This is a genomic window from Arthrobacter sp. AG258, assembly GCF_004364695.1.
In the GTDB taxonomy this organism is placed as follows: Bacteria; Actinomycetota; Actinomycetes; order Actinomycetales; family Micrococcaceae; genus Arthrobacter.
This window is the reverse complement of the sequence record NZ_SOBI01000001.1, coordinates 1-57671: the sequence shown is the minus strand read 5'-3', so window position 1 is coordinate 57671 and position 57671 is coordinate 1. Positions and strand designations below refer to the sequence as shown.

The 57671-nt window shown below is 67.9% G+C and carries 40 protein-coding genes and 1 pseudogene (1 of these 41 running past the window's edge); 12 read left to right on the top strand and 29 right to left on the bottom strand.

The genetic code is table 11. The annotated features are described in order from the left end of the window. Both DFO47_RS00205 and DFO47_RS00200 read left to right on the top strand, forming a co-directional pair. A protein-coding gene (locus DFO47_RS00205) for a glycoside hydrolase family 3 N-terminal domain-containing protein (RefSeq protein ID WP_133830641.1) crosses the window boundary here: on the top strand, positions 1-755 show its 3' portion. Its footprint begins 697 nt before the window's first position; the window shows 755 of its 1452 coding nt (coding positions 698-1452); its start codon lies beyond the left edge, outside the window; its stop codon occupies positions 753-755. Between the two features lie 40 nt (positions 756-795). Beyond that, on the top strand, positions 796-1626 hold the full coding sequence (locus DFO47_RS00200; RefSeq protein WP_279586685.1) for a shikimate 5-dehydrogenase: 831 nt from the start codon (positions 796-798) through the stop codon (positions 1624-1626). Between the two features lie 26 nt (positions 1627-1652). On the opposite strand, the gene DFO47_RS00195 is transcribed toward DFO47_RS00200, so the two are convergent. Further along, positions 1653-2909, bottom strand: coding sequence for a class I SAM-dependent methyltransferase (locus tag DFO47_RS00195; RefSeq protein WP_133830289.1), 1257 nt, complete (start codon positions 2907-2909; stop codon positions 1653-1655). 53 nt (positions 2910-2962) lie between these two features. On the opposite strand from DFO47_RS00195, the gene DFO47_RS00190 reads away from it, so the two are divergent. From DFO47_RS00190 to groL, 3 genes are all read left to right on the top strand, one after another. After that, entirely contained in the window at positions 2963-3343 is a 381-nt protein-coding gene (locus DFO47_RS00190) for a hypothetical protein (RefSeq protein WP_026264283.1), read from the top strand. A 245-nt stretch (positions 3344-3588) separates the two neighbouring features. Further along, positions 3589-3882 carry a co-chaperone GroES gene (gene groES / locus DFO47_RS00185; RefSeq protein ID WP_003805290.1) on the top strand — a complete coding sequence of 98 codons (294 nt, stop codon included), beginning with the start codon at positions 3589-3591 and terminating at the stop codon, positions 3880-3882. 79 nt (positions 3883-3961) lie between these two features. Then, positions 3962-5572, top strand: a complete 1611-nt coding sequence (groL, locus tag DFO47_RS00180; RefSeq protein WP_018760377.1) for a chaperonin GroEL — start codon at positions 3962-3964, stop codon at positions 5570-5572. 74 nt (positions 5573-5646) lie between these two features. On the opposite strand, the gene DFO47_RS00175 is transcribed toward groL, so the two are convergent. Continuing rightward, positions 5647-6249 (bottom strand): dihydrofolate reductase family protein, encoded by a 603-nt coding sequence (locus tag DFO47_RS00175; RefSeq protein WP_109044405.1) that lies wholly within the window; start codon positions 6247-6249, stop codon positions 5647-5649. A 68-nt stretch (positions 6250-6317) separates the two neighbouring features. Here DFO47_RS00175 and DFO47_RS00170 point away from each other — a divergent pair, with 68 nt between their 5' ends. After that, positions 6318-7841, top strand: a complete 1524-nt coding sequence (locus tag DFO47_RS00170; RefSeq protein WP_133830288.1) for an ATP-dependent DNA ligase — start codon at positions 6318-6320, stop codon at positions 7839-7841. 38 nt (positions 7842-7879) lie between these two features. Here the strand turns inward: DFO47_RS00170 and DFO47_RS00165 are convergent, their stop codons facing one another. Then, a complete protein-coding gene (locus tag DFO47_RS00165) occupies positions 7880-8848 on the bottom strand; it encodes a DUF389 domain-containing protein (RefSeq protein ID WP_133830287.1) in 969 nt (322 codons plus the stop codon). A gap of 125 nt (positions 8849-8973) precedes the next feature. On the opposite strand from DFO47_RS00165, the gene DFO47_RS00160 reads away from it, so the two are divergent. The 3 genes and pseudogenes from DFO47_RS00160 to DFO47_RS00150 form a co-directional block, all read left to right on the top strand. Further along, complete coding sequence (locus DFO47_RS00160) at positions 8974-11046, top strand: acyltransferase family protein (protein WP_109044408.1); 2073 nt, start codon at positions 8974-8976, stop codon at positions 11044-11046. 202 nt (positions 11047-11248) lie between these two features. Then, the gene (guaB, locus tag DFO47_RS00155; protein ID WP_018760372.1) at positions 11249-12760 is read left to right on the top strand and encodes an IMP dehydrogenase; all 1512 of its coding nucleotides are present in this window, start codon (positions 11249-11251) and stop codon (positions 12758-12760) included. A 106-nt stretch (positions 12761-12866) separates the two neighbouring features. Further along, positions 12867-14003 (top strand): annotated as a pseudogene (locus DFO47_RS00150) (DUF222 domain-containing protein); the annotation flags it as partial. A gap of 545 nt (positions 14004-14548) precedes the next feature. On the opposite strand, the gene DFO47_RS00145 reads toward DFO47_RS00150, so the two are convergent. From DFO47_RS00145 to tdh, 6 genes are all read right to left on the bottom strand, one after another. Next, positions 14549-15328 (bottom strand): CPBP family intramembrane glutamic endopeptidase, encoded by a 780-nt coding sequence (locus DFO47_RS00145; protein ID WP_133830286.1) that lies wholly within the window; start codon positions 15326-15328, stop codon positions 14549-14551. Positions 15329-15462: 134 nt separating this feature from the next. Further along, positions 15463-16251, bottom strand: a complete 789-nt coding sequence (locus DFO47_RS00140) for a DeoR/GlpR family DNA-binding transcription regulator (protein ID WP_018763027.1) — start codon at positions 16249-16251, stop codon at positions 15463-15465. A gap of 98 nt (positions 16252-16349) precedes the next feature. Further along, complete coding sequence (gene hutI, locus DFO47_RS00135; RefSeq protein ID WP_133830285.1) at positions 16350-17561, bottom strand: imidazolonepropionase; 1212 nt, start codon at positions 17559-17561, stop codon at positions 16350-16352. Between the two features lie 11 nt (positions 17562-17572). Further along, positions 17573-18688 (bottom strand): FAD-dependent oxidoreductase, encoded by a 1116-nt coding sequence (locus DFO47_RS00130; RefSeq protein ID WP_133830284.1) that lies wholly within the window; start codon positions 18686-18688, stop codon positions 17573-17575. Between the two features lie 109 nt (positions 18689-18797). After that, the gene (locus tag DFO47_RS00125; protein WP_133830283.1) at positions 18798-19994 is read right to left on the bottom strand and encodes a glycine C-acetyltransferase; all 1197 of its coding nucleotides are present in this window, start codon (positions 19992-19994) and stop codon (positions 18798-18800) included. 8 nt (positions 19995-20002) lie between these two features. Further along, complete coding sequence (tdh, locus tag DFO47_RS00120; RefSeq protein ID WP_133830282.1) at positions 20003-21049, bottom strand: L-threonine 3-dehydrogenase; 1047 nt, start codon at positions 21047-21049, stop codon at positions 20003-20005. Between the two features lie 131 nt (positions 21050-21180). Between tdh and DFO47_RS00115 the strand changes: the two genes are divergently transcribed. Continuing rightward, entirely contained in the window at positions 21181-22092 is a 912-nt protein-coding gene (locus DFO47_RS00115) for a LysR family transcriptional regulator (protein ID WP_133830281.1), read from the top strand. A gap of 71 nt (positions 22093-22163) precedes the next feature. Here the strand turns inward: DFO47_RS00115 and DFO47_RS00110 are convergent, their stop codons facing one another. From DFO47_RS00110 to DFO47_RS00090, 5 genes are all read right to left on the bottom strand, one after another. Beyond that, positions 22164-22754, bottom strand: coding sequence for a DUF5666 domain-containing protein (locus tag DFO47_RS00110; protein WP_243835275.1), 591 nt, complete (start codon positions 22752-22754; stop codon positions 22164-22166). Positions 22755-22963: 209 nt separating this feature from the next. Beyond that, positions 22964-24472, bottom strand: a complete 1509-nt coding sequence (gene gatB, locus DFO47_RS00105) for an Asp-tRNA(Asn)/Glu-tRNA(Gln) amidotransferase subunit GatB (RefSeq protein ID WP_133830280.1) — start codon at positions 24470-24472, stop codon at positions 22964-22966. Next, positions 24472-26043, bottom strand: coding sequence for an Asp-tRNA(Asn)/Glu-tRNA(Gln) amidotransferase subunit GatA (gene gatA / locus DFO47_RS00100; RefSeq protein WP_133830279.1), 1572 nt, complete (start codon positions 26041-26043; stop codon positions 24472-24474). Before gatA ends, gatB begins: the two co-directional genes overlap by 1 nt. A 2-nt stretch (positions 26044-26045) precedes the next feature. After that, positions 26046-26342 (bottom strand): Asp-tRNA(Asn)/Glu-tRNA(Gln) amidotransferase subunit GatC, encoded by a 297-nt coding sequence (gene gatC / locus DFO47_RS00095; protein ID WP_018763018.1) that lies wholly within the window; start codon positions 26340-26342, stop codon positions 26046-26048. 145 nt (positions 26343-26487) lie between these two features. Further along, the gene (locus DFO47_RS00090; protein ID WP_026264939.1) at positions 26488-27975 is read right to left on the bottom strand and encodes a CitMHS family transporter; all 1488 of its coding nucleotides are present in this window, start codon (positions 27973-27975) and stop codon (positions 26488-26490) included. A 212-nt stretch (positions 27976-28187) separates the two neighbouring features. Here DFO47_RS00090 and DFO47_RS00085 point away from each other — a divergent pair, with 212 nt between their 5' ends. Together DFO47_RS00085 and DFO47_RS00080 are read left to right on the top strand one after the other, a co-directional pair. Then, complete coding sequence (locus DFO47_RS00085; RefSeq protein WP_133830278.1) at positions 28188-29957, top strand: ATP-binding protein; 1770 nt, start codon at positions 28188-28190, stop codon at positions 29955-29957. Continuing rightward, positions 29950-30612, top strand: a complete 663-nt coding sequence (locus tag DFO47_RS00080; protein WP_018763015.1) for a response regulator — start codon at positions 29950-29952, stop codon at positions 30610-30612. The genes DFO47_RS00085 and DFO47_RS00080 overlap by 8 nt, the downstream gene beginning before the upstream one ends. Positions 30613-30625: 13 nt before the next feature. Here the strand turns inward: DFO47_RS00080 and DFO47_RS00075 are convergent, their stop codons facing one another. The 15 genes from DFO47_RS00075 to DFO47_RS00005 form a co-directional block, all read right to left on the bottom strand. Further along, a complete protein-coding gene (locus tag DFO47_RS00075; RefSeq protein ID WP_018763014.1) occupies positions 30626-31006 on the bottom strand; it encodes a RidA family protein in 381 nt (126 codons plus the stop codon). Positions 31007-31053: 47 nt separating this feature from the next. Then, the gene (locus DFO47_RS00070; RefSeq protein WP_133830277.1) at positions 31054-31557 is read right to left on the bottom strand and encodes a GNAT family N-acetyltransferase; all 504 of its coding nucleotides are present in this window, start codon (positions 31555-31557) and stop codon (positions 31054-31056) included. 131 nt (positions 31558-31688) lie between these two features. Beyond that, positions 31689-32498, bottom strand: coding sequence for an inositol monophosphatase family protein (locus tag DFO47_RS00065; protein WP_133830276.1), 810 nt, complete (start codon positions 32496-32498; stop codon positions 31689-31691). After that, positions 32495-34834, bottom strand: coding sequence for an NAD-dependent DNA ligase LigA (gene ligA, locus DFO47_RS00060; RefSeq protein ID WP_133830275.1), 2340 nt, complete (start codon positions 34832-34834; stop codon positions 32495-32497). The genes DFO47_RS00065 and ligA overlap by 4 nt, the downstream gene beginning before the upstream one ends. Before the next feature lie 79 nt (positions 34835-34913). Then, positions 34914-35492, bottom strand: a complete 579-nt coding sequence (locus DFO47_RS00055; protein ID WP_109045930.1) for a hypothetical protein — start codon at positions 35490-35492, stop codon at positions 34914-34916. A 179-nt stretch (positions 35493-35671) separates the two neighbouring features. Beyond that, on the bottom strand, positions 35672-40117 hold the full coding sequence (locus DFO47_RS00050; protein WP_133830274.1) for an FtsK/SpoIIIE domain-containing protein: 4446 nt from the start codon (positions 40115-40117) through the stop codon (positions 35672-35674). Further along, positions 40114-40818, bottom strand: coding sequence for a hypothetical protein (locus DFO47_RS00045; protein ID WP_018763009.1), 705 nt, complete (start codon positions 40816-40818; stop codon positions 40114-40116). Before DFO47_RS00045 ends, DFO47_RS00050 begins: the two co-directional genes overlap by 4 nt. An 88-nt stretch (positions 40819-40906) precedes the next feature. Continuing rightward, entirely contained in the window at positions 40907-42661 is a 1755-nt protein-coding gene (locus tag DFO47_RS00040) for a serine/threonine-protein kinase (RefSeq protein WP_133830273.1), read from the bottom strand. Then, positions 42658-44706, bottom strand: coding sequence for an FHA domain-containing protein (locus DFO47_RS00035; RefSeq protein ID WP_133830272.1), 2049 nt, complete (start codon positions 44704-44706; stop codon positions 42658-42660). The genes DFO47_RS00040 and DFO47_RS00035 overlap by 4 nt, the downstream gene beginning before the upstream one ends. Next, positions 44693-45628: a protein phosphatase 2C domain-containing protein gene (locus DFO47_RS00030; RefSeq protein ID WP_133830271.1), complete on the bottom strand. Its 936-nt coding sequence runs from the start codon at positions 45626-45628 to the stop codon at positions 44693-44695. Before DFO47_RS00030 ends, DFO47_RS00035 begins: the two co-directional genes overlap by 14 nt. After that, positions 45625-47454 carry an RDD family protein gene (locus DFO47_RS00025; RefSeq protein WP_347876388.1) on the bottom strand — a complete coding sequence of 610 codons (1830 nt, stop codon included), beginning with the start codon at positions 47452-47454 and terminating at the stop codon, positions 45625-45627. Before DFO47_RS00025 ends, DFO47_RS00030 begins: the two co-directional genes overlap by 4 nt. Beyond that, positions 47451-50108, bottom strand: a complete 2658-nt coding sequence (locus tag DFO47_RS00020) for a transglutaminaseTgpA domain-containing protein (protein WP_133830269.1) — start codon at positions 50106-50108, stop codon at positions 47451-47453. Before DFO47_RS00020 ends, DFO47_RS00025 begins: the two co-directional genes overlap by 4 nt. Further along, on the bottom strand, positions 50105-51448 hold the full coding sequence (locus DFO47_RS00015; protein ID WP_133830268.1) for a DUF58 domain-containing protein: 1344 nt from the start codon (positions 51446-51448) through the stop codon (positions 50105-50107). Before DFO47_RS00015 ends, DFO47_RS00020 begins: the two co-directional genes overlap by 4 nt. A gap of 74 nt (positions 51449-51522) precedes the next feature. Beyond that, positions 51523-52494 (bottom strand): MoxR family ATPase, encoded by a 972-nt coding sequence (locus DFO47_RS00010; protein ID WP_018763002.1) that lies wholly within the window; start codon positions 52492-52494, stop codon positions 51523-51525. A 78-nt stretch (positions 52495-52572) separates the two neighbouring features. Continuing rightward, the coding region (locus DFO47_RS00005) for an Ig-like domain-containing protein (RefSeq protein ID WP_133830267.1) at positions 52573-57671 on the bottom strand (5099 nt) is incomplete at its 5' end.

Sequence of the window (57671 nt, the reverse complement as noted above, 5' to 3'; positions counted from 1 at the left end):
CGCTGGAACCCGGCGTGCCGGCGTCGCTCTCCGCGCCCAGCTACGCGGCACTGCGGAACCTGGGATTCCAGGGCGTAGCGGTGACGGACGCCCTCAATATGGGAGCCGTGGAAAAGCAGTATCCTGCCGGCGCGGCCGCCGTGAAGGCCCTGGCCGCCGGCGCCGACCTGCTGCTGATGCCCGAGGACGTGGAACAGGCGCATGCCGCCATCCTGCAAGCCCTCGCAGCTGGCAGCCTCCCGGCCGCACGGCTCGATGACGCCGCGAGGCGGGTTGCCACCATGATGATGTGGCATGCGCGCACAGCGGCCCCTGCGGGGACCCCCGGTGCGGGTGCTCCGGCCGGCAGCGGCGCAGCCCTGTCAGCCAAGGTCTCGGCATCCGCCGTGACAGTCCTCTCCGGCCCCTGCCACGGACCGCTGGTGCCGGGTTCGGTACGCGTCCAAGGCGGTGGCCCGGGGGACCGCGAACGCTTCGAGGCGGCTGCCGCCCGTGCCGGCCTGGCCGTCGGCTCCGGCCCCGTGGTCAACCTCATCGGCTTCGGCGGCACACCGGGAGCGGGCGACATCGCGGTAGCCCTGGACGCGCCCTGGCCGCTGCAGGACTCCAACGCACCGATCAAGCTGGCGCTCTACGGCCGCAACGACACCGCCTTCGACGCCCTCGCCGCCGTCCTGGCAGGGAAGGCAACGGCGCCCGGAAAGCTGCCTGCCGCCGTCGGGCCCTATCCTGCCGGAACCGGCTGCACTCCGTGACTTGCGAGCGGGAGCAGCAGGGAGCGCGTTTAATGGTCGGGTGCCCATTCTGAATAAAGACATGACCCTCTGCATCTCGCTCTCCGCCCGCCCCAGCAACAACGGGACCCGGTTCCACAACCACCTTTACGGGCAACTGGACCTGAACTGGATCTACAAGGCGTTCGCGCCCACCAACCTTGAACAGGCCATCGCCGGCGTGCGGGGCCTGGGCATCCGGGGCTGTGCCATCTCCATGCCCTACAAGGAAGACGTCATAGCCCTGGTGGACGAGATGGACCCCTCCGCCAAGGCCATCGACTCCGTGAACACGATCGTGAACACCGATGGCCACCTCAAGGCGTACAACACCGACTACACGGCCATTGAGCAGCTCCTGGCCTCCAACGAGGTCCCCACCAGCTACTCCGTGGTGGTGCAGGGATCCGGCGGCATGGCCAAGGCCACGGTGGCGGCCTTGCGGGACGCCGGCTTCGCCAACGTCACGGTCGTGTCCCGGAACGAAGCCTCCGGCCGGGCGCTCGCGGACCAGTACGGCTTCCAGTGGCGGGCAGCGCTCGACGGCAGGACGGCTGACCTCATCATCAACGTCACGCCCATCGGAATGGCAGGGAGTATGGCCGGCGGGCCGGACGCAGAGACCGTGTCGTTCCCGGCGGAGGCAATCGAAGCGGCCAGCCTGGTCTTCGACGTGGTGGCCTTGCCCGCCGAGACGCCGCTGATCCGGGCCGCCCGTGCAGCCGGCAAGCCGGTCATCACCGGTGCCGAAGTGGCCACCATCCAGGCCCTCGAACAGTTTGTCCTGTACACCGGGGTACGGCCCACGGCTGAGCAGGTGCGGGCCGCCGAGGAGTTCATGCGCGCCCAGTAGTGGACGGGCGGCCCGCCCGGCCGGCCCTAGGGCATGCCGGTCGGGACGGGTTCCACCACGACGGCCACCCGGTCCTCGCCAATCCGGGTCAGGACCAGGGTGGCGGCCTTGCCGGCGGCCTTCTTGCCGGAACCCTTGCCGCCCGCCTTTCCGCCCGGCAGCAGTTGCTTCCGCAGTTCTTCGGGGGTGACGGCAGTGCCCCGCTTCTTGATGTCCAGCACGGTGATGCCCTCCTGCTTCACCCAGGCTTTGAGCGCCTTGACGTTGTAGGGCATCACTTCCCGCACTTTGTAGGCGCGGGCGAACGGCGTGGCCACAAGTTCCGGAGCACAGATGTAGGCGATGTGCTCATCCACCAGGTGGCCGCCGAGTTCCAGCGCGACATCCGCCACCAGCCCGGCCCGGATCACGGCGCCGTCGGGTTCGTACAGATAGCCCTCCACCGGTCCCACCGGTGCGGTGGGGCCGGCACCGAATTCGTTGCCGCTGGTCAGTTCGGCCGCACCTTCCGGGCCAAGGACAAGGGCGGCGCGGCGCACCCCCGGCCTGCTGACGGCGTTGAACCACAGGGTTACCTCGGTGACGTCTCCGGCTACCGACACCCACTGGGCTTCGCAGCCGGCGGGCACGGATTCGTGCGGCATGCCGGGCCCCATCTTGACGCCCACCGCCTTCCCTGACGCCGCGAGCGATTCAACGAAGGACAACGGCGGTGAGAACGCTTCCGGGTCCCAGATCCGCTTGGTGCCGGACGTGGAGGTGACCCGGCGTGCTGGATCCAGCCACACGCCGTCGACCCCCTCCAGCGGCACCGCTGCCGCGTCCGCGTGCACCACGGTGGCGTTGGGGAAGGGGATCAGGTTCACCGTGGCGCAGGCCGCCGTGGTCTCGTCCATTTCGACGGCGGTCACTGTGAGGTCAAGGGATGCCAGGGCCAGGGAATCGGCGCCCAGGCCACAGCCCAGGTCCGCCACGTGGCTGATCCCGGCGGCGGCGAACCGCTGTGCGTGGCGCGCCGCGACGTTCAGGCGGGTGGCCTGCTCCAGGCCTGCCTGGGTGAAGAGCATCTGGCGGGCGAACTCACCGAACTTCGCCTCGGCCTTGGTGCGCAGCCGCGACTGGGTCAGGACGGCGGAGACCAGCCCGGCAGGATGGCCGGCCTTCCGGAGCGCGGAGTTGAGTTCGAAGGAATCCTCGTCCCGGTATGGGCCCAGGGAGGCCAACAGCTCCCAGCCTTCGGGGGTCAGCAGCGGTGCGATCTGGTCCTGGGGAGCGTGAGCCATGGGTTCCAGCCTAGTGGAGGAGCGCATGCGGGGTTGCCGATAGTGTGGACACCATGGATGAAACCGCAGCCCCCGGGGACACCGGCGAACACGACCCCAAGGAACGGGGTCCTGCCCGGTTTGCCCGCCCGGTCCTGATCGCCGCGGCCGTGGTGGCACTGGTGTGCATCGCGCTTCTGGTGATCATCTTTGTCCTGGACACATTCAACGCCACTGTCTACTCGGTGGGCGGCAACGACATCTCGGACAACACGCAGGAAGCCCGCGACATCCGCGGACTGTACGACGGCGCGCGGGCAGGGAGCATCTTCTTCCTGGTGGCCGCACTGCTCGCCGCGGCCGCTGCGGGCTGGGTGCTGTTCCGTAGCCGGAAGCAGGGTGGCAGTGATGCCGACGGCGGCGAAGACGTGGACTTCGACGATCTGGGCCGCTGAAGCTGCCTGGGCCCCCGCTGCTTCCGAAACCGCGCCCAACGGAATACGCCGATGACGAAAAACTGGCACTCGCCTTGACCGAGTGCTAACCCTTACATAGAGTTTCAATTAGCACTCTCCCCCGGAGGGTGCTAACACATGAAGAGCTGCCAGCCAGGCTGCTGCCGGCACCGCGACGACGGTTTGCCAGCCACGGCGGAAAGCTTTCCAGTCCACGAATTTGCTGACGAAAAGGAGAGGTCCGAGTGTCGGTCTCTATTAAGCCTCTTGAGGATCGTATTGTTGTCCGCCCGCTCGAAGCCGAGCAGACCACGGCTTCCGGCCTGGTCATCCCGGACTCCGCACAGGAGAAGCCGCAGGAAGGCGAAGTTGTTGCAGTAGGCCCCGGCCGCTTCGAAGACGGCAACCGCGTTCCTGTCGACGTAGCCGTTGGCGACGTCGTCATCTACTCCAAGTACGGCGGAACCGAAGTCAAGACCGGCGGCACCGAGTACCTCGTGCTGTCCGCCCGCGACGTCCTGGCGATCGTCGTCAAGTAACTCTTTCGGATCCCCGTGCCGCCGGCCACGCTTATGCTGGCCGGCAGTGCGGGGTTTCTGTCTTTGAAAGGACAAAACCATGGCAAAGCAGCTTGCGTTTGACGACGCTGCACGCCGGGCCCTCGAGGCCGGCATCGATAAGCTCGCCAACACCGTCAAGGTGACGCTCGGCCCCCGCGGCCGCAACGTCGTCCTGGACAAGAAGTGGGGCGCCCCCACCATTACGAACGACGGCGTCACCATCGCCCGCGAAGTCGAACTGGACGACCCCTACGAGAACCTTGGCGCCCAGCTGGCCAAGGAAGTCGCCACCAAGACCAACGACGTTGCCGGTGACGGCACCACCACCGCCACCGTCCTGGCACAGGCCCTGGTCAAGGAAGGCCTGCGCAACGTTGCCGCCGGTGCTGCCCCCGGCCAGATCAAGCGCGGCATCGAGGTTTCGGTTGAAGCCGTCGCCGCGCGCCTGCTGGAGAACGCACGCCCCGTCGAGGGCACCCAGGTTGCCAACGTTGCCGCCATCTCGGCGCAGAGCGACGAAATCGGCGAACTCCTCGCCGAGGCCTTCGGCAAGGTGGGCAAGGATGGCGTCATCACCATCGAAGAGTCCTCCACCACCCAGACCGAACTGGTCCTCACCGAGGGCATGCAGTTCGACAAGGGCTACCTGTCCCCGTACTTCGTCACCGACGCAGAACGCCAGGAAGCCGTCCTCGAGGACGCCCTGATCCTGATCAACCAGGGCAAGATCTCCTCCATCCAGGAATTCCTGCCGCTGCTGGAAAAGGCGCTGCAGAGCTCCAAGCCGCTGTTCATCATCGCCGAGGACGTCGACGGCGAGGCCCTGTCCACGCTGATCGTCAACCGCATCCGCGGCACCCTGAACGTCGTGGCCGTCAAGGCACCGGGCTTCGGTGACCGCCGCAAGGCCATGCTCCAGGACATCGCCACCCTCACCGGCGCACAGGTTGTGTCCCCGGAACTGGGCCTGAGCCTGGACACCGTGGGCCTGGAGGTGCTCGGCACCGCCCGCCGCATCACCGTCACCAAGGACAACACCACCATCGTCGACGGCGCAGGCTCGGCCGAAGACGTTGCGGCCCGCGTCGCGCAGCTGCGCGCCGAGCTGACCCGCACCGACTCCGATTGGGACCGTGAAAAGCTCCAGGAGCGCCTGGCCAAGCTGGCCGGCGGCATCGGCGTCATCAAGGTGGGTGCTGCCACCGAGGTTGAGCTGAAGGAAAAGAAGCACCGTATCGAGGACGCCGTTTCCTCCACCCGCGCTGCCCTCGAAGAAGGCATCGTGGCTGGTGGCGGCTCAGCCCTGATCCACGCCCTGAAGGCACTGGATGAGGACCCGTCCGTCAAGGCACTCGAAGGCGACGCTGCTGCTGCCGTGGGCATCGTCCGCCGCGCCCTGGTCCAGCCGCTGCGCTGGATCGCCCAGAATGCCGGCTTCGACGGCTACGTCATCACCTCCAAGGTGGCCGACCTCGAAACCAACAACGGTTTCAACGCCAAGTCCGGCGAGTACGAGGACCTGATCGCTGCCGGTGTCATCGACCCCGTCAAGGTCACCCGTGCTGCCCTCCGCAACGCGGCCTCCATCGCCGCCCTGGTTCTCACCACCGAGACCCTGGTCGTGGAGAAGCCGGCCGAAGAGGACGAGCACGCAGGCCACAGCCACTGATCCTGCCCGTCTTCACCTGCAGAAAACCGGTCCAGCATCTGCTGGGCCGGTTTTTTGTGCACCCGGGGCTCGGCTCAGGTTGCGGCCATCTCGGACGTTTCAACCCCGCCCGCGCGTTCGTACACCAGCGAGACAGCCCCTTTCGGGAAGCTGCGTACCGGCTCGGCGAGGCGGTACGACGCCGGGACAGTGCCGGCGTCGAACAGGCGTTTGCCCTGGCCCAGCGTGACCGGATAGAGCCAGAGGTGCAGCCGGTCCAGGACATCCGCAGCCAGCAGCGAGCGGATCAGGACGCCGCTGCCGAACATGTGCACCTCCCCAAACTCGTCACCGAGGCGTCCTGCAGCCCGTTCATCCGGCAGGACTGTGGTGCCTGCCCAGCCTGGCCCGGACAGCGTGCGCGAGACCACGAACTTCGGTACCCGGTTGAGTGCATCAGCAATGTCCCCTGCCTGGTGCGGCCAGTAGGCCGAAAAGATGTCGTAGGTCCGCCGGCCGAGAAGCAGGGCATCCATGCGGCCAATCTCTGCGGCAATGGCGGCGCCGCCCTCGTCGTCGGACACCGGTGCCTGCCAGCCGCCGAAGGCGAACTCTCCGTAGGTGTCTTCCTCCCGGCCGCCGGGAGCCTGGTAGACGCCGTCGAGGGTGATGAACAGGTTTGCCACGATGAATCCCATGCGTCCAGTGTGGGAGGGGCCTTGGGCGCTGTCCAGAGCAGGGAGCCGGCGCGTGGCAGGATGGTGCCATGCTGCTCCTCGAGCTCGTCAAAACCTCGGACGCCGTGGCGTCCACCCGCTCCCGCCTGGCGAAGGTGGATGCACTGGCGGACCTGCTGCGCCGGCTTGAACCGGCGGAGATTCCGACGGCGGTGGGCTTGCTGGCGGCGAAGCCCCGGCAGGGCCGTGTTGGTGTCGGATGGCGCAGCGTCGCGGCTTCGAAGGCCGAACCGGCCCTGGAAGCAAGCCTCACTGTGGCCGACCTCGACGCGGCCCTGGACACGCTGCTCGCCACCGCGGGGGCAGGTTCGGCGGCCGGTCGCGCCGCGACGCTCGGGAACCTGATGCGGGCTGCGACGGCGGGGGAGCAGGGTTTCATCTCCGGCGTCCTGCTGGGTGAGCTGCGCACCGGCGCCCTCGACGGCGTCCTGGCCGATGCCGTGGCCCGCGCTGCGGACAGGCCCGTTGCCGCCGTACGGCGTGCCGCGATGCTCTCCGGGGATCTCGGCGGGACCGCCCTGCTCGCCATGACCGGGACCGCAGCCGAGCTGGAGGCGGTGGGCCTCGTCGTCGGCCGCCCCGTGCAGCCCATGCTTGCCGCCACGGCGGCCAGTCCAGGCGAAGCCCTGGAAACCACGGGAGAAGCCTCGGTGGAATACAAGCTCGACGGCGCCCGGATCCAGGTCCACCGGTCCGGCGCCGAGGTCAGCATCTACACCCGCAACCTCGCCGATGTCACGCACCGCCTCCCGGAGGTGGTTGACCTGGTCCGCGGGCTGCCGGTGCAGGATGTGATCCTCGACGGCGAGACCCTGGCCCTCGGTGAAGACGGCGGCCCGCGGCCGTTCCAGGAAACCATGGCCCGGTTCGGCGCGGATGCCGTGCGGGAAACGGTACTGCACCCCTGGTTCTTCGATGTTCTGCACATCGACGGGCGGGACCTGCTGGACGAACCGTTGTCGGTGCGCATCGACGCGTTGGAACGGATTGCCCCGGACCATCGGATCCCGGGCGAAATTACGGCGGACCCGGAGGTTGCTGAACGGGTGTCCCGCGAGGCGCTGGCTGCGGGTCACGAGGGTGTGGTGGTGAAGGCCATCGGGTCCGCCTACGCCGCCGGACGGCGGGGATCCAACTGGGTGAAAGTCAAGCCGGTGCTCACCTACGACCTGGTGGTGCTTGCCTGTGAATGGGGGTCGGGCCGCCGGACCGGGCTGCTCTCGAACCTGCACCTCGGCGCACTGGACCCGGACGGGGACTTCGGCGAACCAGGCGGCTATGTCATGGTGGGCAAGACCTTCAAGGGGCTCACCGATGAGCTGCTCCGCTGGCAGACGGAGACATTCCAGGAGCTCGAGGTGCGCCGCACCGCCGGCACCGTGTGGGTTGAGCCGGTCACCGTCGTCGAAATCGCCATCGACGGCGTCCAGCCGTCACCGCGCTACCCGGGCGGGATCGCCCTGAGGTTCGCCAGGGTGAAGCGCTACCGGGACGACAAATCGCCGGCCGAAGCCGACACCATCCGGACCCTGCGGGCCTTGCTGCGTCCTTAGCGGACTGTGCCTTGTCGGCTGTGCGGGTGCTGGGGCGCTCAGTGGCGCAGGCCGCTCCGTTGGCCCCGCACGCTGTGCGCCGCTGCCGCGGGCCGCCGCCTGGCCACCAACCGGTAGAAGAGAAGGACCGCGACCGCGGCCACGACAATGCCGACGAGGTTCAGCAACAGCTGCAGGGCCGAGCCGGCCGCCTTCGGGTATTCACCCAGCACCAAGGCAACGGCAACGTACCCGGCGGCCGGGACCGTGGTCACCGAGATGAATACGCCGATGAGTGCCGCCGAGCGCCTGCCGATAATCGACAGCATGCCCGCGATACCCGCCAGCACGGCAACGATCAGTGAATAAGGGCCCGGATGGTAGATGAATTCGACGGCCGAACCCGTATCCAGGGCATTGCGCGGGAAGAGGCCCAGCGGGATGGACAGCCATGCAGTCAATGCCGCCAGCAGCATGGCCACGGGGAACCCGACCCCCAAGGCAATGGCGGCGCGGCGGCCAAGCTTCCACTGCCGGGTGGCCAGCGAAACGGCGAGGGCGGCCAGCGGCCCAAACTCCGGTCCCACCGCCATGGCACCCACAATTGCGATCGGCGAATCGGTCACGATGCCGATTCCGGCGAGCTGGGTTGCCAGCACCAGGAAGGCCAGGAAGTTCCAGGTCAGCCTGGAGTCCTCACCGGTTTGGCGCGTTACGTCGTCCCAGATCACCGCGTCCGCGCCGTCCCCGGGAGCGGCATGCTCCGCCCGGTCGGCACTGCTGGAGAGCACGAACTCCGGCGTCGTCATGGCCACGGATCCCACGTCGCGGATCTTCAGGACCTGGAGCTTCTCCAGGAGTTCCTCCACGGATTCCCTGGCGACCTGGACCTCGATGACGTCGCCCGCCGGCACCACGGACGCGCCGGGAACCAACGCCACCCCCGCCGTTCCCACCTGGTCCCGGCAATACTGCACCGTCACCTCGGACAATTCTTTGGGCACGCAAATCCGCAATTGGACAATCACGCCGGCTCCCTTCCGCACCTCGGCCCAGCTTAGTTCGCGCCCGACCCCGGATTGGCCCTTCCAAACCCCGGTGCGTAGGCTTAATGTTTTGGCTGGCCGGCGGCGTGAGGGGTTTTGGAGTGTCGATGACAGGAACCCGGACAGCGCCGCAACCAGCGGGACAAGCCCCCGGACGCGACCGTAAACCGACCTTCCGGCCAGAGGTACAGGGACTGCGTGCACTGGCGGTCCTCATGGTCGTGGCCTATCACGTCTGGTTGGGACGCGTGTCCGGCGGGGTGGACGTATTCCTGCTGATCTCGGCCTTCCTGCTCACGCTCTCCTTTGTCCGCAAGGCAGAGTCCGGCCAGCCCTTCCGGCTGATGGCCCATTGGCTGCACCTCTTCAAGCGCCTCCTGCCGGCCGCCGTCGTGGTGATCCTCGGGGTGCTGGCCGGCACATGGCTGATCCTGCCCCAAAGCCGCTGGCCGCAGATCCTGGACCAAGCCTGGGCCTCGCTGTTGTACAGCCAAAACTGGGTACTGGCTGACGCCGCGGTGGACTACTACGCCCAGGACCACGCAGGAGCCAGCCCGCTGCAGCACTTCTGGTCCTTGTCCATCCAGGGGCAAGTCTTCATCCTGTGGCCGCTGATCTTCGCCGCAACCGCCGCGCTCCTGCCCGCCGCCCGCCGGATCCCCCTGTTGCGCCGCATGGCCTACCGGGGCCTGCTGGCCGTGGTTTTTGGCGTGGTGTTCGCCGCGTCCCTGGCCTACTCGATTGACCAGACGGCCACCAACCAGGCCTACGCATACTTCGATACCGGCGCCAGGCTCTGGGAGTTCGCCCTCGGGTCGCTGCTGGCGCTGGCGTTGCCGTACCTGCGGCCCGGCCGCGCGCTGAGGGTGGTCCTGGGCTGGGCAGGGCTCGCCGGCATGGTCTCGTGCGGATTGCTCCTCACGGTCGACAGGTCCTTTCCCGGCTTTGTGGCCCTCTGGCCCACACTGGCCGCCGCCGCCATCATCGTCGCCGGGCAGTCCGGCAGCCGCTTCGGCGTGGACAGGCTCCTGAGCAGCCGCCCGGCGGTCGCCTTGGGCGACAACTCCTACGCCCTTTACCTCTGGCACTGGCCCCTGCTGGTGCTGGCCCTGGCGGCCACGGGGGTGGAGGCGCCCAACCTCAAGCAGGGCCTCGGGATCGTTGCAGCCGCCGTCGTACTTGCCTTCCTGACCACCCGCTTCGTTGAAAAACCGTTGCGCGACTGGCACTGGCCCAAGCTCCGGGCGTGGCGCACCGCCGTCGTCATAGTTGCCTGCGGTGCGCTGCTGGCCGGTCCCGTCGCCGTCTGGCAGACATCGCTCACCGCGGAGGAAAGCGCGACGGCGGCACAGCCCCGGGAGCTGACGCCGGGTGCGTTGGCGCTCACCCCGGAGAACGAAAACGTGCCGGCTCCCCGGGCAAGGACCATTCCCGGCCCGACTGCACTGGACAACGACTGGGCCGGAATCGACTCGCCCTGCACGGGTTCAAACGCCACGGACGACCCCATCCTGGAGGGGTGCCGCCAGGAGCTGCCGGAAGAACCGGCCACCAAACGCATCGTGGTGCTGGGGGATTCGCACGCCCAGCAGTACCTTGCCGCCCTGGCTCCGGTGGCCGCTGCACGCGGTTGGGAACTGGTGACATTACTCATGCCCGCGTGCCGGTTCGGCGCGGAATCGGAAACCCGCAACGCGGAATGCAACGCCTACAACAGGGCCAGTTCCGCCTACGTCCTGGAACATCGTCCGGATGCTGTCTTCACAGTGGCGTCGCTGACGCATGAGGACGCGCCCTTCGAAACGGAGGTGCCCGGCTACCTTGCAGGAGTCGCTCCGTTCGCCGAGGCGGGCATCGAGATCGTGGGCATCCGGGACAACCCCAGGTTCACGTTCAACATGCCCGAGTGTGCGCAACGCAACGGCGCCGACGCGCCGGAGTGCAACCCGTCGCTGGCCGAGTCCCTCGTGGAGCCCTCGCCGCTGGAGAACTACCGCGGCAAGGTACCGGGCCTTCACCTGATGGATATGAGCGACTTCATCTGCGCCCGCGGCGTCTGCCCTGCCGTCGTCGGGAACGTCTACGTCTACAAGGACGACAACCACCTGACCCGGACCTATGTGGAGACCATGATCCCCATGTTCGAGCAACGCCTGCTGGCCGCAACCGGATGGAGCTGAGTGCGGTTGCTCACATTGCGGGCCTGGAATAGGGGGATCGGGCCGGAGGTTCTAATATTTAGTCAACACTTTCTGCCCCCGGAACGCCGTATCCCACGGTGGTCCCGCAAGAACGTCTGCACAGGCCAGTTCCGTAATAACGGGCTGGTCATCGGCTGCAACCCCTACCCGTGACCCAGCAACCAAGGTAAGAGGCGCACTCATGACCGAGCCCGAACACAATCCTTTTGGCTTCATTGGCCTGACCTACGACGACGTCCTGCTCCTGCCGGGCCACACCGACGTCATCCCCTCCGAGGCCGATACCTCATCGCGGATCTCCAAGCGGATCAGCGTGCAGACCCCCCTGCTCTCGGCAGCCATGGACACCGTCACCGAGTCCCGCATGGCCATCGCCATGGCCCGCCAGGGTGGCTTGGGCGTGGTGCACCGCAACCTCTCCATCGCAGACCAGGCGGACCAGGTGGACCGGGTCAAGCGGAGTGAATCGGGCATGATCACCAACCCGCTGACCATCCGCCCCGAGGCCACGCTCCGGGAACTGGATGACCTCTGCGCCCACTACCGCGTGTCAGGCCTTCCCGTGGTGGACGAGGACAACCGCCTGCTGGGCATCGTCACCAACCGCGACACCCGCTTCGTACCGGAGTCCGACTTCCCGCTGCGGCTGGTCAGCGACGTCATGACCAAGATGCCCCTGGTCACCGGCCACGTGGGCATCAGCCGCGACGAAGCCTCCCACAAGCTGGCCACCAATAAGATCGAAAAGCTTCCGCTCGTGGACGAGCAGGGCCGGCTCAAGGGCCTGATCACCACCAAGGACTTCACCAAGGCCGAACAGTACCCGCTGGCCACCAAGGACGACGAAGGCCGCCTCCGCGTAGGTGCAGCCATCGGCTTCTTTGGTGACGGCTGGGAGCGCGCCATGACCTTGGTGGACGCCGGGGTGGACGCCCTGTTCGTGGACACCGCCAACGGCCACTCCCAGGGTGTGCTGGATATGATCCGCAGGCTGAAGTCCGATCCTGTTGCCGCGCACGTGGACATCATCGGCGGCCAGGCCGCCACCCGCGAGGGCGCCCAGGCACTGATCGACGCCGGCGCCGACGGCATCAAGGTGGGCGTTGGGCCCGGCTCGATCTGCACCACCCGCGTGGTGGCCGGTGTGGGTGTTCCGCAGATCACCGCCATCTACGAGTCCGCCAAGGCGGCCATCCCGGCCGGCGTTCCACTGATCGCCGACGGCGGCCTGCAGTACTCCGGCGACATCGGCAAGGCCCTGGTGGCCGGTGCCGACACCGTCATGCTCGGTTCCCTGCTCGCCGGCTGCGACGAGTCCCCGGGTGAGCTGATCTTCGTCAACGGCAAGCAGTTCAAGTCCTACCGTGGCATGGGGTCGTTGGGTGCCATGCAGTCGCGCGGCAAGAACACGTCCTACTCCAAGGACCGCTACTTCCAGGCGGACGTTTCCGGCGACGACAAGCTGATCCCGGAAGGCATCGAAGGCCGCGTGGCGTACCGCGGCCCGCTGTCCTCGGTGGCCTACCAGCTGGTGGGCGGCCTGCGCCAGACCATGTTCTACACCGGCGCGCCGACCATCCCCGAGCTGAAGGCCCGTGGCAAGTTCGTCCGGATCACCTCCGCCGGGCTGAAGGAATCGCACCCGCACGATATCCAGATGACGGTGGAAGCACCGAACTACGGTTCGCGGTAGGCACAGGAGTCAACAAAGGAGGCAGGGTTTCGGCCCTGCCTCCTTTTGTTTTCCGCGGCAGGCCTTGTAGTCTTTGAATGTCGGACCCTGGTTGGATGATGTTTCCATGGGAATCGGTGCGGATCTGGCGGTGGTGATGGAGGGTGTTTCTGCCTCTGTCGCTGCGCTCGATCTACTCACCCGCGAAGATGATTTCCTGGCTGCCGGTACCGGCACTGGCGCTGATGTTGATGTGTTGCAGCGGCGGTATGAGTTATGTCTGGGGCGGCTGGAGGTGGTGGCCCGGTTGGAGGCGCAGCTGGCGGCGGTGAAAGCCCAAGACGTGGCGGATGCCATTGGGTTCCAGCGTGCTTTGCTTCCGCCGGACGCCCCGGTGGAGGAGCGCACGTTCGCGGAGATGTCGGTGGTGGAGGAGATCGCTGGGGTCCTGACCATCAGTTCGGGGGTTTCCGGGGCGTTGGTGGAGCAGTCCCGGCGGGTTTGTTCACTGCCACCTGTGTTTGAAGCCTTGGCTGCGGGTGGGGTGTCGTGGCAGCACGCCCGGATCGTGGCCGACGAAACCGAAGGCCTCACCCCTGCAGGGGCGGCCGGGTTGGTGGCGCACTTCTTCGACCCCGACGCGCCCAACCCCGCCCGGGGCGCCGCGCCCGGTGACCTTGTCCCGTCCCGGTTCCGGGCGAAGGTCCGGGCCTGGCGGGAACGCCACCACCCCGAAACCCTGGAAAAACGCCACGCCAAGGGGGTGGCGGACCGGCGGATGGACTACGCCCCGGACCACGACGGGATGGCCTGGCTCTCGCTCTACCTGCCCGGGGACACCGCGTGCGCGATCTGGAACCGCAGCACCGCCACCGCCCGCGGCCTCCAAACCCCCGACGAGCCCCGCACCCTCACCCAGCTGCGCGCCGACGCCGCCGCGTCCCTGCTCCTCGGCGCCGGGCTGCAGCCCACCACCAAGCACACCGCCGCGGCCGCCGACACCGAACCCGCCGCCGCGGCTGCGGGTTCCGGTAATGACGCAAGTCCGGGATGTGCTTCCACTGACATCGGCAAGATCCCCACGCCGCGGGCCGATGTCCTGGTCACGGTCCCGGTGTTCTCCCTGCTCGGCCTCACCGAGGAGCCGGCCGTGCTGGACGGATTCGGGCCGGTCCCGGCATCCATGGCACGCAAGCTCGTCGCCGGCGGCGCGGAATCGTTCTACCGGGTCCTGGTCGACCCCCGCGACGGGGCACCCCTGGAAATAGGCCGCACCCGCTACCGGCTCCCGGAGACCATCAAACAATGGCTCCGGCTGCGGGACACCACATGCACCTTCCCCGGCTGCACCAACCACACCCCCGACAACGACACCGACCACCTCAACCCCTGGCACCACGGCGGCACCACCGGAACCCACAACCTGGCCCAACTCTGCCCCCGACACCACCGCCTCAAACACCACAGCACCTGGACCCCCGACCCAGCCACCAAAAACAAACCACCCGGCTGGACCTCAGCCACCGGCCGCCACTACAAACCCGAACAACACGACCCCCAACCAACCCACTGGCCACCAGAAACCCTGCCGCTTGCCGAACTCCCAACGTGCCCGGATCCGGAAACGGAGGAGCCTGACGGGAACTTGATTGAGCCGGATCAACTCCCTCCAACAGATCCTGTGTGGGACGACTTCTACGCTATGCCGTTCCTCCTGCCGCCAGACCCGGCGAGGCGATGGGACGTCGCTGCTGTCGTTGATGTGACAGCGCACGTAGGGGGCGAGCCGCCGAGGCTAATGCCCCACGCCTACCCCAGCCCCACGGCCTTGCCAAAGAGGCTGAAGCCGACGAACGCCACGATATCCAACAACGCGTGGGCGACGACCAGCGGCATGACGCGGCGGGTTCGGGTGTACAGCCAGGCGAAGACCACCCCCATGATTGCGTTGCCGATAAATGGCCCGAAACCCTGGTAGAGGTGATAGCTGCCGCGGAGCAGCGAACTGACGGCGATAGCGAGAGGCGTGCTCCAGCCGAATTTGCCGAAGCGGTCCAAGAGGTAGCCCACCACAATGACTTCTTCCAGGACCGCGTGCCTGATCGCGGACAGGATCAGGACCGGCACCGTCCACCAGTAGGCGTCGAGCGCACTGGGAATGATCGCCGTCGTGATTCCCAACGCGCGGCCGGCGGCGTACAGCCCCAGCGACGGGATCCCGATCAGGGCCGCCAGCCCCAGGCCCTGCAGCAGGTCCCTTCCGGGCCGCGCAAAGTTGAACCCAAGCTTCCGGAACGCCGAACCTGATGAACCGGCGTCGCCCGGGGCGGCCTGGCGCTGGTCCGTGAGGAAGTAGAGGACCAGCAGCACGGGAACCAGCGCAAAGATGATGTCCAGCAACTGGTAGGTCAGGTCAAAGTACTCCCGCGTACTCTGCGACCGGTTCAGGGTGGAGGTTCCCTCCGCCAGTGGCGCACGGGTCATCTTATCCAGCAGCTGCACCACAGAGTACACAGCCGACTGGCCGAGTGACAGGCCCAGAACGATCCAGACTTCGAGCCGCAGGCGACGGCGGGAGGGAACCAGCATGTTCCCATCTTGCCCTCAGTTTCTGGATCCGGGCTGATGGAGCGGCCGGAGGGAACCACAAGCCGGGGCAACACCAAGGATCCAGGCAGCACACCAGAGGGCGCACAGGCCACGCTTACACCAGCTGCCGGGCATCAGGCAGGCGCGATAATAACTTCCGTACCCCGGGCTTCGAAGGCCGCCTTGTCGTGGGCAGAAATGCCGGAGTCAGTGATGAGCCGGGTGAAGTCGTAACCGTCCATGGTGGCGAAGGCCCGGACGCCCACCTTGGAAGAGTCGGCCAGGACGTACGAGACGCGGGCGCGGCTGGCGAGCAGCGCATTGACCGAGGCCTCCCCTTCGCCGGTGTTGGTGGGTCCCACCTCGGGGTCGATGCCGTTGACTCCGATGAATGCGATGTCCAGCACCACCTTTTGCATGATGATGTCCGTATAGGGCCCAACCAGCTCGTAGGAGCGGGGGTTGAGGATGCCCCCGGTAACCATCACCTTGATGTTGGGCCGCACCGCGAGCTGGCCGGCGATGTTGATGGCGTTGGTGACCACGGTAAGGGTTGGCTGGTTGGACGGGGCGTTCAGGTCTTCCCGCGTCGCAAGGATCTGCGCCAGGGCTGTGCTGGTGGTGCCCCCGCACAGCCCAATGACTGCTCCAGGCCGGATCAGCGCCGATGCACACTGCGCGATCTGTTCCTTGGCCTCTGCGTGGTCGTCACGGTTGTAGCGTCCGGGCAGGTCGTAGGCCAAGGCACCGGTAGTGGCGCCGCCGCGGGTCCGGGTCAGCAGCCGCCGCTTGGCAAGGCTGTCCAGGTCGCGGCGGGCAGTGGCCGGCGAAACATTCAGGCTGCTGACGATCTCGTCAACTTCCACTTGGCCGGTTCTGGCCAAGAGGTCAAGAATGGCCGTCAGCCGGTCTGTGCGCGTCATGCAGGGGGCCTTTCAGTACACCAGCCACCCTATCGGATGACGTTTTCTGATTATAACCCCGGGTAAACAATCAAGAACAATCACATAACCGGCAATCTTTACCGAGCCCGCACTCCGGCACGCCACACAGCGTACGTCAGCGGCATGCCCGGGCGGTAAGCGAGGTGGGTGGCGGAGGGTGCGTTGAGCAGGTGGAGGTCGGCCCGGTGGCCGACGGCGATCGATCCTACGGCCCGCTCGCCGTCCGCGTCACGCCCCACCTCCCGGTGCAGCGCCAAGGCACCGCCATAGGTGGCAGCACGGACGGCCTCGTGCACGCTCAGGTGCATCTGGAGCACGGCAGTGGTCACGCAAAATGCCATGGAACTGGTGTAGGACGTGCCCGGATTGCAGTTGGAGGCCAACGCCACCTGGACGCCAGCATCAAGGAGTGCGCGCGCCGGTGCCAGCGGCTGGCGGGTGGACAGGTCGCATGCGGGCAGGCAGGTGGCCACCGTGCCCCGCTCCCCCGTGCCGGTGGCCGGGTCCCACGCGGACCACGAGGCCGCCAGGGCCTTGACGTCCCGCCCGGAAAGGTGGTTCACGTGGTCAACACTGGCAGCGCCCACCTCGATGGCTAGTTGGACGCCCGGCCCTTCGCCCAACTGGTTGCCGTGCACGCGCAGGCCGAGCCCGGCGTCGCGGCAGGCCAGGAGCACGCGGCGCGACTGCTCGGCAGTGAAGGCACCTTCCTCGCAGAACACGTCCGCCCACTGGACATAGGGCCTGACGGCGGCCAGCATCGGCCCGCAGACCAGGTCCGTGTAGGCCTCGGCATCCTGGCCGGCGGGAACCAGATGCGCACCAAGATAAGTCACCTGGTCTGCCACTGTGGAAGCGATCCGGGCGCTCCGGGCCTCATTCTCAATGTCCAGGCCGTAGCCGGTCTTCGTCTCCAGGTAGGTGGTCCCCTGCGAGACGGCCTCAGCCACCCTCCCCATGGCCAGGCGCGTGAGGTCAAAATCGGATGTGGCCCTGGTGGCATTCATGGTGACAGCGATGCCGCCGGCGGCGTAGGCCTCGCCGGCCATCCGGGCTTCGAACTCGGCGGTGCGGTCCCCGGCAAAGAGCAAGTGGCTGTGGGAGTCCACCCATCCCGGCAGCATGGCCCGCCCGCCGGCATCGACGGCGTCGTCCGCGGCAGGTGCATCGGCCGCCGCGCCAATCCACGCGATCCGTTCCCCGTCCACTACCACGGCGGCGTCCCGCAGGACCCGATGTTCAAGGTCCTGCGTCATCAGCTCGGCGATATTGGTGATCAGGGTGCTCATGGGACCATTCTTCAGCGTCGAATGGACCAGCGTGTGGCAGCAAGTGCCTCCACTGTCCGGGATGCCGGACCGGCCCCGTTCGCACCGCCGCCACCGGATTGCCCGGCAAGGATCTGGGTGGCTGCAAACTCCGCCATGGCTGCGGAGGTCTGGAATCCGTAGCCGCCCTGCCCTGCGAGCCAGTAGAACCCCGGCGCTTCGGCGTCGAAGCCCGCCACCGGCACCCCGTCCGCCGCTTCGGTGCGCAGGCCCGTCCAGGCACGCCGGATGTGGGTGATCCCGAGGGCAGTCGTGGAGTTCAACATGGCCACCAAGCGTTCCACGTCGCCTGGCCGCGGACGCGCATCCTCGGGGCCGCTGGGCACCGTTTCGGACGGGGAAATCAGCACATCCGGGCCGTCCGGCCGGAAATAGAAAGAATTGTCCGCGGCGGCCACCATGGGGCTGTGTCCAGGCAGGGAGCGTTCGACGGCGGCAATCGCCGCAGTCCGCCGGTACGGCTGGAGGCCGAGCTTCTCGACGCCGCTGATCACGGCGAGTTCATCGGCCCAGGCACCGGCCGCATTGACCAGGACCCCGGCCTCAAAGCCTTCGCTTCCGGCGCCCACCTGCCACCCCGAGCCCTGCCGCTGGGCCGAGTGGACGCGGGCGCCCGTGATGATGTCCGCCCCGGCAGCGAGCGCCCTCTCGCGGTGATCCGCCAGCAGGACAGGGGCGTTGCATCCGAAGGAACCAGTGTCCAGCCCTGCGGCGGTAAACGTTCCCGGCAAGAGCGCCGGGCAGAGCTCGAGGGCACGGTCCACCGTGATCGGCTGCATGTGTCCGCTCGCCTCGGATGCCACATCCGGCTCCGAGCCGATCAACATGAAACTGCGCGGCGCCAGAACCGGTTCGGGCAGTTCCCTGTCGCGGGCGGCAAGCAGTTCGAGGGTCCGGACGGTGAGTTCCTGCACCACGGGAGGCCCATAACTGGGGATGAGCTGGCGGGCGGAGCGGGAGGACGTGTGGTACGCCAGTTCCTGCTCCGCCTCCACCAGCGCAACGCTGCAACGCCCCGCCAGCGCGGACGCCAAGGACAGGCCGGCGATGCCGCCGCCTACGATCAGGACATCGTAATGTGCTGCCATTGGTCCATCCTCGCAGAGTTCATGCCGGGCGGGGGTTTATGCCGGGCGCGCGTACATGCCCGGCGATGGTTCATGCCAGGCGCGCGTTCATGCCAGGCGGCGCTGCCGTTCAGGCTGCCGCCTCGGCACGGCTGGCAACGAACGCACGCACGCATGCTTCGACGTCGTCCGCTGAATGCGCGGCGGACAACTGCACCCGGATCCGTGCGGCACCGCGCGGGACCACCGGGAAGCTGAAGGCGGTGACGAAGACACCGTGCTGCAGCATCCGATCCGCCACCTTGGCTGCCATCACTGCGTCCCCAAACATGACGGGCACGATGGCGTGCTCGCCCGGGAGCAGGTCGAAGCCTTCCTCGGTCATCCTGCGGCGGAACTGCGCTGCGTTCTCGAACAACCGGCGCCGGAGCTCCGCGGAGCTCTCCACGAGGTCAAGCGCTTTGAGCGTCGCGGCCACAATGGCGGGCGCCAATGAGTTGGAGAACAGGTACGGCCGCGCCTTTTGCCGCAGCATGGCCACGATCTCGCCGCGGCCGGACACGTAGCCGCCGGACGCCCCGCCAAGTGCCTTGCCGAAGGTTCCGGTGTAGATGTCCACCCGGTTCGAAACCCCTGCATGCTCCGGGGTGCCCGCGCCGGTAGCGCCCATGAAGCCCACCGCATGGGAGTCGTCCACCATCACCATGGCGCCGTATTTTTCGGCGAGGTCGCAGATGGCCTCGAGCGGGGCGAGGAAACCGTCCATGGAGAACACGCCGTCGGTGACGATCAGCTTCCGCCGCGCGTCCTGGGCCTCCTGGAGGCGGGCCTCGAGCTCGGCCATGTCCTGGTTGGCGTACCGGTAGCGGCGGGCCTTGCACAGGCGGATGCCGTCAATGATGGAGGCGTGGTTGAGGGCGTCCGAAATGACGGCGTCGTCCGGGCCGAGGAGGGACTCGAAGACGCCGCCGTTGGCGTCGAAGCAGCTGGAGAAGAGGATGGTGTCCTCGGTCCCCAGGAACGCGGAGACCCTGGCCTCGAGGTTGAGGTGCAGGTCCTGGGTTCCGCAGATGAAACGGACACTGGCCATGCCGAAGCCGCGCTCATCCATGGCGGTTTTTGCGGCATTGATGATGTCCGGATGGTCGGCCAGGCCCAGGTAGTTGTTGGCACAAAAGTTCAGCACGTCGCTGCCTTGACCGCCGATCCGGCCCGCGATGATGTGGCTTGACTGCGGTGAACTGATGCTGCGTTCGGTCTTGTAGAGTCCCGCGGTGCGGATCTCGTCCAGCTCGCCGCGGAGCTGGTCCTTGATGGTGGTGTACATGGGGTTCCTTACAGTCGGGTCCAGTCGAGGACAACTTTTCCGCCCACGCCGCTGCGGGCAATGTCGAAGCCCTTCTCCCAGTCCGTGGCGGGCAGCGTGTCCGTGACCACGGCGGAGATTCCGGCGTGCAGCACCGGGTTGGAGGAGAGCATGGCGCTCATGGCGTACCAGGTTTCGTACATCTCCCGGCCATAGATGCCTTTGAGCGTGAGCATGTGGGTGACCACCTTGCCCCAGTCGATGGTGATGTCCTGGCTGGGCAAGCCCAGCATGGCGATCCGGCCGCCGTGGTTCATGTTGTCGATCATCTCAGGCAGGGCGGTGGGGTGGCCGGACATTTCCATTCCGACGTCGAACCCCTCCCGCATGCCCAGCTCCCGCTGGGCATCGCGGACGCGGGTCGTGGAGACATCGATGGCGAGGTCGGCGCCCAGCTGCTTGGCCAGCTCCAGCCGCGGCACCGACACATCCGTGATGGCGATCTTGCGCGCGCCGGCGTGGCGGGCCACAGCGATGGCCATCAGGCCGATGGGACCTGCGCCGGTGATGAGCACGTCTTCGCCCACCAGGGGGAAGCTCAGCGCCGTGTGGACGGCGTTGCCGAACGGGTCGAAGATGGCGCCAAGCTCGGGAGTGACCGAGGGGTCGTGGTGGACCCAAACGTTGGCCTCCGGGATGACCACGTATTCGGCGAAGGCGCCGTCCCGTTGGACTCCCACGCTGACCGTGTGGATGCACATCTGCCGGCGCCCTGCACGGCAGTTGCGGCAGATACCGCAGACCACGTGGCCTTCGCCGGAGACTCGGTCTCCCACCTTGACCTCGCGGACGTCCTCGCCCACCTCCACCACTTCGCCGTAGAATTCGTGGCCGGCGATGAGCGGAGCCTCGATCATGCCCTGCGCCCAGGCGTCCCAGGACTGGATGTGGAGGTCGGTTCCGCAGATCCCGGTGGTCATCACGCGGATCTTGACGTCGGCCGGACCCGCCGTGGGTTCCGGCCGGTCGACGAGTTCGAAACCGGCGTGCGGGCCGGCCTTGTACAGGGCCTTCATTGGCGTCCTTACTTATTGGCATTCACATCAGCGGGTTGGTGTCCTCCTCATTGAAGCCCCGGGAAAGCATTAGCACAACAGGAATCTTCTCAATCGACGATTTAGATTTTCCTAATGTATACACTGGTGGAGTGGAAATACATCAGCTGGAAATCCTCCGCGAACTTGGGGCGCTGGGCAGCGTGAAGGCGGTGGCCGACACCCTCATGGTCACCCCGTCGGCGGTCTCCCAACAACTGGCCCACCTGCAACGGACGGTGGACGTGCCGTTGACGCGCAAGGAGGGCCGGAACCTGGTCCTGACCGAAGCCGGCCAAGTCCTCGCCGACGCCGGCGCCGCCGTCCTCAGCGCCATGGCCGATGCCCGTGGCGCGCTGGGCTCGTACCACGGTTCGCCCGCCGGCCGGGTCACCGTCAGTGGGTTCCACAGCGCCGGGCAGGCCCTCTTTGGCCCGCTGGCGCGGATGCTGGACCAGCCGGGACATCCGCGGATCGAACTCTCCGACGAGGACGTCGCCCAGCAGGACTTCCCGGCCCTCACCGCCCGGTACGACCTCGTGCTGGCGCACCGGATGGACCACAGCCCCCGCTGGCCCGCCGAGCGCGTCGCCGTGATCCCGCTGGCCCACGAGCCGCTGGACGTGGCACTCCCCGCCGGGCACCCGCTGGCCCGGCAGGACACCGTCACGGTGCACGACGTCGGCGCCGAAGCCTGGGTGACCAGCCACCCCGGCTACTCCCCCGCCGACGTGCTCTCCGCCGTCGCGGCCGTATCCAGCCGGGAACCGAACATCGTCCACCGCATCAACGACTACTCCACGGTGGCTGCCCTGGTGGCCGCGGGCGGGGTGGTGGGGCTGCTGCCCAGGTACACTGCCGGGCCGGTCCTGAATCCGGACATTGTCCTGCGCCCGCTCGAAGGCATCAGCACCCGCCGCCGGATCGACCTGCTGGCCAGGCCGGAAAACCTCAAGCGGCGTGCAGTAGTGCTGGTCTGTGAGGCCCTGGAAGACATCATGGCAGGGCTGGTGCAACAGGGGTAAGCGGGGGCTGGCTGGTGCAGGGGCGGGCACGGTGTCACGGACCCGTGGCAGGCGTGGCCGGACCGGCGCAGCTACGCCCCTTCGCCATCCTGATGGTTGCCCGCACCCATCTTTTTGCCCATGCCGTGCCCACGTCCCAACCCCAGGCCCGGGCCGTCACCGGCGCCGTCGACGATCCGCTTGGCGGTGGCCTGGTCCCCGTCCTTCACGCCGGCCACGCGCACGGTGTCGCCGGCGGCGATGTCCGCCATCGATCCGGCTGCCGGCTTGCGGCCCGCACCATCGTCGGCCGCCGGAAGTTTGGTGATCCTGGTGTCCGCGTTGACGGCATAGGACTGGATGAAGCCGTCCTCGCTCTTGACGGTGATGGCGGAGTCGCTGACGGACTCCACGGTTCCGCGCTGTTCGAGGACAGTCTGGAAGGTTCCGTCGGGCTGCTTGACCACTGCCTCACCGTGGAGCGGTTGGCCATGCCGGGACTTCTGCTGCCCGGGTGCCTTTTGTTGGCCCGGTGCCTTCTGCTGTCCCGGTGCAGTCTGGGAGGGGGACGGCGTTGGCGTCCCGGTGGCCGACCACGCCAGGGCCACCCCGGTTCCGGAAAGGGCCAAGGCCACCGCCCCGGCCAGCATTGCCTTGCGCATCCTCAATGGGTCCCGGACCATGGTTGTTCCTTCCTCAGCACTGCCAAGGCATCATCGCCCTGTACCCTCCTGTGCCCTGTGGGCTCCAGTCTAGGTCCGCCACGCACGTGCGGCCACAGGTACTTTGCGGCCGGCGGCACCTGAGTACTTAAAGCCCAACCGGGCCGCAGTTGTTGTCGTTATGGATGCTCAAAACGACATCTGCTGCGACCCGGGTGGGTATCGGAGTGCTAAGCGGTGACGCCCAGCTTCTCCAGGATCAACTCCTTGACGCGTCCTGCGTCGGCCTGCCCGCGGGTGGCCTTCATGACCCCGCCCACGATCGCTCCCACGGCCTGCACCTTGCCGGCGCGGATCTTGTCCGCGACGCCGGGCTGCGCGGCCAGCGCGGCGTCGATGGCTTCCAGGAGGGGTCCGTCGTCGGACACCACGGCGAGGCCGCGCGCTTCGACGATCTCTTCCGGGGTGCCTTCGCCGGCGAGCACGCCGTCCAGCACCTGGGAGGCCATCTTGTTGTTGATCTTGCCGGCCTCCACCATGCGGCTGAGCTCCACCACGGTGACAGCCTCGACGCCCAGCTGGCCGGGGTCCACATCGGCAGCCTTGGCGCGGCCGACGATCTCGCCCATCCACCACTTGCGGGCCACGGAGGCGGAAGCCCCGGCCGCGATGGTTTCCTCGATTTCGTCCAGGACGCCGGCGTTCACAACGTCGCGGAATTCCAGGTCGGAGTAGCCCCAGTCGGCCTTGAGCCGCTTCCGGCGCTCGGCGGGCGGCTCGGGCAGCGTGGCACGCAGTTCCTCCACCCATTCGCGCGAAGCGACCACCGGCACCAGGTCAGGTTCCGGGAAATAGCGGTAATCGTCGGCGTCGGACTTGGGCCGGCCCGAGGTGGTGGTGCGGGTGTCCTCGTGCCAGTGGCGGGTTTCCTGCACCACCGGGTTTCCGGAGTCCAAGACGGCGGCGTGGCGCTGGATCTCGTAGCGCACGGCGTGTTCCACGGCGCGCAGCGAGTTGACGTTCTTCGTTTCGGAGCGGATGCCGAAGCGTTCGCGGCCGTGCGGGCGCAGCGAGACGTTGGCGTCGCAGCGGACGTTGCCGCGTTCCATCTTTGCGTCGGAAACGCCGAGGTTCTTGACGATTTCGCGGATGGCGGCCACGTACGCCTTGGCGAGCTCCGGTGCGCGCGAGCCCGCGCCCTCGATGGGCTTGGTGACAATTTCCACCAGCGGTACGCCTGCACGGTTGTAGTCCACCAGGGAGAAGTCGGCACCCTGGATGCGGCCGGTGGCGCCGCCCATGTGCGTCAGCTTTCCGGCGTCCTCTTCCATGTGCGCGCGCTCGATTTCCACCCGGAACACGGTGCCGTCGTCGAGTTCAATATCCAGGTAGCCGTCGTACGCGATGGGCTCGTCATACTGCGAGGTCTGGAAGTTCTTGGGGGTATCCGGGTAGAAGTAGTTCTTCCGGGCAAACCGGCAGGATTCGGCGATCTTGCAGTTCAGCGCCAAGCCGATCTTGATGGAGGACTCCACCGCCGTCTTGTTGACCACCGGCAGGACACCGGGCATCCCCAGGTCCACCTCGTTGACGTTGGTGTTCGGCTCGTCGCCGAAGACGTTGGGCGCGGAGGAGAACATCTTGGTCTTGGTGTTCAGTTCGACGTGGACCTCGAAGCCGAGGACGGGGTCGTACTTCTCCATGGCCTCTTCGAAGCTCAGGATTTCGTCGGTGCTCATTATTTTGCCTCCTGGGTTTCGAGGGATTCAGCGCCCAGCGCGGGAGCCTGGGCCAGCAGCGGGCCGCCCCATTTTGCTTCCAGCAAGGACTCCAGGACAGCGCCCACCCGGTAGAGGCGGGCATCCTCGCGGGCGGGGGCCAGCAGCTGGATGCCCACGGGCAGGCCGTCCTCGTCCGCCAGTCCGCCGGGCAGGGACAGCCCGGGGACGCCGGCGAGGTTCGCCGGGATGGTGGCGACGTCGTTGAGGTACATGGCCAGGGGGTCGTCCAGTTTTTCGCCGAGCGGGAAGGCCGTGGTGGGGGCGGTGGGCGAGATCAGGACGTCGGCCTGCTCAAAGGCGGCCTCGAAGTCCCGCTGGACCAGCGTGCGCACCTTCTGGGCGGACCCGTAGTAGGCGTCATAGTAGCCGGCTGACAGGGCGTAGGTGCCCAGGATGATGCGGCGCTTGACCTCGTCGCCGAAGCCGGCGGCGCGGGTGGCGCCCATGACGCGTTCAATGGTCATGGGACCGTCCTCCGGGAGGACCCGCAGGCCGTACCGGACGCCGTCGAACTTGGCCAGGTTGGAGGAGGCCTCGGACGGCATGATCAGGTAGTAAGCGCCCAGGGCGTACTGGAAGTTCGGGCAGGAGACCTCAACGATCTCCGCGCCGGCTTCCTTGAGCAGCTCCAGGGCATCGTTGAAGCGGTTTTCGACGCCGGCCTGGTAGCCCTCGCCGTGCAGTTCCTTGATGATGCCGATCCGCAGGCCCTCGACGTTGCCGGTCTTCGCTGCGGCAACAAGGTCAGCAAGCGGTTCTGGCAGGGAGGTGGAGTCGCGTGGGTCATGGCCGCCGATGACCTGGTGCAGCAGGGCGGAGTCCAGGACGGTGCGGGTCACGGGGCCGATTTGGTCCAGGGAGGACGCCATGGCGATGGCGCCGTAGCGGGAGACACTGCCGTAAGTGGGCTTCACGCCCACGGTGCCGGTGACGGCACCGGGCTGGCGGATGGATCCGCCGGTGTCCGTGCCGAGCGCCAGCGGAGCCTCGAAGGCGGCCACGGCCGCAGCCGAACCGCCGCCGGAGCCGCCCGGAATCCGGTCCAGGTCCCAGGGGTTGCGGGTGGGTCCGTACGCGGAGTGCTCGGTGGAGGAGCCCATGGCGAACTCGTCCAGGTTGGTCTTGCCAAGGATCGGCATCTTGGCCGCGCGCAGCCGCTCGACGACCGTGGCGTCGTACGGGCTGTGCCAGCCTTCGAGGATCTTGGAACCGGCAGTAGTGGGTTGGCCGATGGTGACGATGAGGTCCTTGACGGCGATGGGCACGCCGGCGAGGACGTGCAGGGCTTCGGCCTCCGCACCGCCGGCTGCGCGGATGGCGTCCACCTCCGCGGCGACGGCAAGGGCTTCCTCGGCGTTGACGTGCAGGAAGGCGTTGACCTGCCCGTCGACGGCGGCGATGCGGTCAAGGTACGCCTGGGTGGCCTGGACGGCGGTGACCTCGCCGGCAGCCAGCTTCTCAGCGAGCTGCGCGGCGGAAAGGCGGATCAGGGTTTCGGCGCTGACGCCGGTGGAGTTCTGTTCAGTCATGGTTATGCCTCATCCAGGATGGCCGGGACCTTGAAACGGTTGTCATCGGAATCCGGGGCGCCGGAGAGTGCCTGTTCAGCCGTGAAGGTGTGTCCCACGACGTCATCGCGGAAGACGTTGGTCAGCGGGATGGGGTGGGAGGTCGCCGGGACGTCATCCCCTGCGGCCTCGCTGACGGACTTGACCGAATCGACGATGACGGCAAGTTCGCCGGCCATCCTGTCCAGCTCTTCGGCACTCATCTCGATGTGAGCGAGCCGCGCGAGATGCGCGACGTCGTCACGGTTGATCGCAGCCATGGATCTCCCCTGCAAAGTTCGAATTGTTTTCCGATCCAGTCTAGTGGGGAAACGCCGATGCCCGTCTGACATCCCCCAGCGGGCGTCAGACGGGCACCTTCGTGCCAGGCCCTGCCTCGGGGACAGGAGCACAGGCAGCTACAGACTAACCGATTCCGATGGCTCCGGTCAGCATCCCGACGCCAAGCATGACAAGGGAGATGACGGCGGTACGCCACAGGACTTTCTTGTGGTGGTCACCGAGGTCCACCTTGGCCAGCGAGACCAGCAGCAGGATGGCCGGAACCAGGGGGCTCTGCAGGTGGAACGGCTGGCCGGTGATGGAGGCCCGGGCCATGTCCGCGGCGCCGACACCATAGTGCGCGGCCGTCTCGCTGAGGACGGGAAGGACGCCGAAGTAGAAGGCGTCGTTGCTCATGAAGAACGTCATGGGGATGCTCAGCACACCGGTGATGACGGCCATGAACGGGCCCATGGAGGACGGGATGATCTGGACCAGCCAGGCGGACATGGCTTCGACCATGCCGGTGCCCTTGAGGACGCCGGTGAGGACGGCGGCGGCCATGACCATGCTGACCACGGCGACGATGGAAGGTGCGTGCGCAATGAGCTGGGCGCCCTGGTCCTTGACCTTGGGGAAGTTGACCAGCAGGGCGATGGCCGCGCCCACCATGAACACGAACGGCAGCGGGATGACGTTGGCCACGAGGACCACCATGACGGCGACGGTCAGGGCCAGGTTGAACCAGAACAGCTTGGGACGCAAGGTGCTGCGGTTCGGATCCAGGGCGGTGTCGGTGAGTCCGGCGCTGCTGTCCTCAAGGAGGATGTCCGTGCGCTCCAGCACGGCCACGGAGGATCCTGCCGGGGAGCCGCCGACGGCGGGGGCTGCTCCGCCGGGGTTGCCGCCCTTGCGTCCGGCGCGGGGCGCCGTGCCGCCGGCGGTAGTGCCGCCGTCGAACTCTTCTGCCGTGAAGGGCTCTGCCGAAGACGGGACGCCCCAAATCTCGGGAGCAACGGCACGGAGGCGGTTGCGTTCCTGAAGCCCCAGGAGCCAGGCGAAGGCGAATACCACGACCAGGCCGGCCACCAGGGACGGGATCATGGGGACGAAAACGTCGTTGACATCGATTTTCAGGGCGGTGGCGGCGCGGGCGGTGGGACCACCCCAGGGCAGGATGTTCATGGTGCCGTTGGCCAGGCCGGCCACGCAGGTGAGGACCACGGGGCTCATCTTCAGGCGCAGGTAGACCGGCAGCATGGCGGCGGTGGTGAGGATGAAGGTGGTGGACCCGTCGCCGTCCAGCGACACGGCGGCCGCGAGGATGGCGGTGCCCAGGACCACCTTGGCGGGGTCGTTGCCCAGCTTGCGGAGGATGAACTTCACCAGCGGGTCAAAGAGCCCGACGTCGATCATCAGGCCGAAGTAGATGATGGCGAACATCAGCAGGGCCGCGGTGGAGGTCATGGACTTCATGGAGTCCATGACCATGTCGCCGATGCCCAGGCCGGCGCCGGCAAAGAGACCAAAAACGGTGGGGACAATGATCAACGCCAGCACTGGCGTCAACTTCTTCGTCATGATCAGCACCATGAAAACCGCGATCATGGCGAATCCAAGTATTACCAGCACAGCCGGCTCCTTCTTATGAACAGCGGCACACCGGTGTGACGCGTGCTACAGACTGTAGGGTGGCGTCCGTCACGGCGGTGCCTTTGGCTCAATTGATTGGCATACTGCTTATTGGGAGCATTTTGCTCATTGTGCTCACGCTGTGTCGGCGCCTGGCGGCAGCCGATACGGTTGAGCCATACCCGTCGCGCCACACCCGTCAAGGAGGATGAATGCAGCGTCCCGCGCCCCGGCAGCCGCTGCGCTTTTCCACCCAGACACTCTTGCTGCAGGTGGCCGTCGTTCTCCTGGTGGTCCTCCTGAGCGCCACGGTGCATGCCTGGCTGACGTATGACCGGGTGGGCAGCGACGCGGAGAACCAGGCCCTGACGCTGGCCCGGACCGTCGCATCCGATCCGGAGGTCAGGGCAGACGTACTGGCCATCAGCGAACAGCCCGGCACTCCCCCGCCGGCCGCGCTCCTCGCGGGTCCGCTGCAGGCCTCCGCAGAGGCCGCACGGACCAGGACCGGCGCCCTGTTCGTAGTGATCACCGACGAAACCGGGATCCGGCTGGCCCACCCGGATCCGCAGCGGCTCGGCGAGAAGGTGAGCACGGACCCGTCCGAGGCGCTGTCCGGGCAGGAAATCACCACCCGGAACACGGGAACCCTTGGCCCTTCCGCCGGAGCAAAGGTTCCGGTGTATGCCCCCGGCACCGCGACGGTGGTGGGTGAGGTGAGCGTGGGCTACTCCATGGAAACCGTGGCCCAGAGCGTGAGCCGCGACATCGGCCCGGTGGCCCTGACCGCCGCCGGCGCACTGCTGGCCGGAGTCCTGGGATCCTTCCTGCTGCGCCGCCGCCTCCAGCGGCTCACCCTGGGCCTGGAACCGGAAGAGATCAGCACGCTGGTCCACGACCAGGTGGCAGTGCTGCAGGGCGTGGACGACGGCGTCATCGGCGTCCGTGCCGACGGCCGGGTCAGCGTGTTCAACGCCGCGGCGCAGCGCCTGCTCGATTTGCCCGACCTGTCCGGGACACGGTGGGAGGACGCCCCCGTTCCCGCCCAGCTGAAGTCACTCACCAGCCCCGCCCCCGTGGCCGCCGCTCCGCGGTTGGCTGCCGCCGGACCGGAAGGGAATGCCGCGGGGCCGGATGCCCTGGAACTGGTGGCGGGCGGCCGGGTCCTGGTGGTCAATGCCCGCAAGGCGCTGCACCGCCGGGAGGACCTGGGCTGGGTGATCATGCTCCGCGACCGCACAGAGCTGCAGGAGCTCACCCGGCAGCTGGACGCCGTGGGCACCATGTCCACGGCCCTGCGCGCCCAGCGGCACGAGTTCGCCAACCAGCTGCACACCCTGGCCGGTTTCCTGGGCATCGGGCAGCACCAGGAGGCCCGTGACTACCTGGCAGGGCTGGCCGCCACCGGTCCCCTGAAGTTCCCCGTGGACCAGGCCGAACTGCTCCAGGACCCCTACCTGCAGGCGTTTGTGGGGGCCAAGGGCGTGGAAGCGGACGAACGCGGCGTCGCCCTCCGCATCGGGCCCGAAACCCTGGTCCGCGGCCAGGTCACGGAGGCCCAGGATGTGACCACGGTGCTGGGGAACCTGATCGACAACGCCGTCAACGCCGCCGTGGCAGGATCCTCGACGGACCGCTGGGTTGAGCTCGAGGTGCTGGATGAGCCGGGCGACGACGGCGGGACGCTGCACATCGTGGTGGCGGACTCGGGCGACGGGCTGGCGGACGGAACCGATCCCGAAGGCGTCTTCGTAGAAGGATTCACCACCGCTGCGGGCCCGGTGCGTGCCGGTGCCGGGCAGGGCTTCGGCCTGGCCCTGGCCCGGCAGCTGGCACGCCGCCGCGGCGGCGACGTCAAAGTACTGGATCGCGGTACCGCCGGCGGCCCGGGCGCCGTCTTCATGGCGGTCCTCCCGCACACGACGGCGGGAAACCCTGCCGCGAAGACCCCCGGGGCAGCCGGAAAGGACAACAATGGCTGATGATTTTCGGGTCCTGATCGTGGACGACGACTTCCATGTGGCCAAGCTGCACGCAGCCTACGTGGACTCCGTGGCCGGGTTCCTGGCCCTGGCCCCCGTTGGCACGGCCTCGCTTGCACTGCAGGCCATCCACAGCCTGCGCCCGGACCTGGTGCTGCTGGATGTCTACCTCCCCGATGCGTCCGGCCTGGACTTGCTGCAGCAGCTGGATGTGGACACGATCATCCTCAGCGCCGCCTCGGATGCCGCCTCCGTCCGGGTGGCGTTCCGCCGGGGCGCCTTGGGGTACCTGCTCAAGCCCTTCACCGCTGAGTCGCTGTCCCAGCAGCTTCGTTCCTATGCCAGGTACCGGCGCCTCCTGGGCCAGGCCGGGGCCCTGGACCAGGAGGCCGTGGAACGCGCAAAACGGTCGCTGATCCCCGGGGACGTCACGTCGTCGTCGAAACCCCGCTCGGCAACCGAAGCCGCGGTGCTGGAATCACTGGCTCCGGGCGAACAGTATTCCGCCGCCGAGGTGGCCGCCCGGGTGGGCGTCTCCCGCGCCACGGCGCAGCGCTACCTGTCGTCGCTGGCCGACGACGGCGCCGTGGACATCCAGCTGCGCTACGGCACCACGGGCAGACCGGAACACCGCTACGGCCTGCCGGCAAGGTAGGGCAGGGAGAGCGTCAGGCAGCTTTCCGGGCGACCAGTTCGATCTCGACGAGCATGTTCGGGTCAAGGAACGGCAGCACATGGACCAGGGAGAGGGTGGGGCGGATCTCGCCGAATACTTCGCCGTGTGCCCGGCCGGCCTCTTCCCATTTGCTGATGTCCGTCAGGTACAGCTTGGACTGCACCACATCTTCGTACGCGAAGCCGGCGTCGGCCAGGACCTTGCCGAGCTTCTGCAGGATGTACTGGGTCTGCGTGTAGAAGTCGTCTCCCACGATTCCGTCGTCGCCGCTGGCCGCGGTGGCGGAGATGTAGAGGGTGTTGTCCACCTGGACGGCGCGGGAATAGCCGAGCGTCTGCTCCCAGACGGAGCCGGTGCCGAAGGTTTTACGCATGGGTGGGCCTTTCAAAGCTGGAATGGGTCGCCACCACTGTAGGGCCGCTACAGGTCGCGCCGGTAAACCAGCAGTTTTGTGTCGGTTCCGGGAACGAACCAGTCCCGTTCAGGCACCCGGTGGAAGCCGGTCCTGCGGTACAGGCCATGCGCGCTTTCCCAGTCTTTCCCCGTGGTCAGTGCCACCGCACGGATACCCGGCAGGGTTCGGGCATGGCTGATGATGGCTTCCACCATGACGCGTCCGGCGCCGCTGCGCTGGACGGCAGGGTCCACCACCAGCATCCGGAATTCCAGTTCGTCCGGCAGGGCAATGTCAGCGTACGGTTCACCGGCAAGTGCCAGGGTGACCGAGCCAATGACCGACCCCTCCCGTTCAGCCACCCAGATGGTGGCCTGCTCCGCGCGCGCCGCAACGTCCATGACCTTGACCATGTACGGGTGGGCGGCGTCGTCGAAGTACCCTGCGGCGAGGTAGGAGTCGCCGGTGATGCGGGCGACGTCGCCGAAGTCGGCTTCGACGGCGGGACGGATGGTTAGCTGCGGCTGCACCCGTCAATGGTAGTGGCGGTTCGGGTCCCCGCGGGCCCAAACGGGGCTTTCCGTGATCGAACTATCAGTACCGGGAGGAGTTACCGCCGCACCCAGGCCGGCCGGCGGACAGCGCGCCCGGCTCGGTACACCTAGAGCGGAAACTTTCCTGACAGTTCCAGCCCGGCCGCGCAGGTCCAGGCGTCCAGGCGTTCGTCGTCGGAGGGACCGCCGTCGAGCGGACTGGTCAACCGCGGCCGGCGCACCCAGCAGCCTGCTTCCTCGGCGATCAGGGCACCGGCCGAGAAATCATGCTCGTTCAGGCCGCGTTCGCCGTAGGCGTCGTGTGTCCCGTCCGCCACCATGCACAGGTCCAGGGCAGCGGAGCCGAGCCGCCGCACGTCGGCGAAGCCATCCATCAGCGTGGCGAACGCTGCCGCCTGCTCGGAGCGGACGGCCGGCTCGTAGCTGAACCCGGTGGCCAGGATCTGCCCGGTACGGCCCGAAACCGGCCCTTCCAGCCGGGTGAGCGTTCCCCGCTCCTCCAGCCACGCGCCCTGGCCGCGGGCGGCGTAGTACACCCGCCCCAAGGCTGGGGCGTTGACGACGCCGGCCTGCCAGACGCCGTCGGCATCGGCCACTGCCACGGAGGTGGCGTAGTAGACGATGTTGCGGATGAAGTTGGTGGTTCCGTCCAGGGGATCGATGGACCAGCGGTACCCCGTGGATACAGCGGGGCGCGTCGTTCCCTGTTCCTCCCCGGTGACAATATCGCCAGGGCGGGCAGCGGCGATCACGGCGCGCACGGCGTCCTCGGCGGCGATGTCGAAGGCAGTGACCCAGTCCCCGGCCGCACCCTTGTTGTTGGGGTCCAGGGCGTTGCCGTCACGGCCGGACAGTACCTGGGCACCGGCCGCGGCGGCCCGCCGGGCCACATCCAACAGTTCAGACGCGGATGTCATGCGCTTTCCTCCACAGTGGTGTCGTCGGGCGTGTTGTGGCGGGCGCTGCCTTGGTCCGCGCTGTGTTGGTCCGCGGCGTCGGCGTCCGGTGTGGTGCCGTCGGGTGCGGCGTCGCCCAGGGCTGCCGGCCCGCCGTCGAGCAGCTGCCTGAAGCCGTCCTCATCCAGCACCCGGATCCCCAGCTGTTCGGCCTTGTCCAGCTTGCTCCCGGCGCTTTCCCCCGCCACCACGTAGCTGGTGTTCTTGGAAACGGAGCCCGCGGCCTTGCCGCCGCGCAGCAGGATGGCTTCCTTGGCTTCGTCGCGGCTGAAGTTGGGCAGCGAGCCCGTCACCACCACGGTGAGGCCCTCCAGGGTCCGCGGCATGGACTCGTCCCGTTCGTCCTCCATGCGGACGCCCGCAGCCGCCCACCGGTCCACGATCTCCACGTGCCAATCTTCGGCGAACCACTCTTTGAGGGCGGCGGCGATGGTAGGTCCTACGCCGTCAACGTGGGCGAGCTCCTCCTCGCTGGCTGCCCGGATACGGTCCATGGTGCCGAAGGCCTGCGCCAGGGCGCGTGACGCCCGCGGGCCCACGTGCCGGATGGACAGCGCCACCAAGACCCGCCACAAGGGCTGCGTCTTGGCCTTCTCCAGTTCCTTGAACAGTTTCTGGGTGTTGGCGGTTGGCTTGGATGGCGATTTGGCGGTGCCCTTGCTGTAGAAGTACGGCACCAGCTCGAACTCCCCGGTGGGGACGCCCTTGGACTTCTTCTCCCGGCGGATCCGTACCTCGGCCAGGTCCTCGGGGGTGAGGTCGAACAGCCGTGCTTCGGACGTCAGCGGAGGCACTTCAGGTTCGGCCGGCTGGGTCAGGGCGATGGCCGCTTCCCAGCCCAGGGCCTCAATGTCGAACGCGCCCCGGCCGGCCACGTGGAATACCCGCTCGCGGAGCTGGGACGGGCAGGACTTGGAGTTGGGGCAGCGGACGTCCACATCGCCTTCTTTGGCGGGGGCCAGCGGGGTTCCGCAGGAGGGGCATTCGGCGGGCATCACGAAGTCCCGGACCGGCGGATCCTGCTGGTCCCGGAGGGCCAGGACGGGGCCAACGATCTCGGGGATGACGTCCCCTGCCTTCCGCAGGATGACGATGTCGCCGATCTTCACGCCCTTGGCTTTCACCACGTCCTGGTTGTGCAGCGTGGCCATTTCCACGGTGGATCCGGCCACCTTGACCGGCTCCATGACGCCGAAGGGGGTTACGCGGCCGGTGCGGCCCACATTGACCTGGATGTCCAGCAGCTTGGTGTGGACTTCCTCGGGCGGGTATTTGTAGGCCACCGCCCAGCGGGGAACGCGGGTGGTGTTGCCCAAGGCGCGCTGGGTGGCGAAATCGTCCACCTTGATCACGATGCCGTCGATTTCGTGGAGCAGCTTGTGGCGCTGGTCCCCGTACCGCTGGATGAAACCCAGGACGTCGTCGCGGGCCGCCAGCACCTCGAAGTACGGGCTGACGGGCAGGCCCCATTCTTTGAGCTGATGGTAGGTTTCCGACTGGCTGCGGGCTTCAAGCCCCTCGCGGGCGCCGATGCCGTGCACGAACATTTTCAAGGGCCGCTTGGCGGTTTCGGCGGGGTCCTTCTGCCGCAATGAACCCGCCGCCGCGTTGCGGGGGTTCGCCAGCGGGGCTTTGCCGGCCTCGATCAGGGCGTCGTTGAATTCGGCGAACGCCTTGGAGGGAATGAAGACCTCGCCGCGTATTTCCATCTCGGCGGGAAAGCCGCTGCCCTGCAGTTCCTGCGGGATTTCCTTGATGGTGAGCAGGTTGTGGGTGATGTCCTCGCCGGTGGTACCGTCGCCGCGGGTGGCCGCGCGCACCAGCTTTCCGTCACGGTACAGGAGGTTGACGGCGAGGCCGTCGATCTTGAGTTCAGTCAGCCATGCGGCTTTGGTGCCGCCGTCACCGATCTTCGCGATGCTTGCCTCGGCCCGGTTGAGCCAGGCTTCGAGTTCCTCAAGCGAGAAGACGTCCTCCAGGCTGTACATCCGCTGCAGATGCTCCACCGGGGCGAATGCGGCAGAAACCTCGCCGCCGACTTCCTGGGTTGGCGAGTCATTGGCCACCAGTTCCGGGTGCAGGGCCTCAATCTCTTCCAGGCGGCGGAAGAGGGTGTCGAACTCGGCGTCCGAGACCAGGGGCGCATCCTCCTGGTAGTAGGCGAACCGGTACTTCCGCACCAGGTCCGCGAGGTTTTCGTATTCCTCGCGGAGGGCTTCGGTGGGGATGGCCTCGGGCTCGTGCGGGGCCGCGGTCCGGGCGGCGGTCTGTTCTGCGGGTCCTGGTCCTGTACTCACAGACCTATCTTGCCCTACCCCTCCGACGATTTCCTTGGCAGGGCGGCGCGGCACGGGACAGGGCGGCGCGGAGCCGGCGTCAGTGCGACCGGAGCCGGTTGCGGTTCCACCAGGTGAACGCGCCGGCCGCTATGGCCAACAGCACCGTTCCCAGTGCGATGGGCAGGAGCGCCGGGCCGCCGGGGCCTTCGCCCCGGGCGGGAGAAACGGCAGCCAGCTGGGTTGGCGCCGCGGACCGGGTGACCGGGCTGTTCCAGTCCACCCCGCTGGAAGGACCGGTGGGCGGGCGGTACCCGGCGTCGGCCGATGGGACTGCGGTTGGCGCGCCGTCGGATGCTGCTTCCGCGTCTGCAGCCGGCACCGAAGCGTCGGCTGGTGGCGCGGTGGCGGCCGGGGGCCCGGCGGGCTGTGGCGGCTGGACCGGAGCTTCGGCGGCGGGAGGCGCGGGCTGGGCGGTCGGCGGTACGGGGTCCTTGGACTTGCGCGGCCGCCCGGTTTGGCCGGTGTCCGGACTGCTGGCAAGGACGGGCAGGCAGAGCAGCCCGCAGTCCGGCGCCGTTTGGGTTCCCGACACCTGGGTGGATGAAGGCTGGGCAGGTGCGGCCAGGGGGGCGGCGGCCGCCGCCCCGGCCGGGAAGATGCCGAGGGCCAATGCCATGACAGCTGCTGTTGCCGTCGTCGAAACAGTGCGGAGAACCGGTGCGGACGGGGCCATTGCTACCTTTCGCTGCGCGCAGTCCCCCCACCGCGGCTTTCTGGTGTCCCCGGTAGTCTTCTACAGCGCCGTGCGGGGCCGCAAATCCGCGGCTGCGGCGGCCCCGCACATCTCCGGGCTGCTCAGTCCCGGTTTTCGGGCGGCAACGCCACCTGGATCTTCCGTGCCTTGCCGCGTCCCACCACGTAGCCCCGGCCGGGAATGAAGTCCGGGCTGACCCGGCCCAGGGAGGTGTTGAGCAGGCCGTCCCCTTCGATGTCCCCGGGGTTGAGCAGCAGTCCCCGCCGGCCGGATTTGAAGGGCTGGGCAAGCTGCCAGGCCGAGGACCAGGTGGAGGACTCGGACTCGCCGATCACCCACTGGTCTGCCTTGAGGGACGCCGTGACCAGCTGGGCAATGCCGGATTCGGCGATGGTGTCCGTGAACTCGGTGAGGCCTTCGATGAAGATGGCCACCGAACCGGGATTTCCGGTTGAGTGCTCCACCAGGTCCTCGACCACCTCGGCGAGATCATCCGGGCCCACCACGGAACGGTTCCAGATGGGCAGGGACGCGACGGCGGAGCGGCGGGAGCCGAGGTAGATCAGCTCGGTGGCGGGGTTGGACCGGCGCAGCGCGTAGGCCAGGGTGACCAGTGCAACGGTACGCCCGGACCCTGGCGGGCCCGCCAGGAGCAGCGGGCCGCGGGCCATGACCTCGGCCGGCTGCAGCGATTCGTCGTCCACGCCGATGACGGGCAGGTCCGGGCTGCCGGCGGGCAGGACGTCCAGGTCCACCTGGTCCGGGAGCCGTTCGATTCCGGGGGCGGTGTCCAGGCCCTGGCGCTGCATGGCTTCGCTGAGTTTGTGGACTTCGCGGGCCTGCAGGGCCAGGTTCGAGTTGCCGCCCAGGACTGCCAGCTGGACTTCGAGGCCGTCGAGGAGACCGCGCCCAGGGGGCGAGGTGGCGGTAAGGACGTCCCTGGGCACATCCAGGGAGATGTAGTCGTCCTCGGAGGACAGGCGCAGGACCAGCCTGCGCTGGATCGAGGCCAGCAGGGAGGCCGGCACGGCGTTTGGCCGGTCGCCCGTCACCACCAGGTGGATGCCCAGGGTGCGGCCGTCGGTGGCCAGCTGGAGGAAGATGTCCCACAGTCCGGAGAGCTTGCTGTGCTCGTATGCCTCACGGAACGCCGACATGCCGTCCACCAGCACGAAGATCCGCTTCTCGTCCGGCCGGTTCGCGAGCTTCCGGTATTCGACGATGGTGGACGCACGTACCTCGGCGAACTGCGCTGACCGCAGCTCGGCGATGTCGCGCAGGAGCCGCAGCAGGCGCCCCACGCGTTCGACGTCGTCGCCGTTGATGATTTCACCGACGTGCGGAAGCTCCTCGAGCATCCGCAATCCCGCGGAGCCGCAATCGATGCCGTAGACGTGGACCGGTCCGCCGCGCGGAGTCACCGCGGCGGCAATGGCGATGCCCCGCAGTGCGGCCGACTTGCCGGAGCCGCCCGTGCCGTAGATGGCCATGTTGCCGTCCCTGTCCGGTTCGTAGAACACGGTGGGCTGTTCCTGGTGCACGGGGTCGTCGGCAACGCCCAGCAGCAGCTGTTCGTCCGTGCGGGGATTGGGCAGCTTGGAGAAGTCGTAGGTCTTGGCCAGCTCATCCAGCCACGGCTTGCGGGGCGCCCTGATGTCCAGCGAGTCCGCCGCGTGCACGATCGTGGACGTCATCCGTGCAATGTCATTGGGGCCGGCAGGCTCCTGCGCCAGGGGCTTGTCGGGCGCGGGCGCCTCCCAGCTGGGACCGGAACCGAAGGCCATCTCCACGATGTCAATCTGCGGCCGCTGCGGCTTGTCCGTGGTCCAGCCGCCCGCGTAACCGGTTTGGAACCCTTGGATCCTGCCCGGGCCGGTCTTGGCTGCGCCGCGGCCGGGGATGGCGGGATCGAAATAGGCAGCGTCCGGGACGCCCAGGATGTCCGTGGCGTCCTCCTCGTCGGCCATGCGGAGGGCCACGCGAAGGTTGGTGTTGGCGCGGAGGTTGTCCTTGATGACACCGGCCGGCCGCTGGGTGGCCAGGATGAGGTGCAGGCCCAGGGACCGTCCACGGGCCGCCACGTCCACCACGCCGTCAACGAACTCGGGAACCTCGTTGGCCAGGGCGGCGAACTCGTCCACGATGATGATCAGGTAGGGGGGTGCGTCCGGGTCGGCTTCCCGCTGCAGTGCCAGCAGGTCCTTGGCCTTCTTCCGGTTCAGCAGCTGTTCGCGGTAGTGCAACTCGGCGCGCAGGGACGTCAGGGCCCGGCGCACCAGGTGCGGGGAAAGGTCGGTGACGAGTCCCACGGTGTGCGGCAGGTTGATGCAGTCCGCGAACGCGGCGCCGCCCTTGTAGTCGACGAACAGGAAGCTCACCCGGTCCGGGCTGTAGGCGGCGGCCATGCCCATGACCCAGGACTGCAGGAACTCGGACTTTCCTGCACCGGTGGTACCGCCCACCAGGGCGTGCGGGCCCTCATTCTTCAGGTCGAGGTAGAGCGGTTCGATGCCTTTGGAACCCACGAGTGCGCGGAGGGTGCCGTTGTCCTTGCGGTTCGCCACGGCGGTGGCGTGCACGGAGTTGTTTTCGGTCCAGCGCTCGGCCACCGCCTGCGGGTTGTCCAGGAAGTCCTTGCCGATCAGGGTGGCGTAGGAAACGGCCCGCGGCAGGTCGGAGTCGTCGTTGACCGGCTTGCCCACATCCACCACGGGAGCCAACATCCGCGCGAGCTGGGCCGCCAGCTCCGCGTCCACGCTCTCACAGCTGACCGGGTAGGTGTGCCGGCCCAGGCGCACCTGTCCGGTGGTGGTGCCGTGCTCGCCGTCCACCACCATGAAGTCGCGGCAGGCGGCCGGCAGCGCCTGGATGTCCGTGGCCACCCACAGGACGTGGACGCCGGCATCGGGTCCCCGCTCGGCCAGCCGGGTCAGCCGGCCGCGGTCGACAGGCGCGTCATCCTCCACGACCACCAGCACGGCGGGCAGGACAGGCTCTTCGAGGTCGTGCTTGTCGGGGTCGATGCCCGGGCGCAGCTCCGGGCCCGACCGCTTGGCCGCGGCTTCGCGGGCGTCCACCAGGTCCTCAAGCCGGGCCAGCAGGGAGGATCCGCCGGCCGAGCCCGCCGCAAGGTGGTCCCCGCCCAGCGGGCTGTGGCCGGAGCCGACGTGCGGCAGCCACTGCAGCCAATCCCAGCGCCCGCGCGACTGGGCGGATGTGATGGCGGTGAGGACAACCTCGGCCGGGGAATGCAGGCCTACCAGTTGCAGCACCATTCCCCGGGCCACATCGTCCACCAGGCCGCGGGCACCGGCGATGCCCAAGGCACCGGAGGTCCGCAGCTGGGAGACAACCGGAACGCCTTCGATCTCGCTGAACTGCTTGATGCAGTCTTGGATTTCGCGGCTGTACTGTACTTCGGTGTCATTGCTGGAGGGTTCCTCCAGCGGGACCCGGGACGGCGCCGTGCCCAGCCCAAACCGGAGGCCCAGGAACGAGGAATGCTCCGGGCGGTGGGTCCACAGCAGCGGGCCCAGCTTATAGATGGCATCCACCGTGTCACTGACCGACGGTGCTTCCTGCAGCCGGACAGCCCGCTCCACCTGCTGCAGTTCCGTCAGGTCCTGCCGGAACGCCGCCATGGACGCCCGGAACTGCTTGAGCTGCTCCTTCTGCTGCTTCCTGGTCCGCATCTTCTGGTCCACGTAATGGCCCACGATGAACAACGGCATCATCAGCATGAACACCATGGACAGCACGTTTTGCGTGACCGCGAAGATCACGGCGCCCATCATCAGCGGCGCCACCAGCATGATGTACGGGAAGGGGTGGTCTTCGGGGCGTTTGGGCCCGGAGGGCAGGACCCGTTTGGGCACCTCGAAGCGGGGCACCACCCGCGGGGAACGGTTGAAGTCCACCAGGGGCGACGTCGGCGCTGCCGCATGGTTGTGGCCCAGCGGAACCACGGTGACCGTGGTGTCCCCCAGCGTCACCGTGTCGGAGGAGTTCAGGGTTGCGCGCGTGACTGGAAGTCCGTCCATCAACAGGCCGTTGGCGGAGTTCGTGTCCACGATCTCGATGCCCTCTGCCACGGTGATCCGGGCATGCCGCTTGGAGGTGAGGGGGTCCGTGAGGCGGATATCGACGTCCCGGTCCCGGCCGATGTAGCTGGTGCCGGTGGGCAGCGAAAATTCGCGGCCGACGTCGGGCCCTGACAGGACACGCAAGGTGGCCGCAGCCGGTCCGCGGCCGGCGCCGGGCTCATGGAATTGCTCGCTGACCTGGGCCAGCGATACCACCGAGCCGGGGCGCAGGCCTGATTCGAGCAGGTTGTCCTGGCGGGCCAGGACATTTCCGCTGATGCCGGCACCGACGAACGCTTCATCGATGCGCAGCGAGAGGTTCTCCGGAGGGGGCGTTCCTTTCCGGTCCGGATCAGCAGCCCACAACACGGTGGCGATGTCGGCCACGGTGGCCAGGCCGTCCACCGTGACGGCCAGATCCTTGGCGTCGGCGGGCTCGCGGTGGAGTGTCAGGCGGATCCTCATCCTTCGTCCACGCCCCTCATCTTCTCCAGCAGGTACAGGTCATCGGGTGTTACCAGGTGCGTGGTGACGGCGTGCTCCACCAGCCGGGCACGGCGGTTGGTCGCCAGTTTGCCGCCGCCTCCGCGCAGCCCGACGACGCCCACCCTGTCCAGCTTGTCGCAGACGTTGTCCAGCTTCCGGTTGAAGCGGGTCAACGCCCAGCCCAGCGTCTTCGCGGCCGCGGCCGAGGACGGAATGGTGCTGAAGCCGGTGCCTTCGCGCCGGAGGACCGGCTCGGCGAGCGCCACGATCAGGGCCTTCTGGGCATCCGTGAAGACCACCGGTCCAATCGTCGTGTCGCCGCCGCTGCTGTCCTCACGGGCTTCCTGCCGGAAGGATGGCGTCTTCAAGTGCACGGCGAACTCATAGGTGGTCGGGCCGGCCGTAAAAATAATGTTCGTGTGGCTGAACACCAGCGGGATCCGGGCGCCGGGGGAAAGCCACGCCTGCATGCCACCGGAAGCGTCGGCCACCGTGGCGGAGAGCATGCTGCCGACGTTGCTGAGCCACCAGATGCCGTCGTAGCGGGCAACCTGCAGGAACTGCCGGTGCAGGTACGGGTTGTCGTCCACTTCAAGGTCGCCTTCGCGGCCGATGTTGAAGATGTCCTCGTCGGATGGCTCGTACCATTCGCCACAGAAATCTATTGCTAGATCCCCCATGATCTGTGCCTCCTCAAGGCAGAAGTGTTGCGGTAACCGTCAGTGCTGGTGGTGCGGAGCGGCCGCCCCGCCGGTGCGTGCAGGCCGCTCATTGGCCGGTGCAGGCGATGGAGCCCTCCTCCATGGGTGAAAATGCGCCGTCGGTGCGCACGATCATCACCTGGATGCAGGTCTGTCCGCCGGGATTGGGCCGGATCTTTACGGGCGGGTTCGCGACGGACGTGAATTCCGCGCTGTTGCCGCCAATGGTGTACACCTTCCACTTGTAGGTGTCCCCGTCCTTGGGCTGCGGGTTGGTCCAGGTGAAGGTGGCTTCCCCGTCGGCCCCGATTGAGCCCTTGAGACCTTCGACGTCGGGGACGGTGCCGTTGTCCAGGGCGTCCGCGGGAGGTTTGCTGACCTGTTGGGTTTCCACGGCCTTGGGGGTTCCGGTGGCCGAGTTCGCCACCACGATGCCCACCACCGCCGCAAGTGCCAGCAGGGTTCCCCCGGCGAGGGCGAGCCAGAGGTTGCGTTTGCCGTGGTCGGCCTCGGGCGCCTGCTGTGGCTCCGCGGTTTTTACCGCCCGCTGGACCGTAGCGTCCGCGGCGTACGCCGGATCTTCGCTGCTCCCCGCCGGACCGGTGACGGGCGCACCATAGTGTGGTGCCGCGGCGCTGCCCCGCAGCACGGTTGACTGTGCCCACTCCCCCGCCCGGACGCCGTCGGCTGCCTCCGGTGCGGCCGGCCCGGCCGGAAGGTGGGGTACGGATGGGGCGGGCTGCCATTGGCCAGGCGCGGCGGGAGTGAAGTGCGACGGCGGGGCGGCACCTCCCCCGGGACCGGTTGCGTCCGTGCCGCCGGGCTGGCTGGGGCGGGTGCGCGCGGGAAACGTCGGTGCGCTGCCGGTCCGTTCGGGATCAATGGCGGCGATGCTGCGAACCCGGGTTTCCTCGGTTCCGTCGTCCGGGTGGCTTTCCTCCTGCTGCGGTTCCTCCAGTACTTCGAAGGGCGTGACGGAGAGGTTCAGTTCGGCCTGGATGCGCTGCAGTGCCAGGGCGAATGCGTGCGCGGAACTGTAGCGGGACTGTGCGGACTTGGCCATGGCGGTGGACAGCGCCAGTTCCAGCGACTCCGGCACGTCTGCCCGGCCCAACCGCGGCAGGGCCATGTTGCTGATCCTGTTGATCAGTTCGCGTTGGGAGTTGTCCGCCCCGGGCATGACGAAGGGCGAGCGGCCGGCCAGCAGGGTATAGAGGGTGGCGCCGAGGGCCCATACGTCCACCATGACGCCGTCAACGCTTCCATCCCGGAACTGCTCGGGCGGGGACCACGGGATGGACATCCCCGAGTCGTCGTCCGTGTCGCCTGCCAGGGTTCCGGAGATGCCGAAGTCGGTCAGGGCCGGGCGGTTGTAGTCCGTCACCAGGATGTTGGCCGGCTTGATGTCGCGGTGGGCGATGCCGGCACGGTGCGCGGTTTCGACGGCGGACGCCACCTGGATGCCGACGGCCAGGACCTCGTCCACGCTGAAGCGCTGCCGCCGGTAGCGCACGTCCAGGCTGGGCCGGGAGCAGTACTCCATGGCCAGGTAGGAATGCCCGTCGTCGGTCACTTCCGCTTCGAAAATGGTGACGATGTAAGGGTGCGAGGACAGCTGGGCCATCAGGTTGGCTTCGGACTCGAAGCGCCGGCGGGCGCCCTCGGTCTTCAAATCGGAGAGCAGCACCTTCACGGCGACTTTCCGGCGCGGCCTGTCCTGTTCGTACAGGTAGACGTCAGAGAACCCGCCCGAGCCGAGCAGGCTGATGTACGTGAACCCCTGGATCCGGGGCGGCGGCGCTACGGGCCGTTTGGAACTCAAGGAATCTCCTCAAAACGCAGTGAGATGTTGTCGCCCAGTTCCGCGATGTCGCCATCGAGCAGGATGGCCATCTCGTTCTGGGCCAGGCGGCGCGGCGGCTGGCCCTCACGCACCAACACGGTGCCGTTGGTGGCCTTCAGGTCGCAGAGCATGACGTGCCAGCCTTCGAGCCGGACTTCGACGTGGGACCTGGAAATGTCACCGCCCGGGCTCGCCACCTGCACCAGGCGCGGCATCACACCGCCCTGGACGCGGGATACCGACGGTTGCCGCCCGATGACCATCGACTGGTCGAGGTCCAGCACGTCGCCGGTGGACAGGCGCACCCGCCCCAGCCTGGGGCGCGCCACCTGGACGGCGTCCGGCAGCAGGCTGCCCCCGCAGGCGCTGCAGAGGGCACGTGTGGGTGGGTTGGCGTGGCCCTGGGCACAGACGCGGGCCAGCACCATTGGTCCATTGGCGGGGTCCTGGACGGCGGCCGGAGCCGCTGGATGCGGAGCCATTCCGGGGAGGCTGCTCTTCATGACAGTCTCGCCGTCATGGTCGGGATCGAAGCCGGCGGCAGGGGCCTGGTCGGGAGTTCCTGCCGCAGGGGCCTGGCTTGCGGGGAAGGCCGGCGCGGGAGCACGGTTCGCAGATGCTTCAGGGCCTGCCGGTGGGGTGACGGCAGGAGGTGTCCCCAAGGATGGGCCGGACGGGGCCGACGACGGAGCGGCCGCGTTTCCGCCGGTGCGCCACGGTACGGAATCGATGAGGCCGCCGGCGGGAGGCGGGGCGGGAGCCTGCGCTTCCGGCCCGGGATCCGGGGTGGGGTTGGGGCTCCGCCTGGCGCCCCAGGCTGGGTCGCTGCCCGCGGAACCGTCTGCCCCGGCGCCCGGCCCGGCATCGGAACCGGACTGCTGTCCGGCCGTGGACGCGTCGTCGGCCGGGCCCAGGGCGGCGGGCTGTTCGGCCGCAGGCAGGGCGGGCTGCGGGCTGACAGCGATGAGGCCGGAGTCGGCGTCCGGGTCCTCACGGACTGCCGCGTCCTCGATGTTCCGCATCACGGTGCGGTCCCACAGGTGGTCGTAGGACGTGGTCATTTCCACCGCGGGACCCGCTTCAGCCGATGCGGTGTCACCGGCCGGCGGCGCATCTTCCTCCGGCCCATCGTCTTCCCCGGCGCCGGGCGCGTCCGCCGGGTCAGGGGGGATGATGGTGCCGGGGGCAATCGTGGCATCAGGGTCGGCGGCTTCCCCCACGGCCTCCGCGGCGTCTGCGGTATCCGCGGGGAGCCCCTCCTGGTCTTCGTCGATCACTGCCAGAACCGTCTCGGCGGATGCCCCGTGCTCAGGAGTGGGGGTGCCGGGGAGCTCGTCCTCCCCGGCAAAGTCGGTCAGGGTGGAGCGGGCTTCTGCGCCCGGGTCCCCGGCCGTGCCTGGAGAATCCAGCGCAACCACGCTTTCGACGACCACGGGGTTTTCGACCGCAACCACGCTTTCGACGACAACCGGGTTGTCGGCTTGGTCCGGGCCCTGTGCCTCGACAGGACTTTCCGCTGCAGCCGGGTGTTCCGTTGTTGCGGCCCGTTCCTTGGCAGCGGGGGCTGCAACGGCGGCTGGCCCGGACGGGACGCCGAGCGTCAGCGCCTGCAGCAAAACCACCCCCTCGCCGAGCGGCAGCTCGGGCTGGTCTCCGCCGGCGTCAGCGATGTCCAGCCGGCACATCCCGGGGACGACAAACCGGCGTTCGTTCCAGGTGGTGACGTCACGGCCGTCCAGGTCCACGGCTCCGCCGGGCTGCTCCACTCGAAGGTCGAGGTTGCCGCGCAGGAAGACCCTCAGCGATCCGTTGAAGTCCAGGATGCCGAAGGAGGGTATGCGGGCCAGCGACCCGCCCGAGCTGCTGGTCACGGCAGCAAGGACCTCATGCGGTTCCGGCCGGGCTGCCAGGAGTTCCCAGAGGGCACCGGCAAGTTCGGCCGGTGATTCGGGGCCCAGGAGGACGGCCGTGCCGGACCGGACGACACCAAGCCAGCTACCCGGAATGTAGCTAGCGGCGGTCATTGTCGCCCTCCCCCTCGGCGTCCGTGCCGGCCTCCGGCTGCTCAGGCAAGGGCTGCGTCACCGCGCCGTTGGCCAGCGGACGCGGCAGCGTCTCCTCGTCCCGGTCCGCCGGGCTGTAGCGTGGCGCGGTGGTGCCGGCGCCGTCGTCGTTCGCCACGTTCCTGGCGTCCACCACGATGGCCGTGACGTTGTCCCTGCCGCCGCTGCGCAGGGCAGCCTGGATCAGGGCGTCCACGGCGTCCTGCGGTTGGGCCACGGTGCTGAGGATGCGGAGGATGTCCTCGTCCGCCAGTTCACCGGTCAGCCCGTCCGAGCAGACCAGGACCCGGTCTCCTTCCTCGACTGGGAGGAGCCAGTAGTCAGCCTCCGTCTCATCCCCCGTGCCCAGGGCCCGGGTGACCACGTGCCGGCGGGGATGCACGGTGGCTTCCTGGGCGGTGATCTCGCCCGCATCAACGAGTTCCTGGACCTCTGAGTGGTCCACGCTGATCTGCTCGAACCGGCCTTGGCTGAGACGGTAGGTGCGGGAGTCGCCGATGTTCAGCACCAGCCAGTACGGCATGCCCATCTGTTCCACCACCACCGCGCCCGTGAGGGTGGTGCCGGCGCGGGCTCCGGCGGCCTCACGGATCGAGTTGTCCGCCCGCACCAGGTACTGCTGCAGGACCGCGGCCGTAATGCTCCGCTCACCGGTGGCGAGCTGCGGAATCCCGGCCAAGGCCCTTACGCACAGGCCGCTGGCGATCTCGCCGGCCTCGTGGCCGCCCATGCCGTCGGCCACCGCGAAGACGGGATCCGCCGCAATGTAGGAATCCTCGTTCAGCTCCCTGCGGAGTCCCCTGTCCGTCCCGTAGCCGTAGGTGAGGCTAAGGCCCGGCCCCGGCTGGATGGTGGAGGAAACACTGGCGGGGTGCTGGTTCATGCCTGTCCTAGGTAAAAGGTGCGGTCTCCAAAATGCACACTGGAGCCGGGGGTAACAAACGTTGGGACGCCCGGCGCCAAGGGGGTGCGCAGGCCGTCAGGGGTGGTCACGGCGCTGCCGTTGGTGGACTGCCGGTCCGTAACCCATATCCCCGCACCATCGGTGAGCAGATGCAGGTGGGTTTTTGAGATGGAGCGTCCGGGATCATCCACGGCCAGCAGTTGGGCATGCTGTTCCCCGGGCTGGCCTACCGGGTTGCGGCCCACCAGGACGCTGCGGTCCAGCTGGAAGTCGCGGCCGTCGTCCAGGCGGATCCGCAGGACCGCCACGGGGGCGGGCCCGCCGGTATCCGAACGCACCTGGGTACGTTCGACGTCGTCGTCAAGGTGCGGCCCGGGCACCCGGTGGCCTGCCGTGGACGCCTGGGCGCCCGGGGCGAACCCGTGGCTGCCGGCCGCCGGCTGGGCGGCGTGCGGCGTGACGGGCTGCGGGTTCTGGGTCGCTGCGGGATAGGCGGTGGCGGGGTACGGGGCGTCCTGCACGGATGGCGGCGCGAAGGAGGCAGGGCTGGTGTAGGGCATGGTCTGCGATGGAGCCGCAGCGGCCGGTGCAGGAGCCTGGGGTGCAGGAGGCTTGGGTGCCGCCGCCTGGGGTGGAGCGAATTGGGCTGTCTGCGGCTGGGCGGCTGGCGGCAGCGGGACTGCCTGGGGAAGGGCTGTCTGCGGCTGGGCGGATTGCGGCAGCGGGGCCTGGGCGGCCGGCGGCTGCGGGGCCTGGGCGGCCAGCCCCGGGGCAGGCTGTGGCGTGGGCTGCCGGGCGGCCGCGGTGGTGGCCGTCCTGGCCCCGGCCACCGGAGACAGGACCTGCTGAACGGGCGGAAGGTCCAGTGGCGCGAAGCTGTACGGGCCCTGGATGCCCCCCGTGGTGATGGGGTCGCGCCCCGCCTTGACGTCGAACACGAGGGTCTTGGCGGCGGTGTCGTTCCAGGCCCGCAGCCCGCCGTTTTTGTCCCACTGGCTCGAAACCACTACCAGCACCGCCCACACAGCAGCCAGCAGGAGCAGCGGGCCGAGGATGAACATGGCGGCATCAAACCACTTGAACACCACCACCAGGACCGCAGCCACCAGGGACAGCAGGATGCCCGCGCCGGTGATCACGCCCCGAAGGAAGACACCTCCGGCCCCGGGCGCGTAGCCGTCCTGGTCCGCGCTGCGGATGCCCATGAGCAGGTTGCCGGGGGTCTTGCCGGTACGGGCTTCCAGGCCCAGCACCACAAAAAGGTAGGCAAGGGTCAGCCCGAGGCCGATGCCGCCGAACAGCACCAGGGACGAGGTGTCATAGACAATGAAGCCGCCGCTTCGGGAACGGGTGATTCCGGCGAAGCCGATGGCGAACGTCACCACCAGCACTGCCACGCCGGGCAGCCAGTCGATGACGGCAGCGCCCAACCGCTTGCCCGCCGCAGCCGGAACAAGCTCGAGGTTTACTGCCATTCCCGTTCCTCCCCCTGGAGCGGCCCCCACCCTGGTGGAACCGCCGGCACTGCCCGGATCGGTGCCCGCAGGAGCGGTACCCGGATATGCGATGCCCGCCGGCTGTGCTGCCGGAGGCCTTTCTACTACCGGGATAGTACCGGGAATCCCCGGCGCATGCGCGGCATGCCCGTCCCGGGCGCCGGCATGGTCATCGTGCGGGCCAGGGCCCTGGGCGCGGTTGCGGCGCGCCGCCCGGTTGGGCAGCGGCGCACCGCAGGCCGCGCAGAAGGTGGCTCCCGCGCGGACGGTTTGTTGGCAGCGCGGGCAACGGTCGACGTCGGAGGTCACTGCTGGCTTGGTCCTTGCTGGTTCGTTCCTTGCTGGCTGGTTCCCTGCTGGTTGGCCTCCGGCCGGCTGGTTTCCTGCTGGTTGGCCTCAGGCGCGCCAGGGCCCTGCGGTTCGCTTGCGGGCGCCCCGGGTCCTTGTTGGTCACCTGCCGGCGTGCCGGGCGTGTCAGTACCTCCGGTGCCGGGGCGGCGACGGCCGGCGGACAGGGCTGCCAGCGCAGGCAGTCCCGCCCGGAGGCGGCGAAGGGAAAGCCCGCCGCCGGAGTTCATCGCGGTCCGGGCGTCGCTGAGCAGGGAACGGGGCGAGAAACGTGCCTGTTGCCGGCGCCAGAACCCCACGGTGGCGGTCATCTCCTTGAGCGAGCCGTCCACGATGGTCCAGTACTCTTTGACCTCCTCTTCCGTGGGCTGGCCGGCGCCGAAGATGGAGGCATCGGCCCGGCGGGCCAGGAGCGTTGTGGTTCCCTGGCTGGCAGGGAACGCCTCGGCCAGCACGGCGGCGCTTTCCCGGCGTGTCGACCGGGTGTCGACGGCGGCGCCCATGTCCGTTGCCAGGCTCACCACTTCGCTCCAGCCTCCGCCGACGCGCTGGGCCGGATGGCCGTCCCGGAAACGCTGTTTCCGGCGTCGTGTCTTCAGCAAGGCGATCAGCAACAACGGGAGCGCAAGGATCACCACGGGGATGGCGACGACGCCCAGGGCACCCAGCAGGGCGCCCCAGAACAACCACGGATTGTTCTTCTTCTGGTCAGCGTCCAGCGCGTCCGGCGACGAGTCCGGCGGCAGGTCCGCGGGCTCCTGTGGCGGGGGCGGCGGCTGCAGCACCTGCGGTTTGGGCTTTGACTTGCTTTCCGGGTCCGGCGGAATGGGGATGTTGTCCTTGGGCGGGGTGGGATCGAAGCTGACCCAGCCGACGCGCTCGAACGCAACCTCCACCCAGGCGTGGACGTCCTTTCCGGTGATCTTCACTTCGCCGGCACCGTTTTCCGGGCTGGTGGGCTCAGGATAGAAGCCCATCACCACCCGGGACGGGATGCCCAGGTGCCGGAGCATCAGGGACATCGCCACGGCGTACTGCTCGTCGTCGCCGAGCATCTGCTTGGCGGTGAGCAGGTTCCGGATCCGGGCCGAGCCGTGGCCGGAAACGCTGGGCAGCTGTCCTTCGCTGACCAGGCCGTTACTGAACGCACCTGTCTTCTGGAAATGGGCCTCGATCTGGCGGACCCGGTCGATCGCCGTGGGGGCGTCCGCGGAAAGGTCGTTGGCCTGGGAGCCTACGACGGGCGGCACCTCCAGTGGATCCGGGAGGGAAACTTTCGCGAAGTCGTACTGGGTCAGCTGGCCGTGCTCAAGCTTGACGGGATCCGAAACCTGCACGCTGTACGAATCGCCGCGGGTGAGGCCGTTGGTGGTGACGGCGGTGTCCGTCCCGGGGTTGAAGTAGAGGCCTGCAGCCGCGGCGGAACCGGACTGGTCAAAACTGATGCCGGTGGTCTTCCGCCCGCCGGGGACGAAGAAGCCCTGGTAGTCCTCGATGTTGATGCTGATCGAGTAGTCGTTGGTGGGCACTACCCCGGCCGAATCGGCAAGGGTGTTGATGGACTTGGCGTCGCCCACCTTGCTGAAGTTACCGGAGCCGTTGGGATCCATGTTGTAGTTGGTCCCGTTGAAGGCGTCCAAGGCACCCAGCCGTACCCGGCCGTCCCGCGGCAGCCCCTTGACCACGAACAGGGTGTCGTCCTTCTTGTCTTTGACGTAGGTCCGGAAACTCGCCAGCGGCGTGACATAGTCCTTGGGGTCGAACGGCGGGACCACCACGTTGCGGAGGACTTTGCGGTCCTCGCCGGCGTTGACCAGGGGCGCAGCCACGGCGGTGACGCCCACGCTGAGGGCAATCACGCCCGCTGCCATTCCCAGCCGCCGGATTTGGGCACGCCGGGCCGTGCCGCTGTCGGCCTGCGGGGTGTTAACGGCAACCCTTCGGGTGCTGTCCCGCCGCAGGATGTCCCGGCGGAACGTGGCCCAGGCTATGCCGAGGACTGTCAGGCCGATGCCGCGTTCCAGGGTCAGGAACGCCGCGTTGGTGCTGAAGGCAATGCCGGCGACGAACAGGACCAGGACCGGCAGCAGGGGCAGGTAGGGGCTCCGCGCGCGCCACGTCAGGAGCGCGGCCACGAGTGCGGTGATAAGCGAGCTGAGGAAGGGCACGATGAGCACGCCGCCGGCAGTTCCCACCGGCACCCCGACGGTGAGCATGTCCTTCCAGGCGAACACGATGCCCAGGAGCAGGGTCCGCAGGGAATCCAGGGAGGGGACGAAACCGGCGATGGCCGAGTCCGGCACCGCCAGCCAAGTCCCGAAGACCAGGTAAGCTGCCAGCGCCAGGGCCGTGGTGATCAGCAGGCCCAGGCGCAGGTGCGCGTTGGCGGCGCCAATGCCCAGGCCAAGGATGATGCCGCCGAATCCGGACAGCAGGTAGTAGGGATCGCCGCCGAAGCTCAAACCGAAGCCGAGCAGGCCCAGCCCCAGGAGGACAACCAGGGCGCCGGCGTCGAGCAGGAAGTGCCACGGCCGGCCGTGGGCGAAGGCGGACTCCGGGCTGGGGGCTTTGCGGCGTGTACGGGTTTGCGGGATCTGGCCCGGTGCGGTGCTCATGCGGCGGCCTTTCTCAGCACGATGGCAAGGTCGGCCAGGTCGCCGAGGGTCAGGACGGTCAGGTCTGCGATGTTGGCCCGGGTGGGCGCTGCGCCGGCTTCCACCCGGACGGCCAGGCTGCGGACTCCCGGCGGGACGGAAGCGGCTGCGGAGCGGAGCTGGGTGGCGGTCACGTTGCTTCCCACCACGAAGAACACCACGGACGCGTTGGGGACGGTGTCCGCCAGGGTCCGGGCAAGGTCGACGGCGGTGCGGCGCATCGGGGCGCCGACGATCCGGGTCATGTCATCCAACAGGTTGCGGCCGGTTTCGCAGCGCAGCGGGCCTTTCTGGGTGAGGACATCCAGTTCCCGCTGTTCGCGGATGGCCTGCCGGCCGATGGACCCTGCCACCGAGATAGCCAGCTCGAATTCGTTCTCGGAGGCGTATTCCTCCGTGTTGATGGACAGCGATATGGCCAGGTGGGCGCGGCGGGTTTCCTCGAACTGGCGCACCATCAGCTTGTTGGTCCGGGCGGTGGTCTTCCAGTGGATGTGCCTGCGGTCGTCCCCGGGCACGTAGTCGCGTAAGGCGTGGAAGGAGACGTCGGCGCTGGACAGGTCCGTGGTTGGCATGCCCTCCAGGTCGCGGATGAAGCCCGCCGCCGAACCGGCCAGGGCTACGGTCCGGGGATGCACGAACAGGTCTTCCGGCTCGGTCCAGAGGACCTGCCGGCGCAGGAGGTGCAGCGGGTCGGCCCGGACGGAGCGGACCGGTCCCACCACGATGACGGCGCGCCGGGCGGTGGGGATGGTGAAGAGGTCCTCGTGGATCTGGCCTGGCTTCATCCTGGGCAGGTGGAACACGGCGGTGGTGCTGCCCACCGGAAGTTCCAGCGCGGCAGGCAGCAGCGGCCGGGCGGAAGTATTGGAGACGGCGATGCTTCCGACGGCGCTGTCCCCCACCGCCACGCGGGTCCGGGCAAGGTCCAGGACCACGCCATAGGAGGACCGGCCCAGGATGAAGGCGACCGCGATCACGAACATGGCGAAGGCGGCGATGGCGGCTGCCGTGGCTTCCTGCCAGCCGAACGCCTGGCCGGTAATCCACAGCAGGACCGAGGCGGCGAGGACGGACCAGCCCAGGATGCTGACCACGGACAGCACCGGCCAAACGTACGTCAGCCAGGTGGCCCGGATGGTCCGCCAGGCCGGGGTAAGGGCAAGGAGGGCCGTGTTGCTGGCTTCAGACCACACCGCTGCAGGGTGCAGGCGGGTGGGGCGGCCGTTCCGGTGGAAAAGGAGCCGGAACCGCTCCGCGAACCGGGTCAACGGGGTGCCGGTGGACGTGCCGTCGGACATGTGGGTGTGCCTTCGTTGTTGCGTTGGAAAGGAAAAGGGGCCGGCGTGCAGCCATTGGTTGCGCGCCGGACCGGTCAGGCGTTGGTGCGCTGCTGCGGGGCGGCGACGTCGGCCAGGATCCTGGCCAGGACGGCCTCGGCGGTGGCGCCGGAGAATTCCGCCTCAGGGTCCATCACGAAGCGGTGCGTCCACACCACGGGTGCCAGTTCCTTGATGTCATCCGGCAGGACGAAGTTCCGTCCCTGCGAGGCAGCCCAGACCTTGGCGGCCCGGACCATGGCCAGCGCACCGCGCACGGACACGCCCAGCCGGGTCTCGGGGGCGCTGCGGGTTTCCTCGCACAGCCGCGAAATGTACTCCAGCACCGCGGTGTCCACGTGCGCGGTGGCGGCGAGGTCTGCCATGTCCGCCACGGCCTGGGTGGTGATGACGGCGGACAGTTCCTTGGAGCGGTCCTTCAGGTTGTTGCCGCCGAGCAGACGGACCGTGGAGGCGTGGTCCGGATACCCGATGGAGGTCTTGATCAGGAACCGGTCCAGCTGGGCTTCGGGGAGGCGGTAGGTACCCGCCTGCTCGATCGGGTTCTGGGTTGCCATGACCATGAACGGCCGGCCGGCGGAGTAGGTCACGCCGTCCACGGTGACCCGTGACTCTTCCATGACTTCCAGGAGCGCGGACTGGGTCTTGGGCGAGGCGCGGTTGATTTCGTCAGCCAGGACGATGTTGTTGAAGATCGGGCCCTTGTGGAACTCGAACTTCTGCGTCTTCTGGTCGTAGATGGTCACGCCGGTGACGTCGGAAGGAAGCAAGTCAGGGGTGAACTGGATGCGGTTGTTGGACCCCTGCACGGTGGCCGCGAGGGCCCGTGCCAAGGAGGTCTTGCCGGTTCCGGGCGCGTCCTCGAACAAGACGTGGCCCTCGGCCAGCATGGCCGTGAAGGTCAGCCTGATGACGTGTTCCTTGCCCAGCACCGCCTGCCCCACGTTGGCAACCAGCTTTTCGAACGTACCGGCAAACCATTCGGCCTGCTCCATGGTCATGGTCATGAAATGTGCTTCCTTTAGATGGATCGAAAGTTGCCTTGTGGGCCCGGGAAACCCGGGCCCACAAGATGGATGCGGTTGCTAGCGGTTCGGCATGCCGTTCGGCGGGTTGCAGCCCACGTTGGACGTGTCACAGCGGAGCCAGTTGCCCGAGGCCATACCGGAGTTCAGGTGGTACCAGATACCGCTGGGGTTGTTCGAGGTCTTGTACCAGACCTGGTAGCGGTCGGCCGTGGACGGGGCACCGGCGTCGAGCCATTTGCCCGCGCCCGTGCATTGGGACGGGTTGCCGTCAACGAAGCTGTCCGTCCCCTTGCGAGGCTCCGTGCAGCTGCGTGTGGGGCTGGCCGTGACGTTCCACTCCGTGGGCGGCGGCGGCACATTGTCCGGGCCGGACGTGGACGTGGCCGGGCCGCCAATTGCGCCTGCAGTGACCGTGTAGGCACGGACCCGAAGGTTGTGGCTCTTGCTCCAGCCGCCGGCGCCAGCATCAAACTTGTTCGCCTTGCCGACGTTCTGCCAGCCGCCGCCGTCCATGCTCACTTCGTAGTAGCTGAGCGCCCTGCCGTTCGTTGCCGGATCGTTCCAGGTCCAGTGCACCTGGCCGTCTCCCCTGGCTGAGGTGGTGCCGTTGACGTTGGGGGCGTTGGCAGGCCCATACGGGTTGGCTGTCCCGATCGCCTTGGCATCGCCGGACATGGTGTTTTTCGTGGACGTCGCGATGATGGTCACCGTGATGTCCCTGCCGTTGGTCATGCCGCCGATGGTTCCACCGCCGGCTGGGATCGGGCCGCTCTTGCCGTCAGCGTTGTACGAATAGGTCATTTCACTCGCGGTGGACCCGTTCCGCTGCGCCTCCGACAGGGGGGTGAACGTCACTTTCAGCTGTCCGCTGGTTCCCGTTTCCGCGACTGTCCCGCTGCTCACCTGGCCCGGTTTGCCTGCTGCCCGGATGGGGGCGGACTGGGCACTCGTGCCGCCTGTTCCGGCCTTGTTGGTGGCCGAGACCGTGAAGGTGTAGTTCGTTTCCGAATTATCCACGGTGACGTTCTGCGACGTTCCGGATACCTGCTGGCTGGCCACCGCCGCACCGCCGCGGAGGGTGGTCAAGGTGTAGGACGAGACAGGGTCGCCGTTGTTGTTGGGTGCGGACCAGACCACCCGCAGCTGGCTCTGCGAGCCCACCGGGGTTGCCTGGGACACATTCGGCGCGGTGGGCGTCGCGGGAACACCCGCGGGCACCTCCGCTGCCGAGTACGGGCTCCATTCGGAGGGTTCCTTGGCGTCGTTGCGTGCCAGGACCCGGACCTTGTAGGAAACGCCGTTCTGCAGCCCCTTCCAGACATAGCTGACCGACGTCAGGTTCTGGATCTGTGCGTTCTGGCCTGCCGGTGCCGGCGAGATTTCCAGGTCGTAGGACTTCACCGGCGATCCCTTGCTGGCGGGCTGGGTCCAGTTGACGGTCAGCTGCTTGTCGCCAAATTTCAGCGAGGGCGCCAAAGGGGTATCCGGCTTCACGTCCGGCCGGACGTCGGCCGAGGCCGGCGAGCGGTCGGACTCGCCGAACTCGTTCGTGGCCGTCACCTGGAAGTGGTAGGTGGTGTTGTTGGTCAGGCCATTAAGGGTGCAGGTGTTGGCCGGGCAATCCTGGCGGAACCCGCCCTCGCCATACACCGTGTACTTGGTGATGGGCGAGCCCCTGTCGGCCGGGGCGGTCCAGTTCAGCAGCGCCGTGCGGTCACCCACGCTCTGTGCCTGCGCCGTGGTGGGGGCCGCGGGCTTGTCCTTGACGGTCAAGCGGATGCGCGCCGTGGCATGCCGGGACGCGTCACCGGTCTTGTCCTCCACGGTGTAGGCCACCACCATGGTCCCGGTAAAACCGGGCGCCGGAGTGACGGTCACCGAGTCGCCATTGACGCCGACGTTGCCGCTGCCCGTTTCGGTGTTTGCGGCAATGATCTTCAGCGGGGTCTCCGGGAACGGGTTGGCGTCGTTGGCGAGCACGTTGATGGTGACGGGCTTGCCCGCGGCGGCGTTCGCTTCGACGTCGTCGTTGGCCACCGGCTTGGGCCGGTTCGAGGCGGTCACCGAAAGCTGGTACGTGGCCGTTGCCTCGAGCCCGCGCGGATCCCTTGCCTTGACCTGGACGGCGGCCCTGGTCCCGGTGGCGGTGGAGTCCGCCGCCGAGGCCTTGAGGGTCTTGCCGTCGATGCTGACGTTGAAGCCGCCGGGCGCTCCGCCCACCAGTTCATACTTCATCTTCTCGACGTCATCCTGGTCCGGATCGGAGGTCAGCTTGCCCAGGTCGGTGCTGGCCGTGTCGCCCTTGGGAACGTCCACGTCCGAGCCAAGCAGTTCGGGCGGGTTGTTCTTGTTGGGGTCCGGGAGCACCTTGGTGCGGATGCTGAGGGTGGACTTCAGGCCGGCGGGATCGTCCGGTCCGGTTCCGTCCGTCACCTCGAACGTCAGGGACCCGGGGCCCACGTAGTCTGTTCCCGCGGTGTATTTCAGGCCGGTGCCGTCGCCAATGACGGGGTTGCCGCCGTCGGCTCCGATGAGCTTGATCCGGTCCGCCTGGGTCAGCCGGGGCGACCTGCCCTCGCGGACCTTCACCCATTCGTTGAGGTTTACGTCGACGGACTGGCCCGCTACGACCTCGATGACCTCGTCCTTGGCCAGGGTGGGAACCTGCTGGCCGAGGCCCGGGACCCAGATAACGGCGGTGGACTGCAGTCCGTCCACGTCTTCCACGGTGTACGGGATGAGCTGGGGATCCTTGGTCAGGTCTACCAGGACGTTGCCGTTGCCGCCAGGCCTGGCGGTGGTGGCCTCCGTGCTGATCTTGAGGTTCTCGCCCACGCCGTCCGGGTCCTCGTCGTTCTTCAGGACGGGGACATCAACGGCGGTCTTGCCCATTGCCTGGGCTGAGGTCACCCTGTCGTCACGGGCGATCGGCGCCTTCAGGGGCACGTTGTTATCGACGACGAGGCGGATGGTGGCCTGGGCGGTGGCGTCCCGGTCATCGGCGATGGTGTAGCGCACGTTGACGGTTCCTGCCTCGTTCGGGGCCAGGAGGATGATGCGGCCGCTGTTCCTGCTGACTGTCGCCTGGAGTGCGGGATCGGCTTCGATGCCGTCGGTGAGGATGCGGATGCGGTCGCCGTCGGGGTCGGTGTCGTTCGCGGTGGCGTCGACGGCGATCTGGCGGCCGGGACGGACCCGGACTTCGTCGTCCACGGGCGTGGGCTTCTGGTTCACCTCTCCGCGCGGGGCGATGCCAACTGTTACGGTGCCTGTGTTCACGGCACCCTGGCGGTCAACCACCTTGTAGCGGAACGTGTCCGTACCCGCGCCGTCGCCGGCCGCGGTGAAGTCAATGAAGTTGCTGCCCACCGTAGCGGTGCCCATGGCGGGGGTGCTGTCGATGCCCGTGAGCTGGACGGAGTCGCCGTCGGGGTCGATGCCGTCCAGGGGAACCGGGATCCGGACCGTCCCGGCAGCCACCACCCGGGCGGTGAGGTTCCGCGGCTGGGGCCGGGAGTTCTCCGCACCTTCCAGGGGAAGGATGTGGATGGTCACCGCGGCGGCACTCTTCTGGCCCTGCGGATCGACGGCGTTGTAGATGGCGCGCACCGTCTTGGGCTGGCTGCCGGCGATAAAGCGAACGGTGTTCTCGGAAACAAAGCTCTTGCCGTCAGCCGGGTCCACGGCCTGGGGCAGGACGGGGTCCACGGTCAGTTCTTGCCCCTGCGGGTGGGTGTCGTTGTCAAGGACGGGGATGGTGACGACGTCGTTGACCCGGACGTTCACCTCGTCCGGTTTGGGCTGGGGTGCTTCGAGCACGGCGGGCGCCGGGACGGGCACGACCGAGACACTGCCCGTGGCGGATTTCTTGCCGTTGGACATGGTGTATTCGAACAGCAGGGGGTCCTTGGTGCCAAGGATGTCGGTGATCCGCAGGACGCTGTGGTTGATCACGCTGACCGATACCGGGGCGTTGTCCGGGATTTTGACGGACTGCAGCACCAGGACGCCGCCGGAGGGGTCGGAGTCGTTGGCCAGGGGGTCCAGCAGGACACTGCCGCCGGTAGGCATCAGTGCCACGTCGTGGACCGCCACGGGATCGCCGCCGTCGTTGCCGGATTCGACGTCCACGCGGATCAGCCCCTGGCTGCTCTGCGGCCCGTTGCTGGCGATGTACGTCAGGTACACCGGCCCGGGGGTGCTGCTGCGGAACGTGAAGGTGCCGCCGTCCGTGACGGGGCCGAGTTCGGCCGGTCCGTTGGCTTCCACCTGGGCCAGCCGCAGGGCACCGCCGTTCGGGTCGACGTCGTTCTTCAACGGCGAGATGACCAGGTCCTGGCCCACGACGGCGGTGACATGGTCCGCGTTGACCACCGGTGCCAAGGCGCCGGGTGGCTGGACGTTGACCACCACCTTGCCGGTGACCGTGGCGCGGCCGTCCCAGATGGTGACCTGGACGTTCTTCTTGCCGGCGGTCGCACCGGAATCCTGGAAGGTGAGGAGGCCGTCGCGCCGGACCTTGACTTGGTCCTGGTCGTTGTCGGCCTTCGCGTCGAGCAGGACCAGATCATCGCCGTCGGGGTCGATCCAGTCCGTCAGGATGTTCTGGCTGACCGTCTTGCCCTGTTCCACGAGCATGGTGGTGTCCTCGCCGCGCTTGAACTTGGGCGGCTTGTTTTCGTCGGGCCCCACGACGCTGAGCGTGACCTGCCCGGTGGCGGAGAGCCCGCGGCCGTCGGAGGCGCTGTAGTTAAAGGTCTCCGTGCCTGGTTTGGCATCCGCCGGAACGGTGATCTGGAAGGCAGTGCCGCCGTAGATGCTTTCGAGGGTGCCGGATTTGGGTGCGGCTTCCGGCGCCACGGCAGCGGTCAGGACGTCGCCGTCGGGGTCCGAGTCGTTGTCCAGGACGCTGAGGATCGTGGTGCGGCCAGGCCGGACGCCGATGGCGTCGGGCTTGGTTTCCGGTGGCCGGTTGGGTTTAGTGCGGTCCGGCAGGACGTTGATGGTGTTGTTGTCTGCCGATTCCTGGTCCTGGTCATCGGACTGGTTCTTGGGCGGGACGACGTCGTCCCAGTTGTTGACCAGCTGCATGTTCTGGTTCACCAGCCACACATTGCCCGAATTCACATCATTCAGGACCACCAGGTCCCGGTTCA

Coding starts and splice junctions, on each gene's coding strand:
- DFO47_RS00195 (WP_133830289.1), bottom strand. CDS start 2,909: ATGGCTCACGCTCCCCAGGACCAGATCGCACCGCTGCTGACCCCCGAA.
- DFO47_RS00190 (WP_026264283.1), top strand. CDS start 2,963: ATGGATGAAACCGCAGCCCCCGGGGACACCGGCGAACACGACCCCAAG.
- groL (WP_018760377.1), top strand. CDS start 3,962: ATGGCAAAGCAGCTTGCGTTTGACGACGCTGCACGCCGGGCCCTCGAG.
- DFO47_RS00175 (WP_109044405.1), bottom strand. CDS start 6,249: ATGGGATTCATCGTGGCAAACCTGTTCATCACCCTCGACGGCGTCTAC.
- DFO47_RS00170 (WP_133830288.1), top strand. CDS start 6,318: ATGCTGCTCCTCGAGCTCGTCAAAACCTCGGACGCCGTGGCGTCCACC.
- DFO47_RS00160 (WP_109044408.1), top strand. CDS start 8,974: ATGACAGGAACCCGGACAGCGCCGCAACCAGCGGGACAAGCCCCCGGA.
- guaB (WP_018760372.1), top strand. CDS start 11,249: ATGACCGAGCCCGAACACAATCCTTTTGGCTTCATTGGCCTGACCTAC.
- DFO47_RS00145 (WP_133830286.1), bottom strand. CDS start 15,328: ATGCTGGTTCCCTCCCGCCGTCGCCTGCGGCTCGAAGTCTGGATCGTT.
- DFO47_RS00140 (WP_018763027.1), bottom strand. CDS start 16,251: ATGACGCGCACAGACCGGCTGACGGCCATTCTTGACCTCTTGGCCAGA.
- hutI (WP_133830285.1), bottom strand. CDS start 17,561: ATGAGCACCCTGATCACCAATATCGCCGAGCTGATGACGCAGGACCTT.
- DFO47_RS00130 (WP_133830284.1), bottom strand. CDS start 18,688: ATGGCAGCACATTACGATGTCCTGATCGTAGGCGGCGGCATCGCCGGC.
- DFO47_RS00125 (WP_133830283.1), bottom strand. CDS start 19,994: ATGTACACCACCATCAAGGACCAGCTCCGCGGCGAGCTGGACGAGATC.
- tdh (WP_133830282.1), bottom strand. CDS start 21,049: ATGAAGGCCCTGTACAAGGCCGGCCCGCACGCCGGTTTCGAACTCGTC.
- DFO47_RS00110 (WP_243835275.1), bottom strand. CDS start 22,754: ATGGTCCGGGACCCATTGAGGATGCGCAAGGCAATGCTGGCCGGGGCG.
- gatB (WP_133830280.1), bottom strand. CDS start 24,472: ATGAGCACCGACGAAATCCTGAGCTTCGAAGAGGCCATGGAGAAGTAC.
- gatA (WP_133830279.1), bottom strand. CDS start 26,043: ATGACTGAACAGAACTCCACCGGCGTCAGCGCCGAAACCCTGATCCGC.
- gatC (WP_018763018.1), bottom strand. CDS start 26,342: ATGGCTGCGATCAACCGTGACGACGTCGCGCATCTCGCGCGGCTCGCT.
- DFO47_RS00085 (WP_133830278.1), top strand. CDS start 28,188: ATGCAGCGTCCCGCGCCCCGGCAGCCGCTGCGCTTTTCCACCCAGACA.
- DFO47_RS00080 (WP_018763015.1), top strand. CDS start 29,950: ATGGCTGATGATTTTCGGGTCCTGATCGTGGACGACGACTTCCATGTG.
- DFO47_RS00075 (WP_018763014.1), bottom strand. CDS start 31,006: ATGCGTAAAACCTTCGGCACCGGCTCCGTCTGGGAGCAGACGCTCGGC.
- DFO47_RS00065 (WP_133830276.1), bottom strand. CDS start 32,498: ATGACATCCGCGTCTGAACTGTTGGATGTGGCCCGGCGGGCCGCCGCG.
- DFO47_RS00055 (WP_109045930.1), bottom strand. CDS start 35,492: ATGGCATTGGCCCTCGGCATCTTCCCGGCCGGGGCGGCGGCCGCCGCC.
- DFO47_RS00050 (WP_133830274.1), bottom strand. CDS start 40,117: ATGAGGATCCGCCTGACACTCCACCGCGAGCCCGCCGACGCCAAGGAT.
- DFO47_RS00045 (WP_018763009.1), bottom strand. CDS start 40,818: ATGGGGGATCTAGCAATAGATTTCTGTGGCGAATGGTACGAGCCATCC.
- DFO47_RS00035 (WP_133830272.1), bottom strand. CDS start 44,706: ATGACCGCCGCTAGCTACATTCCGGGTAGCTGGCTTGGTGTCGTCCGG.
- DFO47_RS00030 (WP_133830271.1), bottom strand. CDS start 45,628: ATGAACCAGCACCCCGCCAGTGTTTCCTCCACCATCCAGCCGGGGCCG.
- DFO47_RS00020 (WP_133830269.1), bottom strand. CDS start 50,108: ATGAGCACCGCACCGGGCCAGATCCCGCAAACCCGTACACGCCGCAAA.
- DFO47_RS00015 (WP_133830268.1), bottom strand. CDS start 51,448: ATGTCCGACGGCACGTCCACCGGCACCCCGTTGACCCGGTTCGCGGAG.
- DFO47_RS00010 (WP_018763002.1), bottom strand. CDS start 52,494: ATGACCATGACCATGGAGCAGGCCGAATGGTTTGCCGGTACGTTCGAA.